The following is a 57671-nucleotide window of genomic DNA, read 5'->3' on the forward strand; positions in this document are numbered from 1 at the left end:
CGGCCGGGACGGCGATGTCGCCGGTGCCGCCCCAGTAGGTGGTGGCGCCGCCTTCGACGAACCACTGGCCGGTGGAGGGGCGGAAGACCGCGATGTCGGCCGTGCCGTCGCCGTCGTAGTCGGCCGGGACGGCGATGTCGCCGGTGCCGCCCCAGTAGGTGGTGGCGCCGCCTTCGACGAACCACTGGCCGGTGGAGGGGCGGAAGACCGCGATGTCGGCCGTGCCGTCGCCGTCGTAGTCGGCCGGCACGGCGATGTCGCCGGTGCCGCCCCAGTAGGTGCTGGCGCCGCCTTCGACGAACCACTGGCCGGTGGAGGGGCGGAAGACCGCGATGTCGGCCGCACCGTCGCCGTCGTAGTCGGCCGGCACGGCGACGTCGCCGGTGCCGCCCCAGTAGGTGCTGGCGCCGCCCTCGACGAACCACTGGCCGGTGGAGGGGCGGAACACCGCGATGTCGGTCGTGCCGTCGCCGTCGTAGTCGGCGGAGACGTCGAGGTCACCGGCGCCGCCCCACCAGGTGGCGTCCTGGCCGTCGATCAGAAAGCGGCCCTCGGCGGGCCGGAAGACGCCGAGGTCGCTGTCGCCGTCGCCGTCGAAGTCGGCCACGGCCGTGCCGGTGGCGGCCGCCGCGGCGGGCGCGACGACGGTCAGCCCACCGAGGGCGAGGGCCGTGAGGGTCAGCGGTACGACGGCGCGGCTCGTGGAGGCGAGCGGGCGCAGGGGTGCCAGGACGCGGGGCACGAAGTCTCTTCTCTGTGGCGGTGGAGGCCGGTGCAGCGGTGCTGTCCGCGCGCGGGGCGAAGGGTCGTCGTTGACCACGAGCAAGGGGCGCGCGATGCCGGGTGCTCACGCAACGTAAGTGCCTGCCGCGCACAACTCAATCGTGAACAGGCACTATCGGGTGTCGGCCGTGTCACAGCCGCCCATCGCGGTCACCGTCCGTGAGCGGATGGCGCCGCTGGCGGCACTATTCGGCCGGTGACGCACCGGAGGGCGCGACGGCGACGCGGTCCAGGCCCCGCAGGTACAGGACCCACCACACGACCAGGGCGACCAGCCCCGCGAGGGCGTATCCCACGGCCACCCCGGGGGCGGCCGCCACGACGGCGCCCGTCCAGGCCAGCACCAGGACGGCCGGTGCGGAGAGCAGCTGCGCGCGCAGGCTGCGGGCGGAGTCGGCGATGCTGTGCAACCCGGTCGCGGCACCCGACTGCACGGCGATCGCGACCAGCCACACCCCCAGCGCGGGGATCAGCGGCCGGGCCTGCGGCCAGGTCTCCCCGAGCAGCGCGACGAGCACGCCCTCGGGCAGGAGCAGCACCACCGCGGTCCAGGCGACGGCGATCCCGGCCAGGGCGAGGGCGACCGCCCCCGACCACCGCAGCAGCGCCCGGCGGCCCTGGTCGCGCAGCGCGACGCCGTGGATGGTGGCGATCGTGTAGGCGCCCTGGAACAGCACGTTGACCGGGCTCAGCGCGGTCAGCGCCAGGCGCAGCACACCGGCCAGCGCCAGGCCGAACTGCGCGGCCAGCCCGTAGACGAGGAACTGGTAGGCCCCGTAGCCGGTGAGGAACTCCAGGCAGTACCGGACGATGAGCGTGCGGTCCGCGGCGAGGAAGGCCCGCCCGGCGGCGAGGTCGGGCAGCGTGCGGTCGAGGACGACGGCGACCAGCACCGACAGCGCGCCGGCGCCGCCCCAGGCGAGCACCAGCGAGGCCGCGCCGGCCCGGCCTCCGGTGAGGGCGACGGCGAGCGCGGGCACCAGGAGCACGAACCAGGCGGTGTCCAGCAGCGCGGCAGCACCGGGGCGTCCCTGCCCGAAGTAGCTGTACCGCCAGGCGTCCTGCACCAGCAGGCCGGGCAGGACCACGCCCAGCGCCACCAGCGCACTGCCGAGCCCGCCACCGACGACCAGCCCGACGGCGACGCCGGGCAGGCCGATGGCCAGGCCGATCGCGGTGGCCAGCCCGGTGGAGGCGCGGGTGAGGCCGGGCCAGCGGGCCGCCGGTGCGCCGGCGTGCCGGACGATGAGCGCCTCGCCGCAGGCGGCGCGGGCCACCCCCTGGGCGATCAGGTAGGTGGCGAAGGCGACGGCGAAGACGCCGAGCCCCCGGGCGTCCAGCGCCCGGGCGGCGGCGATGGAGATGACGAAGTTGGTGCCGCTGGAGAGCCCCTGGTCCACCAGGGTGAGCAGCCGCCGGCCGCGGGGGGCGTCGAGGTCGGCGCCGGTCACGCCGGCACCGCCGCAGGGAGGGACCGGGGGTCCGGCTCCTGCTCGCGTGCGGCGCGCACCCGGGCCAGCGCGATGGCGAGGGCCAGCGGCACGAAGTGGCCGACGTCGAGGTCCTCGGCCACCGACCAGACGGCGGTGAACACCAGCAGCGCCAGCGCCGGGCCGTCGCGGTACCGGTAGGCCGCCGCACCCCCGGCGACCAGTACCGCCACGAACAGGACGACGGCGAGGGCGCCCCCGCGGTAGAGCAGCCCCAGGTAGGTGCTGTGGCTGCCGACGCTGGCGACCAGCCCGGGCTCCCGCTCCTTGATCCCGCTGCCGAGCAGGACCGTCGGCGCCTCGGCGACCCGCTCGAGCGTCACCTCGTAGATCTGGCCGCGGGTCTCGGCGGAGCCGGCGCGGGTTTCGTTGAGCGAGGTGAGCGTCTCGGCGACCGGGGCGAGGAGCAGCACGGCGGCGACCGCCGCCACGGCGAAGCAGGTCAGCGCGGCGAACAGCGCCGGCCGGATGCGCCGCCGGAGGGCCACCAGCGCCGCCGCGGCCAGCGCCAGCACCAGGGCGAGCACGGTGTTCCGCGAGTAGGCGAGCAGCAGCGACGGGAGCAGGACGGTGACGCAGCCGAGCGTGAGCAGGACGCCCACGGGGCCGCGGCGCCGGACGTACGGCGTGCCGACGAGCAGCAGCAGGATCCCGATGGCGGCCAGCGAGCCGGACCACGTGGGGTTGCCGAGGATGCCGCCGCTGCGGACCACGAAGCCGGCGAAGTAGTCCTCGTAGGCGAGGTTGGTGACGGTGAACGCCGCGACGCTCGGGTCGTCGGTCAGGCTCGCGGGCAGCAGCCGGTCGAGGGGCAGCCGCAGCGCCTGGAACCGGGGGTAGACGAGCCAGGCGAGGATCGTCAGCACCCCCTGCACGAGGGCGACGTCGACGAGCCCGCGCCCGATGCCGGTGAGGTCGGCGCGGGACGGCCGGCCGGCGAGGAACAGCACGAGGCAGAGCCAGATCGAGAGGTTGAGCCCGGCGCTGAGGACCCGGCTCAGCGGCGGGTCGCCGGGCAGGGCGAGCACCAGGCTGGCGGCGAGGAAGAACGCCACCCCGGCGAGCAGCAGGGGTGGCCGTCCCGCGGACCGGGTGCGCAGCAGCAGCCGGACCAGCACCCACGGCCACCACAGGAAGCCCGCGCCCAGCAGCCACAGCGGGAGGTAGCCGAGCACGACGCGGCGGGAGAGCGCCGGTGCCGTCACCGGCGGAGCTCCGACCAGGCCAGCCGCGCCGTCCACCGCAGCGGCGTGCAGCGCCGGAGCGCCAGGCCGAGGCGCTGGGCGCGCAGGGTGCGCCGCCAGCCGTACTTGGCGTGCAGCTGCAGCTGGCTGCGCTCGAACCAGGCGTCGGTGACGGGGCTGCGGGTCCACCGCTCGCTGTGCTCGACCGGGCGGTCGGTGCGGACGACGGCGAGCTGCCAGCCGGCCGCGGTGGCCCGGATCGACCAGTCGATGTCCTCGGCGTACATGCGGAAGCGGGTGTCGAGCCCGCCGACGGACTCCCAGGCGTCGCGGCGCACGGCGACGCACGTCCAGGGCAGGTACTCGCCCTGGGCGAGGACCCGCAGCCGGGCGTGGTCGGGCACCGTGTTGCGCCCGGTCCAGGCGCCGGCGCGGCGCATGAGCGCCCGTTGCAGCTGCAGCCAGCGGCCCTGCCGGAGCCCGGCGGCGCGGAGGAACTCCTGGGCGGGCCGGGGCAGCCGCCCGACGCTGAAGACGGGCCGTCCGCCGGCATCCACGAGCAGCGGGCCGGCCGCGGCGAGGCGGGGGTGCGCGTCGAGCACGGCGACCAGGTCGGCCAGCGCCGGCAGCTCCAGCTGCAGGTCGAAGTTGAGCACCAGGACCGTGCGCACCGGGTGCGCCGCCAGCAGGGCGCGCGTACCGGCGTGCACGTTGACCGCGAACCCCTCGGGCTCGGCATTGCGGAGCACCGTCGCGGCGGTGGGGAGGTCGGGGTACCGGCCGGGGGCCGGGTCGTTGACGACGAGGACCAGCGGCAGCGTGTCGGCGAGCGCGTGCAGCCACGGGAGCAGCGGGGGGTTGCCGTGCAGCACGCAGACGGCCCCGGTACCGGCCGGGAGCTCGACGTGCGTCACGGGGCCTTCTCTCTCTGGGTGGGCCGGTCGGGCGCCGGTCGCACCGGGCGGGACCCGGCGGGGCGCCGGGTGCAGGTGCCGGCCGCATGAACGGTAACCACGGTGGCTCCGGGCCGTGACCGGGTCTGCCCCGTGGGGGTGAGCGGGCACCCGCGGGCCACCGGGCGCCCGCGTCGTCCGCCTACGCTTGCCGTCGCCCGGCGGTGCTGGGAGCAGGGCGCGGGCCGATCCGGCTCCGCGCACCCACCGTCGTCGAAACGAGAGCCGCATGACCTTCCGCGACCTGTTCTCCGCCGTCCGCAGGGGATGGCTGGTCGTCGTGGTGGCGGTGCTCGTCGGCGGCGCAGCCGCCACGGCCTGGACCGTGACGCGCACGCCCGAGTACGTGTCCACGGCGCAGCTGTTCCTCGGGGTCCGGACCGCGACCGAGGCGGAGGACACCCGGCAGGACACGCTCTACCTGCAGCAGCGGATGCAGTCCTACGCCGCGGTGCTGGGCAGCCCGGCGCTGGGTGCCCGCGTGGCCGACGAGCTCGACCTCGAGCTGGGCGGCGCCGACGTGGCCGAGCGGATGGACGTGACGGTGCCGGAGGGGACGGTGCTGCTCATGGTCGAGGTCCACGACTCCTCGGCCGAGCGCGCCCAGGCCATCGCGAACACCGTCGGTGCGGAGTTCGCCGGGTACCTGGCGGAGCTGGAGAACTCCGGCGGTTCGGACATCGACGCCGTCGACGTGATCACGATCGAGCCCGCGGAGCTGCCCGAGGCGCCGGCCTCGCCCGATGCGGTCGTCAACGTGCTGGCCGGGCTGCTGCTCGGGCTGGCCGTGGGTCTGGGCCTGGCGTTCCTGCGGGCGGCGCTGGACGACCGGGTGCGCACCGCCGACGACGTCGCCGCGCCCGGTCTGCGGACGCTGGGGGAGGTGCCCGCGCGCGCCCGTGGCCGCGCCCCGGTGTCCGCCGAGCGCGAGGACGGACTGCGGCGGCTGCGGCTGCACCTGCTCACCGACGAGCAGCGCCGGAAGGACCTCCGGGTGGTGGCGCTGACCGCGCCGGCGGCGGGGTGCGACATCGGGGCCATGGCGCTGGACCTGGCCCGGTCGCTGGTCGCGACCGGGGAGTCGGTGATCCTGGTGGACGCCGATCTGGCCACCCCGTGCCTGCCCCGGCTGCTGGACCTGCCGGCCGACCGGCCCGGGTTCGCCGAGCTGCTGGCCGGGAGCGTCGATCCGCAGGCGGTGCTCGTCCCGGACGTCGCGGGGCTGCGGGTGGTGCCCGCCGGGCATCCTGCCCGCCACCCGGCCGACCTGGTCCTGCCGGAGCCGGCCGAGCGGGTGCTGCGCACGCTGGCCAGGCTCGCCGACCGGGTGGTCGTCGCCGGGCCGCCGCTGGACGGGCCGGCCGAGGCGGAGGTCATCGCCACGGCCAACGACGGCGTCGTCCTGCTGCTCAGCGGAGGCACGACCCGGCGCACCGAGACGGAGACGGCGGTGCGCACGCTGGGCGCGCTCGGTGCCGACCTGCTCGGCTACGCGGTCGAGCGGCAGCGCACGCGGTAGCCGGCCCGCGTCCCGGGACTACGCGCCCGGCGGGTTCGCGAGCTGCTCCGCGCGGCGGGCGGTCGGCGGCCGCCAGCCGGTGGTGTCGCGGCGCGGCGCCGGCTCCGGCTCGACCGGGGCGGGCGGCTCGACGAGGACCCCGCGGGTCGGTGCCAGGTCGGCGGGGTCGACGGTGATCGAGCGGAACACGCCGTGGTCCAGGGCCGGCGCGAGATCCGGGCGGGCCGCGTACACCTCCTGCTCCGCCGTCCCCACGACGAAGACGCACGGGGTGCTGGCGGGGGAGCCCAGGTAGGGCTGGGAGGTGGCACCCGCCATCGTGTGCCAGGGCAGACCCATCGCCCGCACCAGCCGGTGCACCCGGTCGTCGAGGATGGTGACCATGCCGGGGACGCCGCAGTTGCGGGCGTACCGCCAGATGCCGTGGCACAGGGCGACGCTGACCTCGGCGCCCGCGGCGCCGGCGCGGTAGCGGCGGTCCACGGCGAGGCTCGCCACGTCCCACACGGTCGCGGGCGTGAGGTCGACGGCGCCCAGGCTGTCGGCGACCGGGAGCTGCCACGGCGGCCCGGCGATGTCGAGCAGGGTCTTCACCGGGCTCGTGCCGGCGGTGATCAGTCGCGCGGTGCCGAGGGCGACGCCGCTCTCGTCGTCGATGACCGCGACGAACCGCGAGCGCTCCTCGTAGGGGCCGTACTCCTGCGCCAGGAGCTCCGGTGTGTTGCCGAAGGCCTGCAGGAAGACGTCGGCCTCGACCTGTCGTGCGGCGTCCCGTTCGGCGGGGGAGTGCGCCACCAGCAGCCGGAAGGCCATGTCAGAAGGACTTCGCGACGACGGTGCCGGCGGCGAAGAAGTCCGTGGTGAACGCGACGGCGACGTCCGGGTCGAACGCCTTGCACGTGTAGATGTCCACCGAGAAGAACAGCCGCGGCCGCTCCCAGGCGTAGAAGTGCGCGCCCGACGTCTCCCAGTGGATCCAGCCGGCCCAGCCGTACAGGTCCGAGCGGTGCGTCACCGGCTCGAGGAGCTGGACCATGTCCACCTCGCGGGAGAGCGCCGAGAGGTACGCCCGGATCTGCGCGTCGTCCACGGGCGCGGCCGGGATGCCCTCGATCACCAGTCGCTGCCGGAGGATGTCCGGGGCGAGGTCGCTCCAGGGCGCGTGGGGGAGCAGGGCAGGGGCAGAGGAAGGCGGCGTCACCCGCACATAGTCCACAAACGGCAACGCAGCGTGGTGATCACGGTCGGCGTGTCGCCCGGAGGAGCGTCACCCTGCAGTGGCGCCCTCACCCGGCGGAGTCAGTCGGGGGTCGTACCCCGGCTGAGCTGGGGAATCAGGCCTGCGTCGATCAGCCCGGAGTCGGAGGCGGCCAGCCAGGGCAGGAACTCCTCGACCGGCATGGGGTGGGCGATGGCGTACCCCTGGGCGACGTCGCAGCCGAGGCGGGCGAGCGTGGCGCTCGTCGCCAGCGTCTCCACCCCTTCGGCCACCAGGCTGAGGCCGAGGGCGTGGGCGAGCGCGACGGTGCTCTGCACGATGGCCGCCGCCCGGGGATCGCGGTCGACGTCCGCAGTCAGGCTGCGATCGAGCTTCAGCTCGTCGGCGGGCAGGTGCCGCAGGTAGGCCAGCGAGCTGTACCCGGTTCCGTAGTCGTCGATCGACGTGCGGACGCCGGACCGGCGCAGCTCGGCGAGCACCCCGCGCCCGCGCTCGGGGTCGGCCATGAGCGTGTCCTCGACGAGCTCCAGCGTCAGCGCCCGCGGAGGCAGGCCGTGCCGGTGCAGCGCGTTGGCGACCTTGCCGGCCAGGTCGAGGTCGGTGACGTTGGCCGCGGACAGGTTGACCGACACCGGCAGCTCGCGCTCGGGCCACCAGCGGCCGGCCGCGGTGAGCGCCAGCTCGATCACCCGGTCGGTCAGCGGCCGCAGCAGCCCCGCCTGCTCGGCGGCCGGCAGGACGTCGGCAGGCGTGAGCAGCCCCCGGGTGGGGTGCTGCCACCGGACCAGCGCCTCGACGCCCACGATGCGGCCGTCCCGCAGGTCCATCTGGGGCTGCAGGAAGACGCGCAGCTCGTCGCCGTCGAGGGCGGACCGCAGCTCCTCCATGGTGCGCAGCCGGCCGCTGGCGGCGGTGCCCGTGACGGGGTCGGGCACGTAGACGTGCACGCGTTCGCGGGCGCGCTTCGCGCTGTACATGGCGACGTCGGCGCAGTGCAGCAGTTCCTCCACGGTCGCCGCCGGTGCCGGCGTCGTCGCGACGCCGATGCTGACGCCGACGTGCAGCCGGACGTCGGCCACGGTGAACGGCGCGTGCAGCAGGTCGCTCAGCCGCCAGGCCAGCGCGCGGGCCTCGGCGGGCTCCGCGGCCGGCATCAGGACGGCGAACTCGTCGCCGCCGAGCCGGGCCAGGACGTCGCCGGACCGCAGCGAGCGGCGCAGCCGCGGGCCGATCTGGCGCAGCAGGTCGTCGCCGGCGGTGTGGCCGAGGCTGTCGTTGATCTCCTTGAACCCGTCCAGGTCGAGCAGCAGGAGCGCGGCGGGACGCTCCCGGCGGGCCGCGGCGACGACCCGCTGGGCCTGCTCCAGCAGCGACCGGCGGTTGGCGAGCCCGGTGAGCTCGTCGGTGCGGGACTCGAGCTTGACCTGGTTGTACCCGCGGACCTCGCGGAAGGTCACGGCGATGCGGACGACGCCGGCCAGCACGCAGCCGATGGCCAGCCAGCCGGCGAGGTCGGGCACCGGCTGCGACCAGCCCGGGTTCAGCACGACGAGGCTGGCCCCGAGGCAGGCGAGCGGCACGGCCAGCAGCCGCCAGCCGATGCGGGTGCCGTTGGTGTCGGCGGGGGCCGGGCGCTCGACGGCGCCCTCGGCGGCCGCGGCGGCCAGGACGACGCAGAGGAGCCAGCCGAGCTCGAGCGGGCCGCCGTCGACGTAGGTGCCGTGCACCTTGAGGGTGAACAGGGCGATGTCGGAGACGCAGATCAGCAGCAGCCCCGCGCCGAGCAGCACGAAGGTGCGATCGAGGCGTACGCCGAGGATGCCGCCGACGGCCATCACCACGGCGATGAGCAGGACCGTGGTGATCGGTGCCACCAGGTCGACGCCGGCCACCGGCGTCTCGCCGGGGTCGGTGCGGAGGTAGGGGCCGACCACGAACGCGAACCCGGCGGACAGGCTGCCGAGGGCGGCGACGACGCCGTCGAGCCACATGCTGGGGTGGAAGCGCGGCACCCGGGTGCGGATCAGCATGACGACGGGCACGTACAGGGCCAGGTAGGCCGCGAACGAGACCGCGAGCGAGAGCGTGGACGCCGGTTCGTTGCCCTCCAGGCCGGCGGAGAGCACGCGGAGCGCGTTGCCGACCGCGCCCAGGCCCAGCGCGACGGCGAGCGCGATCCAGGCGACTCGTTCCGTCCGCACCCGTCGCGCCGCCACCACGCACGCCGCCGCGGCGGCGAGGTAGGGCAGGTTGTAGAGGACGACGTCGTACGCCCGGTCCCATGCCGCGCCGGCGGGGCGCGGCCCGATGCCGGTGGCGAACAGCGCCACCAGGCCGGCTGTCAGGAACAGCGCGGGGCCGGGGCGCCGCCGCATGGCTGCACCCTGAGATCGCTGGTCCATGCCAGCGACATCGGCCCGGGGAGGCGTCCGGTGCAGTGCTGCGGGGCCCGGATCACCCGGGCGGGGGAGACGTGCCGGCCGTCCGGTCGCCCGGCCGGCGTCGGCGCGCACGGTCACGGACGCGCTCCCGGCTGCCGATGACCTCCGCATGGAACAGTCGCTCGGGCATGACGGGCTGCCGCCGCGGACGATCGGGCCGCGCACCGACGGGGTGTCGGTGACCGTGCCGGTGGGCGCCGCCGCCGTCCTCCGCGACCTCGGCGTCGCGGGCTACGGCCGGCACGCTGCGCCGGCGTCGGCGTACGGGCCCTCCGACATCCACCGCCTGCTCCCCGCGGCCCCGCCCGCTCGGCGTCCCGAGCGGAGCGGCGCCGAGGGCGCGCCCGTGGGAGTCCCCGTCCGCGCCCTGCGGGACGAGGCCGACGGCGGGTACGACGGCGGCTCATCCTCCGGCTCGTCGGACGAGGCGCCGACGCGGACCACCGGGTTCCTGGCGCGCCTGCGCTTGCTGCCCAGGGCGGCGTAGCGCCGAGGCGCTGCAGCGACGTGAGTCGCCCGACCGGGTGGTGATCGGCGGCTGCTCTGAGTGACTCCCGTCACGTCTGCGTGTCGCACAGGCGGATCATGGGCCGTCCGCGGTACCGCCGGCCGCCCTCGCAGGCGGTGCGCCCGGGGCGTCGTGCGACGACTCCGGTCGCGAGCCGGCCGGGTCCGCGCGCGACGGACCGGCAGGTGGTGCACAACTCGTTCGCCCGCGCCCATACGCGCGGCGCCGAGGCGCATTCCCCCCACTCCGGCCGTCACCCCTGGTCGGTGGCGTCGGCGGGCCCGTGTGGTGATCCGGTTCGGGCCGTTCTCGGCATCCGAGCCCTCCACCAGCGGTTTTCCGCCCGCGGCCCGGGGCTGTCGGGGGTGTGGCGACCGGCCGGGAGCTGCCGCCGCAGCGGTCCGGAAATGCAGGCGGAAAGAATGGCGGAGGGCGGTCTGCGAGGCCGCCGAGAATGCGCCGGAGGTCTGCGATGTCCGGAAACGCACAGTAACCCCCGAGGTGCCCAGGAGCAGGAGTCCGAGCCGATCGGCGGGCAAAGGTGCACGTCACGGGCTAGTGACCCAGAGTTGGCCGTCACTCTTCGTAACTGCTTGAGCGCGCAAAGATTGGAGTGGAAAAGGCTTCTCCGGCATCCCGTTCCGTCATACGTTCTCAGCGCCTGCTCATCGTTGCCGCGGTGAGGAGGAAAGGCATGGAGATGGAAACCCGTGAGGCCGGAGCGCACGCGCCGGAGGCGTCACGGTCTTCGGGGGGATCTGTTGGGAACTGCAGGAATCGAGGGCGCCGGCGTGCGCCCGGTGGACGTGGTCGGCCCTGCCACGGAGGCGGGCGGAACGCTCGCACCCGAGATCCCCCGGCAGTACCGCTTCGAGTCGAACGCCGCCGTGCTGGTGCCGTCCGCGCCGGTCCCGGGCACGGCGCCGGAGCCCGCCGAGCATGTCGAGCGGCAGCAGCCCCGGGTCACGGCGGTCATCCCGGCGCACAACGAGGAAGTCGGCATCGCGCAGACGATCGCGAGCCTCCGCCGGCAGACGCGGCCGCCCCAGCGCATCCTCGTCGCCGCCGACAACTGCACCGACGGCACGGTGGCGATCGCCCGTGCGCTCGGCGTCGACGTGCTGGAGACCCAGGGCAACACCGCCAAGAAGGCGGGCGCGCTGAACCAGGGGCTGGCGCGGGTCCTCGCGGCGCTCGAGCCGGACGACGTCGTCCTGTCCATGGACGCCGACAGCCGGCTCAGCCCGGACTTCATCGAGCGCGGGATGCGGTACTTCGAGGCATACCGGAAGCGCGGCGGCATCAGCGGTTCCTACGAGGCCGCCGACCACCCCTCCCGGGTCGGGCTGCTCCAGAAGATCGAGTACGCCCAGGGCCTGCGGACGGTGCACCGCCGTGCGGGCCGGATCCACGTGCTCTCCGGGGCGGCCACCATGTTCACCGCCGAGGCGCTGCGGGCCGTCGCTGCCGCCCGTGGCTCCGCAGTGCTGCCCGGCGTGCCGGGGCAGATCTACCACGAGGCGTCGCTCACCGAGGACTACGAGCTGACCGTCGCCCTGCAGCGGCTCGGGTACGACCCCAGGTGCGCGCCGGACTGCCAGGTGGTCACCGACATCATGCCGACCTGGTCGGACTGGCGGACCCAGCGACTGCGCTGGCAGCGGGGCACGCTCGAGACGCTCATGACGTACGGCTTCGTCGAGCACACGCGGAAGGCGTGGCTGGTCCAGGCGTGGACGTACTTCCGCAGCCTCGTGCCGCTGCTCATGATCGCGGCCTGGTCGTACGCGCTGGCCCTCGAAGAGCCGTCGCTGCACCTGATCTGGCTGCTGATCATCCCGGTCTTCGTCCTCGACCAGGTGCTGGCGTCCTGGAAGGCGGGCCGGCGGGGCCGCCTCTACGCGGCGGCGCTGCTCCCGATGGTCGTCTACGACATGGCCCAGTCGGTCGTGAACTGGCAGGCCCTGTCCCGCGCGCTGCACGGCGCCGAGCCCGAGTGGATCACCTGATGGACGCCGAGTTCCCCGCCCTGCTCGAGCAGATCAGCCACGACGGGTTCATGGGCGCCACCGCCGTCCTGACGGCGGTCACGGTCCTGATGCTGACCCTCGCGGTGCGACGGATCCTGCCGAAGAACGACCGGGACGACACCCTGCCGTCCCAGGAGCGGGGCGGGCGATGACCGTCACCACCGAGGCGCCGACGGGGGCCTACCGGGCACCGCACTGGCACGACGCGCTGCTGCAGAGCCTGCCCGACCGGCTGCTCCACCCGCGCAGCCGCCGGTGGATCGCCGGGCTGCCGATGACCCTGCTGGCCGTCGTGCTGGCGGGCCTGGCGCTCCGGTTGCGCAACGGCGCCTCGGCCGACGAGGCCCTCGCCGTCAACGCCGGCCGGGAGCAGATCGCCCAGTGGGTCACGCAGGCCTCGGCCGGGGTCCCCGACGTCTCGCTGCCCGGCGCGCCGTTCCTCTACCCCGTGCTGGCCGCCGCGCTCGACAGCGTCGGGGGGCTGTTCCTCGTCCGCGCCGTCGGGCTGGCCTGCGTGGTGGCCGCGATGGTGCTGCTGGCGGGGGCGGTCGCAGTGCGCTTCTCGCACCGGACCGGTGTCCTCGCGGCGGCCGCCTTCGCGCTGAGCGCCCCCGTGGTGTTCGTCGCGGGCCTCGGCACGGCGGACGCGGTCGCACTGGCCGGCCTCGCCGCCGCCCTCTGGGCGATCGCGGCGCGCCGAGGTACCGCGTCCGCGCTGGCAGCCGGCGCGCTGCTCGCGCTGGTGCCCGTCCTCGAGTACTCCACCGCACTGCTGGCCCCGGTCGTCCTCGCGGCGGGGGCCGCCATGACCAGCGGCGGCGCGGCCCGGCGGACCGGCATGCACCGCCGGACGGGCGCACCCCGCGGGACGGGTGCGCTCCGCCGCACGGCCGTCGTCGGCGGCACGGCGGTACTCCTGGCCGGCGCGCTGCACCTGCTGGGGGCAGGGCCGGCCGCCCGGGCCTGGACCGACCTCTTCGGGAACGCGCCGCTGAGCCCGCACCCGTGGTCGGGGCTGGTCGGCTGGCTCGTGCTCGACATCGGCATCCTGGTCGCGCTCGCCGGGGCCGGGGCGGTGGTGCTCCTCCGCACCGGCCGGCCGAACGCGCTGCTGGCCGTGGTGCTGCTCGCCGGGAGCGCCCTGTTCCCGGCCGCGCAGCTGTGGACGGGGTCGGCGGTGGCGTTCGACCGGAACCTGGCCTACTCCGCGCTGTTCCTGGCGCCCCTGGCCGGCCTCGCGCTGACCCGCATGTCGCGGGGGACGTGGCGGCTCGGGCCGGTGCTGCTGATCCTGCCGGTGCTGGTGCTGTTCGGTGTCTCCCGGTCGGGGGCCGTCTACGCGGCGTGGCCGGACGTCCGGTCGGTCGTCGCCGAGATCCTCGACGACCCGGCGCCGGGGTCGTACCTGGCCAGCGGCACCGCCGCGGAGGCGCTCGAGTACTACACGAACGACCAGCCCGCCGTGCATTGGGCGGACACCTACGGTCTCTACGCCCGCGGCGAGGATGCCGTCCGGGTGGCCGTGGAGGACCTGCACTTCGAGGCGATCGTCCTGCACTCGGCCAGCACCGGATCGCCGCCGGAGGACGCGATGGAGGGCGTCGTGCTGCAGGCGCTGCACGACAACTACACCGACTACGAGCTCGTCGCGACGATCCCGGCCTCGGGTGTCGCTGACGCCGACATGTGGCTGGTCTACCGGCAGGTGTCCGGATGAGGCGCGGGCCCTGGCAGCGGGTGCTGCCGGTGGCGCTGGCGGTCGTGCTCGGGCTGGGCTTCGCCGGCTACCGGGTGGCGTCCGACGTGGCGACGAACCAGGTGGCGTCGGTGGACGCCGCGTCGGCCGGGTCGCCGGACCTCCGCCCGCTCGACAGCGACTGCTCCGGCGGGTACGTCGTCCTCAGCTTCGACGACGGGCCCCGGCAGCACAGCGCGGAGCTGCTCGACCGGCTGGACGCCCTCGGCCTCAGCGCCGTCTTCTTCTGGAGCGGGCACAACATCGAGGGCCGCGGGGAGCTCGTCCGGCGCGCCGTCGCCGAGGGGCACGTCCTGGGCAACCACACCCAGTCGCACGTGGACCTCACGACCGGGGAGCTGCCCTCGGGCGACCGGGTGGTGCCCTGGGGAGCCGCGCAGATCCGCGAGGAGCTGATGCGGACCAACGAGCTGCTCGTGGCCAACGGCGCCCCGGTGCCGCAGTTCTACCGGCCGCCGTACGGGGCGGTGAACCGCCAGGTGGACGACGTCGCGCGGACGCTGGGACTGCAGCTGGTCATGTCCTTCGGCCACGACGCCAGTGACAACCTCGTCGACTCCCACGACACCGAGGGGATCTCCACCGCGGCGATCGCGGCCAACGTCGTCGGACCGATGCGCGACGGCTCGATCATCACCATGCACGACGGTCTGGGGCAGGCGACGCTCAACTCGATCGACGCCCTGCAGCCGATCGTCGACGCCATGAACGAGCGCGGGCTCTGCACCACCACCGAGGTGCGAGCCGATGCGACCGGGCGGGTGCTCGAGTTCCCGGAGCCGGCTCAGGTGCCGAGTTCGGCGCCGAACGCCTCGGCGAACGGGTAACCCCGAGCGCTCTCGATCGTCATGTCCCACACGTAGGCGCCCCGCACGCGGTGGCCGGCGTCGGCGAGCGCGCGGTAGGCGGCGAGGTACTCCTCGACGGGCATCTGCCCCGGAGCGCCGAGGGCGGACCCGGCGTAGGTGGTCCCGATCGCGAACCGGGACGGCGGGAGACCGCGGTCGACCAGGCGCCGTGCCGTGGCCACGATGTCGGCCCGGCGCTGGGCAGGGGTCTGCGCGAAGTCGTAGAACTGCGGCCCGTAGAGGTCGCAGACCCGCCCGCGCCACGTGCGGCCGTCCACCGTGGCCTCGCCCTCGGCCAGGGCGAAGTCCTCGTACAGGCGCAGGCCGGGCTCGGCGGAGACGGTGACGGCGAAGTCGGCCCCCCGGCCGGCCTTGAGCCGGGCGCTGGCGCTGACCAGGGAGGGCAGATCGGTGCCCGACCCACCCTGCTCGAGGTCCCAGTCGACGCCGTCGCATCCGTAGAAGTCGCAGATCTCCCCGACGCCGGCGACCACCTCGTCCACCTGCTCGTCGGTGCGCATCCGGATCCCGCCGTCGACCGCACCGCCGACGGACAGCAGGACCGCGGCGCCGCGGGCCTGGACCGCAGCGATGTCGGCGCGCAGCTGCTCGGGGGTGACGCCGCTGCCCTGGTCGGGGTCGAACTCCAGCCGTCCGGTGCCGGGCTGCGCGCTGGTGGCGAAGGCGAGGAAGAAGACGGTCACCCGGTCGCTGGCCGTGGTCAGCGGCGGGGAGCTGTCGGCCCGCCAGTACTCGGCGACGACGGCGCTGGGGAGGGGCTCCACCGGGGGGTCGGTCGAACGCACGGCGATGACGGCTCCTGTCGCGACGACCACCGACACGAGGCCGGCGAGGCCCACCATCGTGGCCCGGCGAACGCGAGAGGGCACCGGTTCCCTTCCAGCAGTCGGGCGCACCCGGGAGTGCCTGACGGGAGCGGTCCGGTCCCGCTGACGGCGATCCTAGGGTCGCGCGGTCGGTGCCGGTCGCGGCGCGCAGGTGGCCGCTCCTCGTGGGGGCGCCTCGGCGCGGGTCGGGCGGCTCGGCGGGTCCGAGCGCTTATCGTGGCCGGACCGCGCCGGGTGCGCGGAACGTGGGCCGGCGCGGCGACGCCGGCCACCTGATGGGGGTGACGGCGCATGGGCGGCGACGGACGGCGGGACCCGGCCGGCGACGGCCCCCGGTACTCCGGCGGCGAGCAGTCGCAGGGTGCACCGGAGACGGGTCCGCCCGCCCCGCCCCCGCCGCCGCTCGGTGCTCCGCCGCCCTGGCCGGCCGCGGCGCCGCCGGTCACGCCGGTGTACAGCGTCGGACCGCAGGCGTGGCTGGCGGAGGACGCGCCGGCTCCTGCCGTTCCGCCGCCACCGCCACCGCCACCGCCGCGGCAGGCCCCGCCGCCGCCCCCTGTCCCGCGCCCGACCCGTGAGCTGCCCGCGCAGGCGCCGCAGCCGTGGGCTCGGCCCGAGCCGAGCGTGCCGCTGGTGGGCCCGCGGCGGCGTGAGCGGCCGATCGGGCTGCTCGTCGCCACCGCCGTCGCGCTCGTCGTGGTGGTGGGCGGCGGCTTCTTCGTCGCCGGCCTGTTCTCGACGTCCACCGACGGCTCCGCCACCGGCGGCGACGCCGTGGCACAGAGCGGGGGAACCACGTCCGAGAGCGGTACCGACACGGCGGGCACGGCCTCCGCGCCGCTGCAGCCGGTGTCAGTGCAGGCGACCTGCCAGGCGCCGCCGAGCGTCGACGCGGCCGGCAACACGGTCACCTACGAGCCGGCCCTGACGCTGGACGCCGTCGGGGCCACGGCCTGGCGGTGCCCCGGCTCGGCCGTGGGCCAGCAGCTGGTCTACGACTTCGGCGCGCCCGTCACCCTGACCTCGGTGGCGCTCGTGCCCGGGTACGCGAAGGTGGACCCGGCCGACGGGACGGACCGGTTCCTGGAGAACCGCACCGTCACCGAGGTGGTGTGGCGGTTCGACGACGGGCAGCCGGTGCGCCAGACGATCGCCACGCCCACCGCGACGGCGGCGCAGCTGGAGATCCCCGGCGGCGTGACCACCCAGCGGGTGGTGCTGGAGATCGGCGGCACCGGAAACGACGCGGCGATCCGGAACTTCACCGCGATCAGCGACGTCCGGTTCTCGGGGTACTGACCGGCGCTCAGCTCGTCAGGAGCCAGCGGACGGCGCAGTCCCAGTACCGTCGGCCCATGACCTCGGCAGATCAGGCGGTCAGCCGGACCACGCCGCGGCCTCCCGGTGGTCCGCTGCGCTTCCGCGCCGACATCGCGGGCCTGCGCGCCGTGGCGGTGGGCCTGGTCGTCGCCGACCACGTCTTCGGCTGGCCCCACGGCGGCTTCATCGGCGTCGACGTCTTCTTCGTGATCTCCGGGTACCTGATCACCTCGCTGCTCCTCCGGGAGCTCGCGTCGACGGGCACCGTCTCCTTCCGCGACTTCTACGTCCGGCGCGCCAAGCGGATCCTGCCCGCGGCCATGGTGGTGCTGGCGGTGACCGTGGCCGTCGGGTACGTCCTCTTCTTCCTGCCGCGGGCGAACCAGACCGCGGTCGATGCGCTGGCCGCGGCCCTGTTCGTCGAGAACTGGCACCTGGTGGCCGTCGGGACCGACTACTTGCAGGCGCAGGGGCCGGTGTCGCCGGTGCAGCACTACTGGTCGCTGTCGATCGAGGAGCAGTTCTACGCGCTCTGGCCGCTGCTGCTGCTCGTCGGCTTCCAGCTGTTCGACCTCGGCCGCCGACCGCGGCGGCTGGTGTGGCTGCTCATCGCGGGGATCGCCGTCTCGCTGGCCTGGGCGGCCTACCGGACGGGCACGGCGCCGACGGCTGCCTACTTCGACACCCTGGCGCGGGCCTGCGCGCTGCTGGCCGGAGCGCTCGTCGCCGTCGTCGGGGGGTCGGCGGCCATCGCCGACCGGTTCCGGGTGGGGCTGAGCCTCGGCGGGCTCGTGGTCATCCTCGGCTCCGCCGTGGTGATCTCGCCGTCCTCGCCGTTCCCCTTCCCGTGGGTGCTGGCGCCGGTGCTCGGGGCGGCGATGGTGGTGCTGGCCGACCCGCCCCGGTCCGGGGCGACCGTCCTGCTGACCAATCCGGTGGCCGGGCGACTCGGCCAGTGGTCGTACTCGATCTACCTGTGGCACTTCCCGGTGGTGGTGTTCGGGGTGGGCGCCTTCGGGAGCTCCGTCGGAGTCCAGCTGGCCCTGCTGGCCCTCACCGTGGCCCTGTCGGCCGCCACGTACCGGTGGATCGAGCGACCCGTCCTGGACCTCCGCTCCCGCCCTCGCTACTCCTCGCCGTACGAGCGACGCCGCCGCGGGGGAGTCGGGCTGCCCGTCACCGTGGCCGGGGTGCTGCTCATGGTGGGCGCAGCCCAGTTCTGGGGGCCGGCGTGGTTGCGGGGGGCCGACACCGGCACCTCCAGTGCGGCCCCGGCGAGCTCTGCCGACGGGGAACGGCCGACCGCCGCCGAGCTCGCGGAGCAGGTGGAGGACGCGCTGTCCGCCGAGTCGTGGCCGGCCGACCTCACGCCCTCCCTCGACGGGCTGGGGCCCGAGCAGCAGCCGGTGGAGATGGGCACCTCTGCTCCGGGGTGCCGGAACATCGTGGCAGCCAGCGACGACCCCCTGGTCTGCCAGCACGGGCCGGAGGACGCGACCAAGACGGCCCTCCTGGTCGGCGATTCCGTCGCGATGAGCTGGGGCCCCACGGTCAACGCGACGTTCGAGGGCGACGACTGGCAGGTGCTCGCGCTCGGCTACGCCAGCTGCCCGTTCATCGACGTCGCCGTGGCCCCGCCGAGCGAGGGCCCCGACTTCCCTCAGGAGTGCGCGGCGGCGCGCCAGAGCACGCTGGAGTTCATCGAGGAGACCGCACCCGACGTGCTGGTCGTGTCGGCAGGGCAGGGGTACTTCGGCAACTTCGTCAGCGGCGTCGGCAGGGACGGCGACGTCGAGGCCGCCATCGACGAGTGGCGGCGCGGCCTGGAGTCCACCGTCGAGGCGGTGACGCCGTACGTCGGTTCGGTGGTCGTCCTGGGCAATCCGCCGCTGGGCGCCGACCCCCGCGAGTGCGGCGGCCGGCTGGGTGGTCCGGAGGACTGCGTCGCGCCGGTCAGCCGCGGCTTCCTCCACAAGACCGAGGCCGAGCAGGCCGCCGTCGAATCGCTGCAGGCGGCCGGTGCGGACGTGACCTACGTGGACACCCGGGAGCTGTTCTGCGCGGACGACCGCTGCCCCGCTTTCGCGGGCTCGGTCCTGCTGCGCACCGACCAGACCCACCTGACTGCGGCCGCCGCGGACATGGTCGCGGGCGCTGTGCGGGAGATGATCCCGGCCCGGGTCCGGTCGTGACCGCGATGGCTCAGGCGTTCGCCGGTCACTGACGGGCGGGGGTCATTCCGTCACGAACGCGACGACGGCCTCGGCGAGGGCGTCGGCCACGACCCCGCGGCCGGCGGGGTCGGTGAGCAGCGCGGCGTCGCCGGGGTTGCCGAGGTTCCCGGCCTCGAGCATCACCGCTGGGACGTCGGAGTGGTTGAGCGTGCCGAGGTCGGTGCGCTCGTCGATGCCGTCGCGCCCGAGGTAGGTGGCGGGTGTCAGCCCGGCGTCGACCAGCTCGTCCCGCACCGCGAGCGCCGCGCGGGCGCTGTCGGCCTGGATGTCGTCGGTCCACCCGGGGAGCAGCCCGGGCTGGATCACGTGGAAGCCGTGCGCAGCGGGTGCCGCGCCGTCGGCGTGCAGGGAGAAGAGGAGGTCGGCGGGTAGGTCGTTGCCGGCCCGGCCGCGCTCGTCGATGCAGGGCCCCCAGCCGGCGTCCTGCTCGCGGGTGAGCGCCACGGTGGCGCCCAGGGCCTCGAGCCGCTCCCGGAGCGCGAGGGCCAGCTCCCAGTTGATCGTCGCCTCAAGAGTCCCGTCCGCGGTGGCGGTGCCGGTGGTGTTGCAGGCCTTCTCGAAGCCGCCGGCATCGACGGGACGGTTGATCTCCGCGGGGTACTGGGCGTTGTCCCGGTTGTGCCCGGGATCGAGGACGACGGTGCGCCCGGCGAGGGGGAGGGGAGCGGGGGACGGGTTCGTCCCGCTCGCGGACACCGGTGCCGACGTGCCGATCGCCCGCCCGGACGCCGGCGCGCCGGCCCCGTCCGTCAGGGCCAGGACGACGAGGCCCGCACAGGCCAGGCCGAGGGCGAGCACGAGCGCCAGTAGGAGCAGCGCGCGCCGGCGGCCCGCGGCCGGTCCGCCCCTGCGGGGCATCACAAGGCCGGCCCCGGCGCAGAATCGCGGGAGAGCGTGGGCGTCACGGCTCCTCCAGACGGGACGGCGGAAAGATCAGAGAACCGGGCCGACAGTGGGACCAAGTCCTCACTGGTGGCTTCCCACAGCACCCACTAGAGCGACGCCACTACAACCCAACAGACCTGAAAGCCCTCGGTCGACGCCTGCCGCAGCTCCTAGACCGGCGCCTAGTAAGAGCCCGAGGCAAGGGATCGCTGAACCAGTTCGCGTAGCAATTGCAATCGTTCGCGTCCAGCCGCCAACGCGGCGGCAGACGCAGGCGCCTGGTCCAGCGCAGCAGTGATGACCTCCCCAATTGGTGACCTTCCATCGGCTGCATGGAGGTCTGGATGAATGCTGCCTAACGTCGGGATTATTTTGGTATCAAAGGCATCAATCAGCGGGATGGGTTGAGCCCCCTGAGTCCAGCCCAATAGAAGACCGTGGAGACGATTGCTGACGACAGCGACCGACCCCCGATAAGCCGCCAGAACGCGTTCGAGCTGATCTGCGTGAGAACCCTCCCAGCCAACCACCACGCTACCCGGAATCGTGCGCGACAGGCTCATGTGGCGTTCCTCATCTCTGCGCACTTGAGTAACGAACACGATGGTCATCGTGTTGTCCCGAGCCCAGTCGATCAGTTCCGTTAGCAAGCCCGGCGGAAGGTCTCGGTCAGACCTCAACGATAAAGCGAGCACCTTCCGGTCCGAAACGCTAGGGGCCCATGCACGCGATTCTTCTGGCAGGATCCCAAGATCGGGGAAGACTGGGGCACCAGAAACTCCGACAGTCTCCGCCGACAAGCTGTCTCGCAGAGAAACCAGTCTTGCCCTGCGCACCGTCAGTCGTGCTATCGCTCCGGCAAACCTACCGCTTCCACGATATGCCCGACCAACGATTAGAACCCCGCGCGCCAGACTGGAGCAGACCACGGCCAGTGCGGCATTCGCGACACCTCGGGCGATTCCTCTCAAAGTATCGTCAAGACCTTGAGGGCCAGGGGCGTAGACAAGCATGGCCTGCCCCCGTACCACGTGACGAAGAAGACTCCCCAACCATGACACGGTACGTCGATGTAGGACTACTCCAGGCGGCAACTCAAATGCGTCTACGTAGCTCGCCGGCATTTCCGCGACCAGAAGGTGCACGTTGGCTGAGCTGTCGATGAGCCAGCGAACCAAGTTTCGACGAATGACTATATCGCCAAGGTTGTCCGCCTGTGCAGATATCGACATGTAGACCGCTGTGCCACGAGATGCACGCTTCATGAGGACGACTCACAGTCATATTTTGCGTGTAGCAGACCTATCTTCATCCTGAGATATCCCACCAAGAGGCATGCTTGGGCAAAGTATGCGATGGATCCCCCGATAGCCGCACCAAGTGCTCCATGCAGCAATGCTCCCACGGCCACGGACGTGAGAAATAGTCCGGTAGTGAGCGACGATACAGTGGCGACGGCTCGCTGTGCGCCGAGCCCCTGCAGGAAGGCGTTGAGTAGCGAGGCGGCGCTCGCCGCCACGAGGCCGATCAGCGTCGCCTGTAGTGGCATGACTGCCGCAGTGTATTCGGGGCCTAGCACCTGCGGCAGCACCAGTGGTGCGACGGCAGCACAGCCACAGTAGATAGCCGAAGTACCGAGCCACAAGATAGTAGAGAATCGAACGAGACGTTTAACCTGTAACCCACCTCGCGCCTTCGCGACGGCCGGAAGCAGCGCCGTGGCTAAGGAAGTGGCTACCATCCGTAGGGGCCCCGTCAGTCGCGCAGGGATGGCATAAAGTCCAGCTTCCACAGCTCCGACTAGTGCGGCCGTGAGGGCAACGTCGACGTTCCTCGCCTGCGTTGCCGCAGAGTTGACCCAGAAGCTTCTCCCGGCCCTGACCAGCCTGACCCAAGACAGGCCGTGACCGGACGGCAAGCTACGTCGAACGCTGCGACCGACAATGACGGCGGCAACGAGAGAGACGGAGCCCGACGCGGATGCGAAGGCTAGAACTGCGTCGAGGCCAATCCACGACAAAGCAACGAATGTGACAAGAGTGGCCCCCCGACGAATCACAGTGGAGACGGCACTGCGTGATGCGTAACCGTCGGCCACCCATAGCGCGGAGGATGCGTCGGCACTACGGTCTGCGCCTATCCACAGACTTAACGGCAACATCGCTAGGAACACCTCGTCGCCAAGGAGGCCCAGTAGTAGGAGGCTCACCAGTGTCGAGGCCGACAGTGCCGAGGACACCCTCGTGTGAAGTGCCATGCACGCTGCCGGGAGACCGCTCGACGAATCAGCCGCGCGTTCTCTGACGGCCAGTGTGCTCACGCCCAAGTCGACGGCCATCTGGATGAAGGCCGCCAACCCCAGGAATCCCGCGACAAGCGCAAACTCGGGGACACTGCAGGCACGAGCAAGCAGAATCAGGGTAAACGCTTGCAAGCCGGCCGAAAAGAAGCGGCTAACCGTGAGCCAAAGGAACTGGCGCCCCAACCTCACTGTCCGTCCAGGGAGGACGCTGGGCTCTGTCCCCCCAACGGATGTCGCCGACCCCGGATAACTCGGGGTATCAGGTCGGCTCATAGTGGGCCCTAGCCGCCCAGCGCCGTAAAAGGTCCCAAGCGATTAAGCTCGAAGCGTCAACGGCCACGATCTAGTCTCCGGAGGTGCTCCTCGCGCTGAGATTCCTCCGGGAACCTCCATCCGATGGTGCGGGCGGGGACTCCGCCGACTATCCCGAATGGCGGTACATCGTGTGTCACTACTGACCCTGCCCCAACGATCGCCCCATCTCCGATGGATACGCCACTTAGCACGACGGAGGCCCCGCCTATCCAAACGTCTCGGCCAATCCGGATTCCATCACGTCCGGTGGCGGGTCGATCGCCTACCCAGGTGGCTTTCAGCATCGGAACGCCCACCATGTCAATGGCGTGATCTTGACGGCCAACGATTTGGACTCCCATCCCGATCATCGCATAGTCGCCGATAGCGCCATCAACCTGGATGATTGTGTTGGGACCAATGCTCACGTCGTTGCCAATCACAAGCCCATGCGGGGAACTGATAACAACCCGGCGGCCAGCTCGAAACCGCTCGCCTACAGTGACGTTCTCGTTTAGCGCAAGGTGATTCAGGAGTCGGCGCATTGCCCACCTGATGATGCGTGGAAGCCCCGACCTCGACTTTGTCTCAGTCATGCCTTGGTCATTCCCCAACCGTCCATGCCCAGCTCCTGTGGGCGTCCTTCGAGCGCGGCGATGAGGCCTTCGGCCATAGTCTCAGCGGTATAGTGTCGGGCCACGGCGCTGGACAATCGTTTAGCATCCTCCGGGGTCCAAAGTTCTGTCACTGACCCTTGCAGGGCCATAGCGAGCCCTGCTCGGCCACGTTCGAATACGCGGACTCCGCCGAAACGTTGCAACTCCACCTCAGGAGAGTGGCGTGTCTCGGATGGGATCAAAATCGGCACCCCGAATCCCAAGCTCTGCGTCAATGTGAGGCCCACGTATCCGGGGCTGACACTCCACAAAGTGCGGGCGTAGACGGCGCGTAAGGCGTCGGCCCCTTCAACTCTGCCAAGAAAGTCCACATGGGGCTCAACGCCACGGGTCCGCGCGAGGTCCCTGAGGTCAACCTCCTGCGATCCGAAACCAACGATCGTTAGTCGGTAGCCATCACGCCAGACCTGTGAGTCGGCGAACGCGTCAATCAACAGGCCGACGTTCTTGTCGGGTTCGAGTCTGCCCACATACAAGAACGCATTGGCATCCCCTTCGCCAGTTGCGGGACGTATGTCGCGAGCCAGATAGAGGGAGTTGGGTGCCACCCATACGGGGCCTGCAGGCAACTCCCTCCGCGCCGGCTTGACGCTATCGTAGCCGTAGAGGATCGTTCCCGAAGCTAGTCTGCGCATCGTCCGGCGCAGTACGGCTGATCGCGATCGAGGTCCTGCCTGCGGGTGCAGATGCCCCCATACGAGCACTCTACGGCGGAGCAATCGCATCGCAGCCAATAGGACCCAAGCTGTGATACTCCGGGGATTTAGATCCACGACTAGTGCCCTCGTTTGAAGGGCCTCGCGCCAGTGCCCCGTTTGCAATAAGATGCGCGACCCCAAGAGGCGATAGGTGCCGGTGGGACGGTATTCTTCCGAAGGGACGCCTGTTCGAACGCTAGTGTCCAGATGGGCTTCGCTCGTATAGAGCGATAGTTGCCTGCCGAGACGCTTGCGCAGAATGCTTATACATGCACGTCTGTAAGACGGGATAACGGCGAGGTACAGCGCATAGCCCGGCTTGTCTCCATCCGCCTCTCGCGACCTGTTAGTCCACGTCATTCTCGCTCCTTCAGTTCTTTAGCGCCGTCGACGAGAGTGTTAGCAGTGGACCGTTCATGTACCACGAGGAGAGCCACGGCGAGTGCCGTTGAAAGTATCACCCAGTACAGGGGCTGTTGAAACATGGCTGACGTGAGCGCGAATACCGCCAGTATTGTTGCGATTGACGCGGGTGTGGCGGCCTCGGTGGGGCGCTTCTTGGAGGCTGCTGCTAGCAAGCCAAGAAGGACGGTATATAGCAACAGTATTGCGACAAACGCCAGTATGCCACCTTGATACCAGGCTCGGACTGGCAGATTGTGAGTAAGGACCACGCCATTAAAGGTGCCTCCGCTGGCGTCGTCCAAGCCTACCCCGAAGAGCGGATCACCTACGATTCCATGCCAGGCGTACGTTATGGTTCGAAACCGGTCTGCGACGGTGCTGACCTCGTCGGTCTGGCCAGTAACCTGGGCCAGTCGGGCGACGGGAGATTCGAACGCCCCGCTAGCCGTCGATACTGCAATGCTAAAAATGAGGGCTAGAAGTAGTGCCGCTGCACCCGTCAGGTAGGTCATGGCGGTCGTTCGCCGGAGGTGGGCGTAGACGAGTAATGCGAGCGCCAAGGACAGCATGGCGGATGTGCTCCCGGTCACCACCAGGCCAGCCGTGTTGACGATGAGGACAACGGAAATCACTGCACTACCGGGGCGGCTTCTGCTTCGCAGGCCGTCGAGCGCAAGGATAATGGCAACGGACGCCATAACGCCCATAGTGTTGGGGTGGCCCGCAAGTCCGGGCGATCGACCGTACAGACTGGAGTCGCCAAGGACTTCAAAGCCGCTAGCCTGCAGTGCGCCGGCTATAGAGGACAGAGTCTGGCTAGCGGTGAACCAGGACGCCATGGCGATAATATCGCGGCGTCGATGAGTGTAGACCCAGGCCGCGGCTAGGGGGGCAATGCCAATCATGGTGACCATCTGGATGGCCACTAGTGCGGAGCCTATTGGGGACTGGGCCTCGGGCGAGCTCCCGACGGCCGCGCACGCTAAGAGTGCGGCCGCAACCAAGAAGCGTTCTCCTCTGGGTGGCACAACTGTCCGACCTATCAAGGCCATGGCCAGTATCAACGCAATCACTACACTTGACCAGTAGCTTGAGTACTCGCCTAAGGCTCCTCGCACGAAGGGTACGGTCGCGGAGATGCCGATGAGTGAGACTCGTGATGCACTGAAGCGATTGCCCCGGATTGACGCCTCAGTCGCGTGCCGAGGCTGTATCGCCACTACCCCGACTCTTCTCTCGGACCTTCACGGAGATTTGCCAGTAGTACATGGAGAGGGCAAGGGCGTAGTCGAGGCCAGCGCGACCGTCCAGGATCCCGAGCCGAACTATGTACGAGTACAGAAAGAAGGCCAGAGGCTTAGCGGGGATCCTGTCGAAGCGCGCCCCTCGGTCGGATCGCAGTGCGGCGACTCTTTGGCGTAGAGCGCGGTTGTGGCGGAGATGGGCCTCCCAGTCAGAGTAGCGGTTATGTCGCTCAAACCATGTGGATACGGGGTCCCGGTCGTCGTGAATTATCGCCGCGCGCATACGTCCCGGCTTCGAGCGACCGTGAGGTTGGTAGTGCCCCTCAACCTCCCGGATGCCAGGGGCGTCGAGGTCGCCAACTTCAGGGAACCGGACAGTCCGCTTGTTTAGAAGGCTTCGCTTCGCCACCTGGTGTCCGTGGCGCAATATCCGCCCCGCAAACCGATAAGACAACTGAATGTCGTAGGCGTCTGGACCGGTTGCTAGAGTACCGGCGAGATCGAGGTCGTAGATCTCACGAACCAAGTCCTCCGACGGATACTCGTCTGCGTCCAACAGGAGTACCCAGTCATACTTGGCGCCGGCGTTCTCCAGTGACCACTGCTTCTTCTTGGGGTATTTGCCGTCCCACTGGAAGGATACGACTGTCGCGCCCTCTGCCCTGGCGATTCTGCACGTATCGTCCGTGCTGTGGGAGTCCACGACGATAACGTCCTCGAAATCCCTTACTTGACGGAGGGTTGTGCCGATGTTGGCTTCCTCGTTCTTGGTGAGGATTATGACACTGACGGGAATCGACTTGGGGACTGGTGCGCCTCGGTTAGCAGCCTTATCGGGGCTAGTCGACGTCATCGCGACTACTTGTCAATCCGCACACGGCGACCGGACCGTTCGTCGTCCAGCAGTGCGATGTCCGCGTCGACCATTATTCGAACGAGTTCTGGCGTGCGAACCTTCGGTTCCCAGCCAAGCTCATTTTTGGCCTTCGAATAGTCGCCAATAAGGGCATCCACTTCGGTGGGCCTCTCGTAGCGAGCGTCGTAGTCGACGTACTTCTCCCACTCCAGGCCAGCGTGCTCGAACGCCATGCGGACAAAGTCCTTCACGGAGTACGCCGTGTTCGTCGCGAGGACGTAGTCGTCTGGCTTCGGGGCCTGGAGCATTCGCCACATGCCTTCGACGTACTCCGGGGCGTAGCCCCAGTCCCTCACGGCATCGAGGTTGCCCATGTAGAGCTTGTCCTGAAGGCCCGCCTGGATGCGGGCGACGGCGCGGGTGACCTTGCGGGTGACGAACGTGGCGCCACGTCGAGGCGACTCGTGGTTGAACAGAATGCCGTTGACCGCGAAGAGGTCGTATGCCTCGCGGTAGTTGCGAGTGACCCAGTAGGCGTAGACCTTGGCCGCCCCGTAGGGGCTACGCGGGTAGAAGGGCGTTTCTTCGTTCTGCGGGGGAGGGGTCGCCCCGAACATCTCAGAGGATGACGCCTGGTAGATCTTCGTCCGCACCCGTGCCGCACGGACTGCCTCTAGCAGTCGCATCGCGGCCACTCCTGTGACGTCACCGGTGAACACCGGCTGATCGAACGAGACGCGCACGTGCGACTGTGCGCCGAGGTTGTACACCTCGTCCGGGTTGACGTCCCGAAGGATGTTGATCAGCGTGACCCCATCGTTCAGATCGCCGAAATGCAGGAACAGGCGCTGGTTGACGACATGGGGGTCCTGGTAGATGTCGTCCAGTCGCTCGGTGTTGAAGGACGACGATCGGCGGACGATGCCATGGACGTCGTAGCCCTTGCTCAGCAGGAGTTCGGCCAGGTATGAGCCGTCTTGTCCGGTGATTCCTGTGATCAATGCCGACTTAGCCACGTTTCCCCCGTGTGGTCGTCACCCGGACCTTCCGAGTGGGTCGGCGGATAGCCTAGGTGTTCGTCTGACACGGGGAGAACCGACTGTGACCGTAACCTCGCTCGATCGGAGTGCCCGCACCTACGTGGCCGGGCACCGGGGCCTCGTGGGTGGCGCTGTGCTGCGCTACCTGCAGAGGCTGGGCTTCTCCAACCTGGTCACCCGGTCGTCGTCCGAGTTGGACCTGCGTGATCCGGTCGCCGTCGAAGCCTTCTTCGCCGAACAGCGGCCGGCCACGGTCGTCGTGGCGGCGGCCAAGGTCGGCGGGATCCTGGCCAACAGCACCTACCCCGCTGACTTCCTGTCCGACAACCTGCGCATCCAGGTCAACGTTCTCGATGCCGCAGCCCGGCATGGCGCCACCAAGCTGCTGTTCCTCGGGTCGAGCTGCATCTACCCGAAGTTCGCGCCGCAGCCGATCCGCGAGGACTCGCTGCTGACCGGTCCCCTCGAGCCGACCAACGATGCCTACGCGATCGCCAAGATCGCCGGCGTCCTGCACGTGCAGGCGCTTCGCCGGCAGTACGGCGTGCACTACATCTCCGCGATGCCGACCAACCTCTACGGCCCAGGGGACAATTTCCACCCGACGGGTTCGCACGTCCTGCCGGCCCTGATCCGGCGCTTCGACGAGGCGGCGCGCTCGGGAGCCCCCTCGGTCACGGTCTGGGGAACGGGCACTCCCCGCCGGGAGTTTCTCCACGTGGACGACCTGGCTCGTGCGTGCGTACATCTGCTCGAGCACTACGACGAGCCGGATCCGGTCAACATCGGCGTCGGCGAGGATCTCTCCATCCGCGAGATCGCCGAGCTCGTGGCCGAGGTGGTGGGTTTTGAGGGCGAGCTCGAGTTCGACTCCAGCAAGCCGGATGGCACGCCGCGCAAGCTGCTCGACGTCAGCAGGATCAGGTCGTTCGGGTGGGAACCGCAGATCACGCTGCGGGATGGTCTGACGCAGACGTACCGCTGGTACTGCGAGCAACTGGAGACAGGGCGGCTTCAGCGGACCTGAACGGGTTGGCGCCGAGGCCCTCGATCCAGGCTTCGATGAGGGCCAGCGAACGTGCACCGGTCAGGTGCTCGCCGGCGTAGTACTGCCCGTTGGACCCGTGAGCCTCTGCGGCGGCAGGGGCGGACGCCAGCGACTCGATCGCCGCCAGGATGCCGCCTGCGTCGCCGGCGCGGACGGTCAACCCCGCATCGGAGAGAGCCATCAGTGCTGCCGCGCCGCTCGCCGGGTCGGTCGCCGCAACCACCGGCCGGCCGGCCGTGAAGTACGTCGTCAGCTTGCTCGGCACCGACATCTCCACGACGCCGGGCCGCTCGTGGAGCAGGAGGCAGTCGGCCGCTTCGAGCGCCGCCTCAAACCGCCCCTTGGGCAATGGGTCCAGGAACGAGGCATGGGACAGATCCCCGGCGTATTGGCGGAGGGCCTCACGGCGTGCGCCGTCCCCGAGAAGCACCACGCGGACAGCGCTGCCCCGTTCCTCGGCGAGCCGCCCGACGTCAATCAAGCCTTCGAGGCCCTGCTTGGCACCCATGTTGCCCGCGTGCAGGGCGATGAACTCGTTCTCTCCCCATCCGAGGGCTCGGCGTGTGGCAGCGCGATCCGCACCTGGCATTGTCACGTGCGACCAGTTCGGGATGACATCGATCTGGTGCTTGGGCAGGCCGGCCGCGACGAGCCGCCTGCGAAAGACGTCGTGGATCACGGCGACCCCGCTCACCCGGCGCAGCAGGAAGAGCTCTAGCCATGCCGTGGCCCGCGCGACGGTCCCGCCGCCCAGCCCAGTCTCCGACAGCGCGGCGCCGTAGAGATCCTGGACCACGGCGCCGACCCGGTGGCGCAGCACTGGACGGAGCAGCACCGCGGGGAGCAACGCCAACAGCGCCGGGCTGACGACGATGACCACGTTCGGCCGTGCCCGGAGGAGCTGCACTGCAGCCCGCATGGCGAAGACAGCCTCCATCCACACGCGGGACAGGCCATGCGGATTCTTCGGCACCGGGTGGGAGACGCGTACCAGCCGGACGCCGGCGTCGTCTTCCGGTGGGCGCGCCTCCTCGAAACCCGGATGGAGTTCCCACTCCGGATAGTGCGGATGGCCGGTGATCGCCGTCACCTCGTGGCCGCAGGCGGCAAGGTGGCGCGCCATTCCGGTCGTGTAGGGCGCGATACCGGTCGTCTCCGGCGCATAGTTCAGGCCGAGTACGACGATGCGCGCACGCCGATCAGGGCCTTCAGTGGACGCGTGCACAGAATCCCCCGCAGGTCGGTGCATGTGTGTTAACTCGACTAACCGTATCCTCGCCCTCGTGGAGCGACCGACGGTGATCGATCTCGCGGCTGCCCCCGGTTCGGGTGAGAAGTGGGACGCCCCCGCCTGGAAAGTCTATGCCTGGGGCGTCGTCGAGCTCCTGCTCGTCACCAATCCGTGGCAGATCAGTTCCCGACTGCGGCGTGCGGCATTGGTAGCCTTCGGCGCCACGATCGGTGAGGGCGTGCTGCTGCGGCCCCGGCTGCGGGTCCGCTTCCCCTGGAAGCTTTCGATCGGGGATCGGAGCTGGATCGGAGAGGACGTCTGGTTGCACAACCAGGACCAGCTCACCATCGGTTCCGACGCCGTGGTCTCGCAGGGAACCTTCATCACGACCGGGTCGCACGCCCATCGGCGCGACATGGCTCTGTTGACCCGCCCGGTGACCGTCGAGGACGGCGCCTGGGTCACCGCCCGGTGCGTGGTGCTCGGGGGGAGTCGAATCGGAGTGTCGGCGTTGGTGACACCCGGGACCGTGGTGAGCGGCGAGGTTCCGGATGGCATGGTCTTCGGCCAGCCCGCCGGCGAGGTCATAGGGCCGCGGTTCACCTGACTCGCAAGGGGCAGGGTGTCGCTGGGCGGTCTTCCTGGCCCTTGCTCGTGACCTATCGTCCTGGATTCCAGGGGTGAGTCGGCCGATGCCTCGCGCCGGCCTCTGATGAAACGGGGACGAAGTGGAGCTGAGGGACGTCCTGGCCGCGCTGCGCGCTACATGGTGGCTGCCGCTCATCGGTCTGGTGGCCGGAGGTGTGATTGCATTCGGCGTCAGCCTGCTGCAGACACCGCTCTACACGTCGCAGACCCAGCTCTTCGTATCCACGCGAGACGCGACCTCGACCTCCGACGTCTTTCAGGGCAGTCAGTTCTCCCAGGAGCGGGTCTCCTCCTATGCCCGGCTGATCGCGGGGGAGGAGGTCGCCGCGCGGGTCATCGATCGGCTCGACCTCGCTGTCTCACCGTCGACGCTCTCCGACCGGATCACGGCCACGGCGGTGGCCGACACCGTGCTCATCGACGTCGAGGTCACCGACGACTCCCCTGACCTTGCGGCAGCGATCGCTACCACGGTGGGTGAGACGTTCATCGACTTCGTGGACGAGCTCGAGACCCCGGATGGCGAGCAGTTCTCCCTGGTAGAGGTCACGGTCACCGACCGTCCTGAAGTGCCGGATGCGCCGAGCTCGCCGAACACCAGCCGGAACACCGCGCTCGGCCTGCTCGTCGGCCTGCTCATCGGCGCCGGTTTGGCCATCCTGCGCGCCCGGCTCGACCGGTCCGTCAAGGACCCTGAGGAGACCGCCGAGCTGGCCGGCGCTCCGGTCATCGGCAGCGTGCTCCGTGACGCCGCGCTGGACAAGGTGCACACCATCGACCGTGTCGGCGACGGGCGGACGGTCGAGGACTACCGCCAGCTGCGCACGAACCTGCAGTTCCTTAACGTGGATCAGCCGCCCAAGGTGATCATGGTGTCCAGTGCTGTGCCGTCCGAGGGCAAGACCACCCTCGTGATCAACCTCGCGCTCGCCCTGTCGGACGCCGGACAGCGGGTCACCGTCGTCGAGGCCGACCTCCGCAGGCCGAAGGTCACCCGCTACCTCGGGCTGGTGGGCGGCGTTGGGCTCACCAACATCCTGGCCGGCAGCGCCGACGTCGAGGACGTCGCCCAACGCCACCGCGAGAACCTGTCGGTCATCGCCGCCGGTCCCACGCCACCCAACCCGGGCGAGCTCCTCGGTTCCAAGCAGATGTCCGCACTCCTCGACAAGTTGCGCGCGGACAATGACTTCGTCCTGGTCGACGCGCCGCCGCTGCTGCCCGTGGCCGATTCGACCGGGTTGGCGGTCCACATGGACGGCGTCGTGCTCTCGGTGCGCTACGGCAGCACCCGGAAGGACCAGGTGCAGCAGGCGGCCGCGACCCTCGAGCGGGTCGGTGCCACCCTGCTCGGCCTGGTCCTCAACATCGTGCCGCCCAAGGCCGAGCTCGCCTCCGCCTACGCCTACGGCTACGGCTACGGCTACGACGCCGACCGTGCTCCCGGAAAGCACCGACACGCGCCGCCGCCGGACGGGCAGTAGCGCGGGTCACAGCGTTCCCGCGAACGAATCCGGTTACGGCTCTGTTCAGGTCCACTTCGAGTCGGTAGTTTCACGGCGGCGGTTGAACCTTGGAGTTCCCGGGCGTCCGGTCGGGCGACGCCTCGGCTGCCGGCATCGGCTTCGCGGGGGTAGTGGCGCAGTGGCATCGCGGGTGAGTGACGGACCGGTCCGCTACTCAGTGGCATCAGCAAGTAACTCTGTGCGTCCGGCGCTGCAGCTACGCGGGGACGGAACGGCGGCCCGCCAGGCGTGGCGCGGGGCATACGTGCAGCGCATCGGGCTGGGGGATGCGCTGTGCGCTGCCGTCGCCGCCGTCGTCGGCTATCTCGTGCACTTCGGTGTCGGCGAGGCGACCAGCGGGCCAACGCCCTTCCTGCTGGCCGTGGTGCTGCCTGTCGCGTGGGTCTTCGCCATGCTGGTCGCCCGCAGCTACGAGCAGCGCTTCCTCTGGATTGGGGCGGAAGAGTTCCGTCGTGTCTTCTTCGCCGCCGCACTCCTGCTCGCCGCCGTCGGCACCGTTTCTTGGGGCTTCCAGCTCGACGTAGCCCGTGGCTTCGTCGTCCTCGCGCTGCCGCTGGCCACGGTCCTCACGCTGCTGCACCGCTACGCCCAGCGGCAGTGGTTGCACCGCCAGCGCCGCGACGGTCGATTCCAGTCGACCGTGGTCCTCGTCGGGCACCGCAGTGGCGTAGCGGGGCTGCGCCAGCAGATCCAGCGAGAGGCGTACCACGGCTATCGGGTCATCGGGTGTTGCCTCCCGGATGCATCGGCTACGCAGTTCGACGGGCTGCCTGTCCTGGGTGGCCTTGACGAGGTCGTCGATGTCGTCCGCCGGCACGAGGTCGACACGGTGGCCGTGTTGCCTTCGCCGGAGCTGGACGGGCCGGCGCTGCGCCGCCTCGGCTGGGCGCTCGAGGACACCGCAGCCGAACTGCTGCTCGCGCCGGCCGTCACCGAGATCGTCGGGCCCCGTGTGCGAATCCGGCCGGTGTGCGGGCTGCCGCTGCTGCACATGGAACGACCCGAGCTGCGGGGCGTCCGCCGGTTCACCAAGGACGTTTTCGATCGTTCGGCGGCGGCCTTCGGGCTGATCCTGATCGCACCGCTGCTCGCGGCGCTGGCACTCGCCGTCAAGCTCACCAGCCCCGGTCCGGTCTTCTTCCGCCAGGAGCGCGTGGGGCGGAACGGTAGCCCCTTCTTCATGCTGAAGTTCCGCAGCATGGTCGTCGGTGCCGACGGGATGGTCGCGCAGTTGGTGGCTGAGAGCGACGGCAATGGAGTCCTCTTCAAGAAGAAGGATGACCCGCGCGTCACTCGCATCGGCAAGGTGCTGCGCCGTTACTCGCTGGACGAACTCCCCCAGTTGTTCAACGTGCTGCGGGGCGAAATGTCACTGGTCGGCCCGCGGCCGCCGCTGCAGACCGAGGTCGAGCAGTACGGGTACGACATGCACCGGCGTTTCCTGGTGAAGCCCGGGCTCACCGGTCTGTGGCAGGTGAGCGGCCGGTCCGCCCTGTCCTGGGATGACTCGGTGCGGATGGATGTCCGGTACGTGGAAAACTGGTCGCTCTCCCTGGACCTGATGATCCTCTGGAAGACCGTGGGCGCTGTCCTCCGTGGCTCGGGAGCGTACTGACCGCCGGCACCGAGGCGGCCGGGCCGACCCGGATGGGCGGTCGCACCAGGCGATCGTCTCGTTCGCGGGAGCCGCGCTGCCCCGCTCCGTCAGGCGGCACTGGGTGAAGGAAGCCGGTCGCGCACGCTGGTGAACAGGACGTCGACCAGTGGACGCAGTGCCGCTGCGATCACTTCGGCCGTCTCCCGGTGCACCGTCGCCTTCTGACCGATCGGGTCGGCGATGTCGTCGGTCTTGTTGCGGGCCCGCCCGGTCCGCGCCGCATCCAGTCGTCGGGCCAGCGTGCGGGCTCGCTCGGTCAGTGGCTGTAGCGCCAGGCCGGTGAGGTCCGCCTGGCCCAACAGGTCGGTCGCCTCGGTCAGCGTGAACGTCCGCCGCAGGCCACGGGGGCTGGCCTCCAACACCGTCTGGCGCTGCCTCCGGGTCATCGTGAACACCAGGTCGTAGTGCTCGACGAGGTCGGCGGCGAAGGGACGGGTGCGAAAGCCGGTCGGATCGCCACCAAGCGCAGTGAGAGCAGCCGCGGAGGCGGGGTCCATCGCATATCCGGCCACCGCCTCGAGGCCAAGGCTGGCGACTTCCACGCCTGCGAGTTCCGGGCTGTCCGCGAGCATCCCATGTCCCCATGCGGTGGCGAGCAACTCCGCGATGGGGGAGCGGCATCGGTTGCCGCGGCAGACGAAGAGAATGCGCACGAGACGACGCTAGGAGAACGGGAGTCGTCGCGGACCGTTCCAGGGACGCGTCTGACTCCAGCGGGGGAGTCGAGGCCCCAGGCCGACTGGATCAGCGGGGGACGTCGGGGAGCGCCTCGTCGGCGAACTCGTCGGCGTTCTGACCGAGCGAGTCGGTGCGCAGGTACTCCCACATCCGCTCGGCGGCCACGTCGTCGAGGTAGACCACGCTGGCCGCCCCCTCCATGCCGGTCCCGAGTACCGGAGCGGTGAAGAATTCGACGTCGGCCGGGGTCACCCCGCGCATCGAATACGCCATGCTCACCAGGTCGCCGTTGCTGAGGGTGTCGTCGACGCTCACCGCGCTGGTGATGGCCAGCATGGCGGCGTCGAGCTTCGGCGGGCTGGTGAACGTGTCCGAGCTGAACAGCTTGTCGAACATCGCCCGCAGGTACTGCTGTTGCCGCTTCACCCGGTCGAAGTCGCCGCCGGCCAGGCCGTAGCGCTGCCCGAGGTACCAGCGGGCCTCGTCGCCGTCGAGGTGGTTGAGGCCGGCCTCGAAGGTGTACGGGCCATTGCTCGTCGTCTCCGCCACCACCACGTCCACGCCACCGAGGTCGTCGGTCACCTGGATCAGGCCCTCGAAGTCGATGGCGACGTAGTGGTCGATGCGCACCTGGGTCAGCTGCTCCACCGTCTGGATCAGCAGCGTCGGGCCCCCGAAGGCGTAGCTGGCATTGATCTTGTTCATGCCGTAGCCGGGGATGTCCACCCATGAGTCACGCGGGATGGAGATGAGTTGCGCGTGCTGACGGTCCGCCGAGAGACGGGCAAGCATGATCGCGTCCGAGCGACCGCCGGGGTCGACGCCCTGCTCACCCTCGCTGCGAGTGTCCGAGCCGACCAGCAGGAAGGTGATCGGCTCTTCGCCGGCCTCCTGCTGCGGCGTGGCGGGCGCGGGGCGCGCCTCGTTCTCCAGGTCGGCGAAGACGTCGGAGACCCGGTCGATGTTGCCGGCCCACCGGTCGGCGAGGAACCAGAAGCCGCCGCCGACCAGCACGACCAGGACGAGAGTCAGCACGCCGAGACTGAACAGCACCCGCCGCCCGCGGCGACGGGGACGGGCGTCACCCGCCGTCTCGTCCGGGTCGTCGTCGAGCACGGGGAGGAGCGGCGCAGTGTCGTGCGCGCGAGCGCCGTCGCGTCCGTCCTGCCCGGACGAGCCGTTCTCGTCGTCGCGCATGCCCCTGCCCCCGTCAGCCGTCGAACCCGGCCGAGGTTACGGCGGCACGGAAGAAGGCGACGGGAGCCCTGACCCTCGGGGGTGAGGTCAGGCGGCCCCGGGCTGGCGCTCGGCGGGGATCCGCTCAGCAGGGGTGATGCAGCCGTGCACGGTCGCCCGGCGGGGTTGTGCCGTGCGGGCCCCACCCTCGGCCGAAGCTGTCGGTCGGGGGACCGACCCCGCTCGCTCGTCCCCGGGCGCGGCGGCACGGGGGATCGCCGGGTCCGCGGCTCCGGGGGATGGCGTTCCGGTGGCCCGTTCCCCGCGCCGGCTCAGGTCCTCCGTGGCCCGGCGATCGGCCAGGCGGACGGCACCCCCGATTGCGAGAGCCACGCCGAGGGCGACGAGCCCCCACACCGCGATGACGATCAGCACCCAGCTCATGGGCTGTTCCTCTATGTCGCCGGCTCGACGCCGGATCCGACCGGACGGAATTGCCATTCCCCCGTGACCGGGATCACTTCCCTGAAAGCTACCTGCACATGCCCGCTATCGGGTCACAGCTCGGCAAACACCGTGCCCCCCAAATCTGGTGGTGCTCCGGTCGTTCGGTTACGGAATGGCGCTAGCGCTTCTGGACGTGGCCGGCACCGCCGGTGCTCACCGGCAGGGTGCCGCCGCGCAGCCGCCGCTCCAGCGGCTTCTCGACCACCGTGAAGAGCACGTACGCACTGGCGACCGACACGACCAGGGCCAGCGCCGTCGCGCCTATCGCCACCGGGACGCTGGTGGGTTCGAGCACGTAGTCCACGGCCCGGATCACCAGCTGGTGGGTGAGGTAGAAGGCGAACGACCACTCGCCGAGCTTCACCAGCACCGGGTGCCGGAACACCGACGGGCGGCCGTCGAGATCGGCCTGTGCGGCCGTCGCGATGGTGAGCGCGAACGGGATGAACGGGATGGCCACCCAGATCAGGTACGCGGGGGCGACCACCGCGACGGCGTAGGCGACGGCGACCAGGCCCAGGGCGCCCCAGATGCCGAGGCGGCGGATCCGGCGGCCCTCCTTGATCCACAGCGCGATCAGGATGCCGAGGGCGAACTCCCACAGGCGCTGCACCGGGAAGATGAAGATCGCCCAGTCGGCCACCGTCTCGCCGTGGGTCAGCGGCGCGAGCACGAGCGGCGGCACGATGACCATGAGGCAGAGCACCCCGGCGGTCCACCAGCGCGCCCGTTCGGAGAGCCGCAGCGCCCCGACGATGAGCAGCGGGAACATGGCGTAGAAGAACATCTCGCAGGAGATCGACCAGGTGACGCCGTTCCCGGCCCAGTAGATCTCGTTGTCCGGGAACCACGCGTGCAGGCCGACGAACGACGGTGCCATCTGCACCAGGAGCGTCCCGGTCTCCTCCGGGCGGGCCAGCGCGTTCAGCGGGATGAACGCGATCACCGCCACCCAGTACGCGGGTGCGATGCGGGCGAACCGCCGGCGGTAGAACGGGCCGGCGCGGTCGCCGGGGCGGTGCGTCCAGGTGAGCACGAAGCCGCTGAGGATGAAGAAGAAGCTCACGCCCGCCGCACCCGGTTCCAGGTACGGGTCGATCGCCTCCGCGATCGGGGTGAACTCGAACGACGCGATCGAGTGCGAGGCGAACACCAGCAGTGCCGCCACGAAGCGCAGGCCGGTCAGCGAGTCCAGCCGCGCGGTCCGCGGCCGGGCCGGGGCCGCGCCCGACGTGGGCCCGCCCGAGGTGGGCTCGCCGGACGAGGGCGCCCCGCGGCGCGGGGGGAGCGCGGACGGCCGGCGGTTCCCGGGCTGGCCGGTCGGCCGCAGCCGTGACGTCGCGCTGGAGCGTGGCGTCGACACCGTCACTGCCTCCCGGACGCGCGGAACAACCCGAGCGGCTCGGCGACGGCTCGCCCGGTGAAGATCATCTCCTCCACGATAGGCGCTGCCGGTCGGCGCCGCCCGCCGTCGAGCTCACGGACGTGTGAACACCCGGTTGCCGTGTGCGCTGCGGTGACGCTGCGCCTACAGCCCGTAGATCGGTACATTCGATCTCGTCCGCCCGGTCCGGGCGGCCGGTGACCCCTGCCGCCATGCGGGGTCCGGACGCCGTCCGAGAACCTGCGCCAAGAGGGAAGTGACGTGACCCGAGGACGCCGCCGGCTGCCGCTCGCTCTGGCGGTGACGGCGTCGCTCGTCCTGACGGCCTGCGGATCCGACGAGCCCGCCCCCGAGGAGCCGACCCCCTCCGCCGCGCCGGCGCAGCCGACGTCGACGCCGCTGGAGACCCGCGCGGTGCCGGAGTCCGAGCTCGAGCCGGTCCCGACGACGGGGCCGCTGTTCGAGACGTCGGGGTTCCCCTCGCGGTCGTCCGCCGAGGGCGCGCCCGAGCACGTGTGGAGCTACGCCGACGGCGACCTCTCCGACTGGAGCGAGCTGCACGTCGCCCGCCCCGAGCAGGTGCAGGTCGTCGATGAGCCGGTGCGCCCCGGCTACGAGTACTCCGCGCAGTTCTCCGCCCGCCCCGGTGACTTCACCTTCGGCGTCGACACAACCATCCGCGGTGAGGTCCGCTCCACCATCGGGGAGACCGGGGTGCCCGACGAGGGCGACGTGCAGTGGTACTCGTGGTCCACGTACTTCCCCGAGGACTTCCTGTGGGACGGCGGCGGCCAGTTCCTCATCTACACGCAGTGGCACCAGACGGCGAACGAGGGCTCGCCGAACGTCGACCTCTGGGTCACCGACGGGCCCGACCCGGAGATCCGGCTGTCGGTGCGCGGCGGGGTGCTCGGCCAGGAGGCTGCGCAGTACACCGCCGTCTACGACCTCGGCCCGCTCGAGAAGGGGGAGTGGCTCGACCACACCGTCCGGATCGAGTGGTCCACCGACCCCGCCGAGGGCAACGTCCAGGTCTGGATCGACGGCGAGCAGCGGGTCAACGCCGTCGCGGCCAACCTCTTCGAGGGGCAGAGCGTCTACCTCAAGCAGGGCATCTACGCGGCCAGCAACACCCGGCGCGAGCACACGCTCTACTTCACCGACGTGCTGCGCGGCGACACCGAGGAGAGCGTGGCCCTCGAGCCGGCCGAGGACTGACCGGCTACTGCGCGGCCGACGCCGGTGAGCCCAGCGGGTTCTTGCCGGTCGGGGCGTCCTCCGGCAGGTCGGCCGTCGGGTCGTCGGCCTCCTCAGGAGCCGGCGTGCGCGGCACCACCCGGGCGGCGACCAGCCAGCTCACCAGCGACATGGTGGCCGCGGCGATGATCAGCCCCGCCATGAGCCCGGTGCGGCCCCACACCGCGGTCGCGGCGAGGGGGAGGAAGACCGCCACCGGCGCCACGGACAGCCGGACGCGCAGCGCCGCCTTGGTGTTGCTCGAGCCGCGCAGCGCCAGCAGCGCCCCGTGGGTGACGCCGAACAGCACCATCTGCAGGCTCACCGCGGCCACCAGCCAGCCCGAGCCCCACGACTCGCCGAACAGCGCCTGCCCCACGCCCTGCGGGAGCAGCACGAGCACCGTGCCGTAGACGACCGCGACCCCGGCCAGCGCCAGCGAGGCGACCCGGCCGATCCGCAGCGCCCGGCCGCGGTCGGACTCCACCGCGCTCGCCACCATCGGCAGGCAGATCACGCTCGCCGCGGCCACCGTGATGTTGAGCGGCCCGTTGGCCACCTGGGCGGCCTTCAGCGACCCGAGCAGCGCGGTGCTGGCCACCACCGGCAGCAGGAAGACCGTCAGCTGGCCGGAGCCCGAGGAGAGCGCGAAGTCGCCGAGCAGCGGGCCGGACACCGGCCACATCGCGCGCAGCCGCGCCCGCAGGTCCAGCCGCTCCCGGCGCAGCCGGAACGCGATCAGCCCGATGACGTCGGCCAGCAGCGCGCCGAGGATCCACAGCGCCAGGACGACGGCGGTGCCCGAGATGACGTCGGTCAGGGCCAGCACGGTGGCGACGATCATCACCACCAGCCAGACGCCGTCCAGCAGCACCGCCCGGCCCGGCCGCTGCTCGAAGAAGCCGACGTAGCGCAGCGCGTCCTGCAGCAGGAGCGCCGGCAGCCCGAGGAAGAAGACCACCCAGGCGGCGTCCAGCGGCGTCGCGAGCAGCAGCAGGCCGACCGGGATCCCGATCGCGCCCACCGCCGTCGCCGACACCGCGGCGACGAGGTGGACCGGCGCGCCCTTGAGCACGTTGCGCTGGGTGATCAGCAGCGGATCCAGGACGGCGGCGCGGGTGCCACCCAGCAGCAGCCAGTAGATGCTGTAGATGATCGCGAACTCGCCGAAGACGCTGGCGCTCACCCCGGAGGCGATCGCCACCGACAGCAGCATGTTGCTCGCGCTGGAGATCGCCTGGTCGGCGACGGTGAGACCCCGGCTGACCAGCTTGCCCCCGCGCAGGGCCCGGCCCAGGCGTCCGGTCACCATCGCGCGGCGCGGCGGGTCAGCGGCATCGGGATCAGGGCGCGTCGGCGGTCAGCCGCCGCGGCGGCCGAGGGCACGGTAGGTCCAGCCCGCGCCGGTCCACGCCGACATGCTCAGGGCGTTGCGTCCGTCGAGGACCCGCTTCTGGCGCACCACGCGCCCGAAGGCGACCGGGTCGAGCTCGCGGTACTGCTTCCACTCGGTCAGCACCAGGACGGCGTCGGCCCCCTGGGCAGCCTCCTCCGGGGTGTCCGCGTACTCCAGCTGCGGCCAGAGCCTGCGGCTGTTCTCCACCGCGGCCGGGTCGGTCACCCGCACGACGGCGCCCTGCAGCTGGAGCTGGGCGGCGACGTTGAGCGCCGGCGAGTCGCGGATGTCGTCGCTGTCGGGCTTGAAGGCCGCACCCAGGACGGCGACCCGCTTGCCCAGCAGCGAGCCGTCGAGGACCTCGCGGGCCAGCTCCACCATGCGGATGCGCCGACGCATGTTGATGTTGTCGACCTCGCGCAGGAACGTCAGCGCCTGGTCGGCGCCCAGCTCCCCGGCGCGGGCCATGAACGCGCGGATGTCCTTGGGCAGGCAGCCGCCGCCGAAACCGAGGCCGGCGTTGAGGAACTTGCGGCCGATCCGGTCGTCGTAGCCGATGGCGTCGGCCAGCAGCTTGACGTCGGCGCCGGTGGCCTCGCACAGCTCGGCCATGGCGTTGATGAAGGAGATCTTCGTGGCGAGGAAGGAGTTCGCGGCGGTCTTCACCATCTCGGCGGTGGCGTAGTCGCTCTCCACCTTCGGTGTGCCGCGCTCGACGATCTGTGCGTAGACCTCGTCCAGCAGCTTCCGGGCGGTGTCCGCGTCGGGGCCGGCGGGCAGGCCGTAGACGAGCCGGTCGGGGTGCAGCGTGTCCTGGACGGCGAAGCCCTCGCGCAGGAACTCCGGGTTCCAGGCGAGCAGCGCACCGGGCACCTTCGCCTCGATCAGCTCGGCCAGGCCGGCCGCCGTCCCCACCGGGACGGTGGACTTGCCGACGACGAGCTCCCCGGGGGCCAGGACGTCGAGCAGCGATTCGACCGCGCCCTGCACGTAGCGCATGTCGGCGGCGTACTCGCCCCGCTTCTGCGGGGTCCCGACGCAGACGAAGTGCACCGCGGCGCCCGCGGCCTCGGCGAAGTCGGTGGTGAAGCGCAGCCGGCCGGTGCCGAGCGTGCGGGCCAGCAGCTCCTCGAAGCCGGGCTCGAAGAACGGTGCCCGGGCCTCCGAGAGCGACTCGATCTTCGGGCGGTCGACGTCGATGCCGACGACGTCGTGGCCGAGCTCGGCCATCGAGGCGGCGTGCACCGCCCCCAGGTATCCGCAGCCGATGACCGAGATCTTCACGCAGTGCTCCAGGAGTCCGAGAGGGGTGGTCGGGCGGGTCGTCGGCCTCCGGCGTCCCTCGTGGGTCCGCCGCGAGGCCTTCGCCATGGTCGTGCACGCACCGGCCGCATGGCCAGCCGAGATGCGCCGGGAACCCGAGAAGGGCGCCCGCGCGGGCGGCCGACCACCCGTACGGGTGTCGTGGGGGTCACGCTGCGGCGCCGGCCGGCCGGGTGGTTGCCGATGCGTGGCATTGTCGGGGGTCCCGGCCGCGTGGGATCCTGCGTCGGACCGGCGGGAGCCGGATCGCCGTGCCGTGCGGCGGCGGGGCGTGGAAGGGGTCGTGGTGGGCGAAGCGCTGACCAGGACCGTGCCGCGCACCCTGCTCCTCTGCGTGCTGGCCGTCGTCGGCCTCACCGCCGCGGCGGCCTACCAGCCGCTGCCGGTGCTGCTGCTCGTCATCGGCGTGCCGCTGATCGTGTGGGGCTCCCAGCACCCCAAGCGCTTCCTGGCCGGCGCCGTCCTGGCGTGCCTGTTCGCCAAGTCGTCGGCCCAGGTCTCCGGCATCGGCGTGCTCGACTTCCTCGACGAGGGGGCGATCGCCGCCGCGATGCTCGTCTGCGTCGGGCCCCGGTTGCTCCGCGGCCAGCCTATCCGGACCTTCCCCGGGTTCGTCTGGTTCCTCGCGTTCGGCCTGCTCGGTGTCGTCAGCGGCGTCCTGGCCGACGTGCCGCTCGTCGTCCTGGGGTCGGGCACCCTGCTGGCCTCGAAGGGGATCCTGCTCTCCCTGGCGGTCGCGCAGGTGCAGTGGACGCCCGCCGACGTGCGCCGCCTGGCCAAGGGCGGCGTCGCCGTCCTGCTCTTCATCATCGCCTGCTCGCTGGTCAACCTCGCCATCCCGCAGGCCTGGCAGGCCGCGATCGGCAACATCCCGCAGGTCAGCTACCGAGCGGCGATCCCGTCGCTGATCGGGCCGTTCGTCGAGCCCGGGACGCTGGGCATCATGGCCGCCCTGGGCTTCCTCGCGCTCGTCGCCTGGAACACCACCATGGGCGGGACCCGGTTCACCTGGCTGCTGTCGGCCGGCATGGCGCTGGTCGCCGTCTTCTCGTTCCGGCGCAAGACCTGGCTCGGCATGATGGCCAGCTTCCTGTGGCTCAGCTCCCGCGCCGGCCGCTCGGGCGTCTTCGCGACGGCGCTGGCCACCGTCGCCGGCATCGTCATCGTGTTCTGGTCCACGCTGCTGACCGCGCTGCAGGGCATCGTGGCCACCTACTTCGACCAGTCCGAGGGCACGGCGGCGCGCACGCTGATGACCCGGGACTCGTTCTTCGTCGCCCTCGACTACTTCCCGCTGGGCGCCGGCTTCGGCCGCTTCGGCTCCGACACCGCCTCGGAGTTCTACAGCCCGCTGTACCTGGAGCGCGGCTACCAGAACGTCTGGGGGCTGTCGGAGCGGACCGGCAACGCGCTGTTCCTCACCGACACCATGTGGCCGGCGATCCTGGGCGAGTCCGGCCTGATCGGACTGCTGGTCTACGTCGTCGCGCTCGTCGCCGTCTTCCGGCGGCTGCGCCGGCTCTCCACCGACGGCGAGCCGATCGCCCGGTGGCTGGGCCTCACCGGGATCGCCTGGATCTTCCAGTACCTGCTGGAGTCCACCGGCAACCCGGTGTTCGTCTCGCCGCCCTCCTACGTCCCCCTGTTCCTCCTGATCGGCCTGCTGGGATCGTTCGGTGGACGGTCGTCCGGTAACGACGGTGCGGACTCCGGCGAGGTCCCGGCGGAGGCGCCGCCGGGAGCGACCCGGCCCGCCGAAGTGGGCAGGATCACCCAAACCGCTGCCGCTCGCTGAGCCGGAGCACTCCAACCGGCGAAATGTGGCGCACGAGGACGGCTCCGTCCCGAACGCCCATTACCCTTCTGGGGTGTCGTCAGAAGGGGATCGGACCGAATCGCCAGGTGGGGCGGCAGAACTGTCCGCTGCGCTGCGGGGCAAGCGCGCCCTCCTCGTCGCCTCGACGGGTGGTCACCTCGCGCAGATCGTCCGGTGGTCGGAGCGGTTCGGCCTCCGCCCGGACTCGGTCTTCGCCACCTTCGACTCCGAGCAGAGCCGGTCGCTGCTGCGCGGGCGGGAGGTCGTCACCCTCGACTACGTCCCGCCGCGCGGTCTGAAGCCGGCGATCCAGGCGGCCGTCCGGCTGCACCGGGAGACCCGGCGCGAACGCTTCGACGTCGTCCTCAGCACCGGGGCGGCGGTCGGCATCTCCGCCTACGCCATCGGGCAGCTGCGGCGCCTCCCCGTCGTCTACATCGAGAGCGTGTCGCGCTTCGACGGGCCCTCGGCCACCGGCCGCATCCTCGAGAAGCTGCCGCGGATCCAGCGCTACAGCCAGCACGCCGCGTGGGCCGACCGTCCGGGCTGGCGGCTGGGCCCCTCCCTCCTCGACGACTTCACCGTCGTCCCCGCGCCCGACCGCGCCCCCCGGAGCGAGGAGGGGCGCCGGATCTTCGTCAGCCTCGGCACCATCAAGCCGTTCCGCTTCGACGCGCTCGTCGACGCCGTGCGCGACCAGCTCCGCCCCGGTGACGCCGTCACCTGGCAGCTGGGCGTCACCACCCGCGACGACCTGCCGGGCGACGTCAACCAGGAGCTGCGCGCCGAGGAGTTCGACCGCCTCCTGGCCGAGAGCGACGTCTTCGTCACCCACTCCGGCGTCGGCACGCTGCTCCGGGCGCTGGAGCTCGGCGTCCGCCCCGTCGTCGTCCCCCGGCTGGCCGAGCGCGACGAGCACGTCGACGACCACCAGGTCCAGGTGGCCCGCGAGCTCGCCGAGCGCGGGCTGGTCCTGCTGCGCAGCCCCGAGGAGCTGACCTCCGCCGACCTGGACCCGTCCGGCGTGGTGATCCGCCGATCCGGGGGCACGCCGGCGTGACCGGCCAGCCGCGGCCTGCGCTGCGCGTCACGCAGATCGGCAACGCCTCGCAGGGGCGCGGCGGGGTCTCCTCCGTGGTCCGCACCATGAACACCTGGGCCGGCGACGACCTGCAGATGCGGGAGTGGCCCTCCTACTGGCACGGGGACCGCCGGCGCACCCTCGCCGCCTTCGCCCGGACGACGCTCAAGGTGCTGTTCAGCCGGGTGCGGCCCACCGACGTCTGGCACTTCCACCTCACCCAGGAGGGCTCCTTCCTCCGCGAGGGCCTGCTGCTCGGGATCGCCCGCCGGCGCGGGGTCTGCTGCACCGTGCTCGTGCACGGGTCGACCTTCGTCGACTTCGCGACCGGCAACCGCCGGCTGGCGGGCCGCGTGCTGCGCTGGCCGGCCGTCGTCTTCGTGCTGACCGAGCCGGCCGCCGAGGTGCTGCGCTCGCTGGGCGTGGCCCCGGTCCGCGCGGCCAACTCCGTCCCGATCGCGGAGGACCCGGTCGGCGACGGCCGCTCGGGATTCGTCTTCGCCGGAGAGGTGGGGGAGCGCAAGGGGGCGGACGTGCTCCTCGACGCGTGGGAGTCGGCGAAGGTCGACGGCCACGAGCTCGTCCTCTTCGGCGAGCTCGCGCCCCGCTTCCGGCTGCCCGAGCCGCTCCCCGACGGGGTGGTGGTCGAGGGGCCGGTCCCGCCCGACCAGGTGCTCGCCCGGCTCCGGACGGCGGTCGCGCTCGTCCTGCCCAGCCGGGCGGAGGCGATGCCGATGATCATCCTGGAGTCCATGAGCCTGGGCACGCCGGTCATCGCCACCGACGTCGGCCAGATCGCCGAGGTGGTCGCCGACACGGGGCTGATCGTCCCGCCGGCCGACGCCGAGGCGCTGGGGTCGGCGCTGCGGCGGATGGCCGACTCGCCGGAGCTGGCGCTGCGGCTGGGCCGCGAGGCGTGGGACCGGGTGAAGGCCCGGCACTCCAATGCCGTCGTCCGCCGCACGTTCGTCGAGCACTGGGAGTCGTGCGTGGAAGACGCCCATCCGGGTGACACGTTCCTCCCCGATCCGCCCGGTAGTACCTAGCCTGGCGGTCCCAGTAACTGATCGAGTCGGCACGAACCGCAGGTGTGCGTAGCTCCAAGCGCACGGCCGCGACGCCCAGCAGGTCCACACCTGCGGAGCGTCGACCATGGGAGACGAGGAAGTAGTGGACTTCAGAGACACCGTCGCGGCATTCCGGGCCGGATGGTTCCTGCCCGTCATCGGGCTGCTCCTGGGCGGGGCAGTGGGGGCCGCCATGGCCCTGGTGATGACGCCGACCTACACGTCGTCGACCCAGCTGTTCGTGACCTCGACGGACGCGGGGACCACCACCGCCGCCTTCCAGGGCAGCCAGTTCGCGCAGAACCGGGTGGCCTCCTACGTCCAGATGCTCACCAGCGAGCGGCTGGCCATCGAGGTCATCGACGCCCTGGAGCTCGACCTCGGGCCGAACGAGGTGCAGAGCCGGATCGAGGCCACGGTGGTGCCGGACACGACCGTGCTGGACATCGTGGTCACCGACACCTCGCCCGAGCGCGCGCGGGACCTGGCCGAGGCCGTCGCCACCGAGTTCACCGCCCTGGTCGACGTGGTCGAGGCGACCACCACGACGCCGACCGACCCCGAGGTCGAGCCGGTGACGACCGTGCCGGTCAAGGTGACCGTCCTCGACAGCCCGGAGATCCCGGAGGACCCCGCCTCCCCGAACCTCTACTCGAACATCGCCGTCGGTGTGCTCATCGGCCTGCTGGTCGGCCTCGCGCTCGCCTACGCCCGGGTGCGGATGGACCGTTCGGTGCGCGACGGCAAGGTCGCCGCCGGCGCGGCCGGTGCGCCGCTGATCGGGACCGTCACGCGCGACCGCCGGCTGGAGCGAGAGCACGTGCTCGACCGGCGCAGCCGGTCGGGGAACGCGGAGAGCTTCCGCCAGCTGCGCACCAACCTGCAGTTCCTCGACGTCGACGCGCCCCCGCGCGTGATCATGGTGTCCAGCGCCGTGGGCGGGGAGGGCAAGACCACGCTCGCCGCCAACCTCGCCGTGACCCTCGCCGAGGGCGGCCACCGGGTGACGCTGGTCGAGGCCGATCTGCGCCACCCGCGGCTCACCGACTACCTCGGCCTGGTCGACGGCGCCGGTCTGACCAGCGTCCTCGCGGGCACCGCCGGCCTCGACGACGTCCTGCAGACCCACGGGAAGGGCAACCGGAAGCTCTCGGTCCTCCCGGCCGGGGCCATCCCGCCCAACCCGAGCGAGCTGCTCGCGTCCAGCCAGCTGGGTGCGCTGGTCGACCGGCTGCGCGCCACCAACGACTTCGTCGTCGTCGACACGCCTCCGCTGCTGCCGGTCTCCGACGGCAGCGCCGTCTCCGTGCTCATGGACGGCGTGCTGCTGTCGGTCCGCCAGGGGAAGACCCGCCGGGACGAGCTGGAGCAGGCGCGGGCGCTCCTCGACCGCGTCGGGGCCCGGACGCTCGGCGTGGTCCTCAACATCGCGCCGGCGTCGGCCGACCCGGCCCACGCGTACGGCTACCAGGGGGGCGCGCCCACCCAGCCGGAGCAGGACGTCGACGACGACCCCGAGCCGGCGCCCCCCGCCCGGGCCGCGCACACGACCGCGACCGACGTCCCGGCGGCGCCCGCGGGCGCCTCCCGGGTCGATCCGACGGACACCGGGCCGACGGAGACCGAGCCGCGGGTCACGGAGCAGCCGGCCGCCAGGCACGCGGTCCCCGAGCCCACGATCGACCTGAAGCCGGGCATGACCCGGCCCATCCCTGCCGTCCGGCCCACGGACGCCGCCGAGCTCGCCCGGGGCCGGTCGCACGGGCCGGGGAACGGACAGCGCCGACCGGCCGAGGAACCGGCCGACGGTCCCGATGGCGCAGAGGGGCAGTATCCGGGGGACCCGGCAGTGGGGGACCGGGACGGTCGCTGAGCGGATCGGCGGGTGCGGCGTGACCCACGTCGCTCACACTGCGTAGTTAGACCTGCCCGCTGCGTACAGTTGCGTTGTGAACCTGCTTTCCGCGCTATAAGGGGTTACCGTCGGTGTCGAGGCGGCTCGAGTGACCGGTGCGTCCACTTCGTGTGTTCACAGGCGATCACCCTGCGTGTTCACGGTGTGGTCGGCGTGCCCAGCGGGTCGCGGCCACGACGATCAGACGCACCCAGGGGTTCGGCATCACTCTCCAGATCACCCACGACGACACCGCCCGTGAGGCACGCACCGTCGGCGACGCCGGCAGCGCGGCCCTCGTCGACGGCGACACCGCCCACGGCGCGCACCAGACCCTCCCGACGCCGCGGAAGACGCGGACCCGGTTCTCCCGGATCCGTCGGCTGCGCGGCGAGGGCACCGAGGTCCGGCGGGCCTGGCGTTCGGCGTACGTCCGGAGCATCGTCCTCGGGGACGCGCTCTGCGCGGTGGTCGCCGCGACCATCGGCTACTTCGTCCGGTTCGGGACCGACGTGGACGGAGCGGCGAAGTACTCGCTGTACGCCGCCATGCTCATGCCCGTCCTCTGGCTGGCCGCCATGCACATCGGGCGCACCTACGAGGAGCGGTTCCTGTGGGTGGGGGCCGACGAGTTCCGGCGCGTGCTGGACGCCGCCGCGCTCCTGCTGGCCGTCGTGGCCGCGGTGTCCTGGGGCCTGGACCTGGACGTCGCCCGCGGCTTCGTCGTCGTCGCCCTGCCGCTGGCCACGGTCCTGACGCTGCTGCAGCGCTACGTGCGCCGGCAGCGGCTGCACCGGGCCCGCCGGGACGGCGCCTTCCAGCAGACCACGGTCATCGTGGGCCACCGCGGCGCCGTCGCCTCGCTGCACGCGCAGCTGGACCGCGCCGCCTACCACGGCTACCGGGTGATCGGCTGCTGCCTCCCGGACGGGAAGCTGGCCGACGGGCCCACCGACTTCGAGGGGCTGCCGGTCCTCGGCGGCATCGACGAGGTGCTCGAGGTGGTGCACCGCTACGAGGTCGACACCGTCGCCGTCATGCCCTGCCCCGAGCTGGACGGGCCGGTGCTGCGCCGGCTGGGCTGGGAGCTGGAGAAGACCGAGGCCGAGCTGCTGCTGGCCCCCGCCGTCACCGAGGTCGTCGGTCCGCGGGTCGCCATCCGCCCGGTGTGCGGCCTGCCGCTGCTGCACGTCGAGCGGCCGGAGCTGCGCGGCGTCCGCCGCCTCGGCAAGACGGTTGTCGACACCACCCTGGCCGCCCTGGCGCTGGTGATGACGCTGCCGCTGTTCCTGTTCATCGCGATGGCGCTGAAGACCACCAGCCGCGGCCCGGTGTTCTTCAAGCAGGAACGGGTCGGCCGCGACGGGCAGACGTTCTCCATGCTCAAGTTCCGCAGCATGGTGACCGGCGCCGACCGGATGGTCGACGTGCTCGAGACCGACAACGACGGCAACGGCGTGCTCTACAAGCGCAAGGCCGACCCCCGCGTGACCCGCGTGGGCAAGGTGCTGCGCCGGTACTCCCTCGACGAGCTGCCCCAGCTGATCAACGTGCTCCGCGGCGACATGAGCCTGGTCGGCCCCCGCCCGCCGCTGCAGAGCGAGACCGAGCGCTACGGCTTCGACATGCGCCGGCGCTTCCTGGTCAAGCCGGGCATCACCGGGCTGTGGCAGATCAGCGGCCGCTCGGACCTCTCCTGGGACGACTCGGTGCGGATCGACGTCCGCTACGTGGAGAACTGGTCGCTGAGCTTCGACATGATGATCCTCTGGAAGACCCTCGGCGCGGTCATCCGCGGGCGCGGCGCCTACTGACCTCCCGGCCGGCCGGCTGAGCGATCGGGCTCAGCCGGCCGCCGTCCGCCACAGTGCGCGGATGTCGGCGTACATGGTGCGGGCGTCGAAGCCGGCCACCCAGGTCTCGTAGGCCGCGCGGGCCATCGTGTCGCGCAGCTCCTCGCTGCTGAGCAGGCGCAGCAGGTGCTCGGCCAGGCCGTCGACGTCGCCCGGCTGCACGAGGAACCCATTCCCGCCGTGCGTGACCAGCTCCTCCATGGCGCCGACCGGCGTCGTCACGGCGGGGATCCCCCGGGACATCGCCTCGATGACCACCATCGGCAGCCCCTCGGCGTGGCTCGGCAGGGCCAGCAGGTACGCCTCGCGCAGGAGCTCCTGGGCCCCGGCGCGGGTGAGCAGGCCCGCGTGGGTGATCCGGCCGGGCCGGGCCCGGACGGCCTCCTCCACCAGCGCGACGACGCGGGGCTCGGCCGGCGGCCCGGCGAGCACCAGCTCCACGTCGGGGATGTCGTCGAGCTGCTCGAAGGCGCGCAGCAGCTCGGGCACGCCCTTGCCCGCGTCGATCCGGCCGAGCAGGACCACCCGTTTGCGGCGGCCCGCCGGCCACGGGGTCACCGGCGGGGCGCCGTCGGCCACGCCGTTGTGCACGACGTGCACCTTCGCGGCCGGCACGCCCAGCTCGTCGGTGACCAGCCGGGCCCAGGGCCCGCCCAGCACCACCACGTAGGCGGCGCGGGCGAAGAACCGCTCGACCCGGCGCTTCGCGGCCGGGGAGAGCGCCTCGAGGAACTCGCGGTACCCGGCGCCGTGCAGGTGGATGCCGTAGGGCAGCCCGCGGCGTGCGCACACCTCCGCGATCGCCAGCTTCCGCCACGTGCTGCCACGGGAGGCGACGTGCAGGTGGGCGACGTCGGCCCGGGCCGTGCCGGTCGCGGCGAGGGTCCGGGCGAAGGCGGCGGCCCGGCGGGGGACGGGCCCGATGCCGCCGGAGTCGATCACCCGCAGCTGCACCGGCGCGGCGCTGAGCCGGTTCTGCGCCTCCAGCTCGGCGACGACGGAGGCCATCCCGCCGGGCTGGCTGCCGGTGGGGCCGATGCTCAGGACCCGTAGGGGTGCCTCGTCGGCGGAGTGCCGGCCCGGGACGGCGGTCGCGTCTGGCATGAAGCGATCCTCACCGGCCCCTGGCGTCGTCGAGGCTGGGCAGCGTCCACTGCTCCCCGAGCCACGCGTCGAAGGACGGCGGCTCGAACGGCAGCACGCCGCCGCCCGGGTAGGGCGTGTACTCGCTGAACCAGATCGTGCCGCCGATGGTGTAGAGGTCGACCCGCATGAAGTCGAAGGGGCGGCCGAGCACCTCGGCCGCGTGGTTCAGCGCGGCCAGGTTCTCCGGCGGCGGGCCCGGCTCCCCGCTGCCCAGGGCGGTCGCCACGTGCAGCGGCTCCCAGTCGGCCGTGTAGAAGGTCCGCGAGTGCTGCTTGGTGAACCGGCCGGTGTCGACCGACACCGCGGCGATCTTGCCGTCGAAGACCAGGTACTTGTAGTCGTCGGGCGGCGTCACGCCGTCGCCGATCGCCTCTTCGATGACGTAGAGCGGGCGGGCCTCGCTGTAGGCCCACTCCCCGAGCAGGACGCTCTGGTCGTCGCGCAGCCAGGTCTTCGTCGCCGCGATGGTCTGCTCGTCGATCGTGTCGGTGGCGGCGCCGAACCGCACCAGGCCGCTGCGGTGGTTGGGCTTGAGCACCCAGGGGCGGTCGAAGGTCCGGCCGGCCACCTCGCGGAGATCGGTCCCGGACCAGAAGGTCTCCGGCACCGAGAGGCCGGCCTCCTCCTGGAGCTGCGCGGCGTGGTCCTTCATCGCCAGCTTGTCGCACGTCCAGGCCAGCACGGGCCGGCGGTCGTGCAGGATGCGCCAGTTGATCTTCTCGCCGAAGGTCTGCGGATCGCGCAGGCGCGGCAGCCGCCCGTGCCCGGCCAGGTACAGGTACCGGCGCCGGGTGGCGAGGGGCAGGACGCCGGCGATCCGGCGGTGCGCCGGCTGGAAAACGTGTCGGAGGCTCTCGTTCAAGCCGCTCCGGGGCATCGTGGACCCCTTCTGGTGTGAGACGCGGGCACGCCGGCTGGTGTCTGTTGCGGGGGCGCGAACCGTGCCCCGTTGTCCCGGCGAGCGTAGTACGGGGCGCTCAGCGCGGCGTTTCCTCGTCGCGCAACCACCCCATCGGAGGTTTTCGTCGAGACGCCGGGCCGACGACACTGGTGCCGTGCCCGACCAGGAGACCGCCCCGACGCCCGTCACGGTCCTGCTGGTCTGCACCGGGAACATCTGCCGGTCGGCCCTGGGCGAGCGGCTGGGCCGGGCCTACCTGGGCGAGGTGCTCGGCCCGGCGGCGGGCGACGTCCACCTGGTCAGCGCGGGCACCCGTGCGGTCGTCGGCTCGCGGATGCACCCGGACAGCGCCCTGGTGCTCTCCGGCTTCGGCGGGGATCCCGCGGGGTTCGTCGCCCGGCAGCTGGAGGCGCGGATGATCGCCGCAGCCGACCTCGTCCTCACCCTGACCCGCGACCACCGCCGCGACGTGCTGGAGCTGGTGCCGCGGGCGCTGGCGCGCACGTTCACCCTCCGGGAGGCGGCGGACCTGCTGGGCGCCGTCGAGGAACGGGAGTCGGCGGGGGAGGAGTTCAGCGGCCGCGTCAGGGCGCTGGTCGCCGCCCTGGCCGCGGCGCGTCCCGGGCGCACCGGCGGTGCCGACGACGACATCGCCGACCCGATCGGCCGCTCCCTGGAGGGGCACGAGGCGAGCGGGCAGGCCGTGGCCGAGGCGCTGCTGCCGGTGCTGGCCGCGGTGGTGGCGCTGCACCCCGCGACGGCCGGCGCGGAGGTGCCCGACCCGGTCGGGCGGCCGTCGCACGTCGACCGGAGCGCTCGCCGCTCGCCCGCCGACGGCGGTTCCGGGGACGACGGCCCGTCGCCGGCGCAGTCGCGCTCCGGGGACGACCGGCCCGGGACGTCGGCGCGGGGCGCCAGGGGCCGGTTCGACGCCCTCACCCGCCGCCGGCGGGCGGGGTCCTAGCGCGCGGGGTCCCGGTCCGGGGCCCGGAGCTGCCGGGGCGATGTGCGCCGGTGGCGCGCTGCGGCGCCCGGACTGCGCCGCAGGTGCACATCGCTGCCGGGGAACCGGCAGCGCGCGGGCGTGCGGCGCCTAGCGGGAGGCGGTCGGGGAGGTCGACCACGCCGCCGGCACGAAGTCGGGGACCGCGGCCGAGGCGCTCACCCGACGCCGGTCGGCCACCCGGACCGCCCGGCCGATGCCGAGCGCCAGGAGCACGGCCAGCATCGTCCACGTGGTCGCGAGGACCAGCACCCAGCTCATGGAGTACTTCCTAAGCGGGCCCTGGGCCCCCGACCGGATCCGACGCGGGCAGAACCTGCCAGAAATTTTCCGGCGGCCCTGTCGCGCGTTCGCGCAGGTCGTCCCCCGAAAGAGTGAACCGGAGGCCTGCCCCCTCGGCAGGCGGCACCAAGTTTTAAACCTGAAGAGCCTTGGCGTTATTGATTCGTGACGCTACTTTCGTGCCGTGTCACGAACTGGTCACCGACAGTGGCGAAGCATCCGGTCCCCGCGCAGGCGCTACTCCCGGCGCCGGCTGACCCAGGTGCTGCTCGCGCTCATCGGGCTGCTCCCCATCACCTATCCGCTCGCCCAGGGTCAGGGGGAGGACGTCGTCGCCACCCAGAGCCCGGCCTCCTCCGCCACCGGCACCCCGGCTCCCACCGCCACGACTCCCGTCACGTCGCCCACCGCTGAGGCCACCCAGGCCCAGGAGGAGCAGGCCGCCGGCGGCGCCCAGGCGCAGGCCCAGACCGAGGCCCGGGCGGAGGCGCTGGCTCCGGTGGCCGATTCCCGCACCGGCACCCGCCCGACCGCCACCAGCCCGACGACCACCGCTCCGGCCCCCGCGGCTCCGAAGCCCACGACCACCACGCCCACGACCACCGCCCCGGTCGCCCCCGCCGCCACCACCAGCACGACCGGCCCCCTCAGCTGGGCGCCGCCCGCGGGCTGGGAGAACTACCCGGTCCACCGCATCACCTCGACGACCTCCGTCACCACGGTGGGCGCCAAGAACGGGGATGTCCGCATCGAGCTGGACCCGTCCCGCCCCGTCGGGCCGATCACCATCGCGAACTGCCGCAACGCCGTGATCATGGGCGGGCAGATCAACGTCCTCCCGAGTGCGCGGATCGGCACCGACGACCAGCGCGCCATCTACGTGCACAAGTGCACCGGCACGGTCCACATCGAGGGCGTGCTCATCAACGGCAACGTCAACGGCTCGCAGGCCGACGGCATCGCCGTCAACGCCCCCGAGGCGACCGTGCAGATCCAGAACGTCCGGATGGACGCCCTGCGCGGCACGTACACGGTGAACCACGCCGACGTCTTCCAGCCCTGGGGCGGGGTGAAGGAGTACCGGATCGACCGGCTCACCGGCACCACGAACTACCAGGGCATCCAGGTCCGGCAGGACCTCGGCGCCATCGGCAAGGGCACCATCCGCAACGCCAACGTCGGCAGCTCCGGGGTGACCCCGATCGATCGGGGCGGGCAGTTCATCCGCATCGACTGCAACACCTACCCGCTGGCGCTCGAGAACGTGTACATCGACCCGCGCTCCGGCCGGGACATGGGCTACAGCGTGTGGCCGCAGACCGATGACCGCAGCTGCCCTGCGAAGATCAGCAACGGCGTCGTCTCGTGGCCGTCGATCGGGAACCTGAGCGGCACCCTCCGCCAGGGCAAGCCGGCGTCGGGCGACTTCGTCCCGGCCGGGACGGTCGGCCGGGGGTACGTGTCCCCGGGCTACCGCTCCTGACCCACCGCTCCTGACCTCGAGGGGACGGGTGCCGCGCAACCGCGCGGTGTCCGTCCCCTCGTGCCGTCCGGCACTGGTGTCAGTACGCGCCCCTGCCCTTGACGACGGCGCCGACCGTCCGCCAGAGGATCATCACGTCCAGCATCAGCGACCAGTGCTCGACGTAGTGCACGTCCAGCCGCACGGAGTCCGCCCAGGACAGGTCCGACCGGCCGCTGACCTGCCAGAGCCCGGTCAGGCCCGGCTTGACGACCAGCCGGCGGCTCATCTCCACCCCGAACTGCTCGACCTCCGAGGGCAGCGGCGGGCGAGGGCCGACCAGTGACATCTCCCCGCGGAGGATGTTGACCAGCTGGGGCAGCTCGTCGAGCGAGTACCGCCGCAGGACGCGGCCCACCCGCGTCACCCGCGGGTCCCGGCGCAGCTTGAACAGCACCCCGTTGCCCTCGTTGACCGCGGCCAGCCGGGGCACGAGCCGCTCGGCATCGGTCTGCATGCTGCGGAACTTGAACATCGGGAACGGGTGGCCGTCCCGGCCCACCCGCTCCTGGCGGAACAGCACCGGCCCGCGGCTGTCCACCTTGACGGCGAGGGCGACGGCGACGAGGACGGGCGCCAGCAGCAGGAGGAGCAGGGCCGCGCACGTCCGGTCGAACGACTCCTTGACCAGCCGGTGGATGCCGCGGAGCTCGGGGCGCTCCATCTGCAGCAGCGACAGCCCGCAGACCGGGCGCACCCGGATGCGCGGGCCCGCGACCTCGGAGACCGACGGTGCGAGCAGCAGGTCGGCGCGCGTCTTCTCGAGCTGCCAGCCCAGCCGGCGCAGCGCCGCACCGTCCAGCTCGGGAGAGGGCAGCACGGCGACCGTGTCCACCTCGTACCGCTCGACGACGTCGACCACCTCGTCCAGCCCGCCGAGCACCGGCAGGCCTCCGGGCCCGCCGGAGGCGCCGGAGCGGGTGGGCGCGCAGCAGCCGATCACGCGGTAGCCCTGGTCGACCTCCCGGTGCAGCTGCTCCCGCAGCGCCGCCACACCGTTGCGGTGACCGACGAGCAGCGTCGTCTGCTGGAAGCGGCCCAGCGCACGCTGGCGGCGCAGCCACGACCGGTGTGCCTGCCGCTGGACGAGGGTGAGCAGGGTGGCCAGCGGGAGCGCGACGACGACGAAGCCGCGGGCGACCTCCAGCTTCAGGCCCCAGGAGACGGTGCCCACCAGGGCGAGCAGCAGCGCGGCGGCGAAGAAGACGCGACGGAACTCCTCCGGGCCCTCCCAGAGGTAGCGGTCCTCGTAGCTGCGGGCGAGCACCATCGCGAACACCCAGACGCCCGGCAGGGCGAGGGCGATGACCAGCGACGCGGTGGTGATCCCGACCTCGGGCGGGTGGAAGCGGGCGAGCAGGCCGCTCCCCGCGGCCGCGCTCGCGCAGACGGCGTCCCAGAGGACGAGGCGGCGGACGTAGGGGCCGCGCCAGGCGCGGCGGGCGACGGTGCCCGCGCCGCGCAGCCGGTCGGGCTGCGGCAGGCGGGCGGGTGGCGCCGCGAGGTGGGGGGTGCTGGCGTGCTCGGACGGAAGGGCTTCAGAGCTCATCTGGCGGTTCCCTGCGGTTGCGAACGAGACCCGGCGCCCGGCGGGGGGTTCACGACGGGGCGGGACGCTCGTGCGGTGTCACGGACGGTTCGGCGGGCCGATCCGCGGATCGGCGTGGCTGCAGAGGAGGGCGGTGCCGCCGTCAGTCCGGTCGCGCACCGGGGTCGTCGGCCCCGGCCACGACGACGGCGTCGTCGCCGCGGGAGATCCGGATCGATCCGGCGAGCGATGCGGGGAAACCGGCGTCCAGCACCGCGAGCGCGGCATCCGCGTGGTCGGTGTGGCCGCCGGCGCAGTGGCCGCCGCCGGACACGGAGACCGAGGCGGGAGCGCCCGGGGCGGTCACGGGCACGGGGGCGGGTGCCGCGGGGGGCCCGGCCGGCTTGGCCGGGCGCACCGGTGGGGCGGCCGGGGTCGGCGGCGCGCCGGTACGCGGGGATGCGGTGGCGACCGGGGTGGTGGCGGTCGGCGGGGCGCCCGAGGGGGAGGCCGCCACGAACGTCGTTGCCGGCGCGGTCTCGGCGCTGCACGTCAGCGCGGTCGGGGCCGGCGCGACGGGAGCCGCCGGGAGCGGGGTCACCGTCGTCGTGGGAGCCGGCGCCGGCGCAGCGGCCGTCGGGGTGTCCGTGCTGTCGGACTCGGTGGCGGCGGGCTCGGTGGCGTCGGACTCGGTGGCGTCGGACTCCGTGGTGGCGGCAGCCGTCGTCGTGCTGGTCGCGGGAGCCGGAGCCGTCGCCGGGAGCTCCGGTTCGGCGGCGGTATCGGCCGGCATGGGGTCGACCGGCGTGGGGTCGACGGGCGTGGTGTCGGTGTCGGTCGGCTCCGCGTCGGCATCCGTGTCGGCATCCGTGTCGGCATCCGTGTCGGCATCCGTGTCGGCATCCGCGTCGGCGGGCGCGGGCTCGGTGGGGGTGGGCTCGGTGGGCGTGGGCTCCGTGGGCGTGGTGTCCGGGTCGATCGGCGCCTCGTCCGCTGCCGGCGGCGTCGTGCCCGGCTCTCCGGTTCCGTCGCCGTTTCCGTCGCCGCTCCCGTTTCCGTCGCCGCTCCCGTTCCCGTCGCCGTTCCCGTTCCCGTCGCCGTTCCCGGTCCCGGTCCCGTTCCCGTTCCCGGTCCCCGCGTCCGTGTCGGTGTCGGTGTCCGGCGCGGGCGGGGTCGTGCCCGGCGCGGGCGGCGTGGCGGGCTGGTCGGGCTGCCCCGCAGGGGGCTGCTCCCCGCCCGGATCGACGCCGACCTCGTCCTCGTCGCCCTGCGCCTTCGCCTCAGGCCCGACGCCCTGCGCCTTCGCCCCGGGCCCGACGCCCTGCGCCTTCGCTCCGGGGCCGGGCTCGGCCGGCGCGTCCGCGGGCTCGGACGGCGCAACCGCGGGCTCGGCCGGCGCGGCCGCCGGGGTGACCGGGGACTGCCCGGCGTCGGCCCGCGCCGGGGTGCCCGAGACGGCGAGCAGCGCCCAGGCGCCGAGCACGAGGAGGACGGTCAGCAGCAGCCGTCGCGACCACCTCGCCCGGTGGTCGCCGTGCCCGGGCACGGCGCCGGGCGACGTGCCGAGGGCATGCGGCCCCCACGACGTCACCGCGCTCCGGCCGATGGGCACGCAGGTCCCCCTGTCCCTCTTCCTGGCCAAGACCTTCGACCGGAGTCTCGGCGAGGGCAACGGCCGCAGGGTGGCGCGCCGGTTAACTCCGGCGGCACGCGGCTCGGTCTCACTCCACGTGAGCGAACCCGCCCGTACCGGTACGGGTCGACCTGTGTCCGACACGGACCGTGCGCGGGGATGTCCGCTCCGGTCCCGTCGCCCCAAAGGGTCACGGCGCCGACGGTCTGCCGGTCCGACCGACTACCGTCGAGCGCTGCACGACGGCCCGCCGCGGAGCGGGAACGGGGCGGAGTGGCCGCCCTGTCGTGGATCACGGCGGAGGTTCAGCAGGCGATGCGCATGCTCGTCACCGGGGGCGCCGGGTTCATCGGCGCGAACTTCGTGCACCAGACCCTGCGGGACCACCCGGAGTTCGAGGTCGTCGTCCTGGACGCGCTGACCTACGCGGGCAACGAGGCGTCGCTGGCCGCCGTCCGCGACGACATCGAGTTCGTGCACGGCTCGGTGGCCGACGCCGGCCTGGTCGACCGGCTGGTGGCCCGCTGCGACGTCGTCGTCCACTTCGCGGCCGAGAGCCACAACGACAACTCGCTGCGCGATCCGTCGCCGTTCGTGCAGA

At 71.9% G+C, this 57671-nt stretch carries 48 protein-coding genes (1 of these 48 running past the window's edge); 21 read left to right on the plus strand and 27 right to left on the minus strand.

All coding sequences use genetic code 11. From position 1 onward, the window contains the following. From ACI79T_RS12715 to ACI79T_RS12730, 4 genes are all read right to left on the minus strand, one after another. Positions 1–742, minus strand: a 742-nt coding sequence (locus ACI79T_RS12715; RefSeq protein WP_456610431.1) for an FG-GAP repeat domain-containing protein, incomplete at its 3' end; no start/stop codon positions are given. 226 nt (positions 743–968) lie between these two features. After that, complete coding sequence (locus ACI79T_RS12720) at positions 969–2234, minus strand: hypothetical protein (RefSeq protein ID WP_456610432.1); 1266 nt, start codon at positions 2232–2234, stop codon at positions 969–971. Beyond that, complete coding sequence (locus tag ACI79T_RS12725; protein WP_456610433.1) at positions 2231–3478, minus strand: O-antigen ligase family protein; 1248 nt, start codon at positions 3476–3478, stop codon at positions 2231–2233. Before ACI79T_RS12725 ends, ACI79T_RS12720 begins: the two co-directional genes overlap by 4 nt. Then, on the minus strand, positions 3475–4371 hold the full coding sequence (locus tag ACI79T_RS12730; RefSeq protein WP_456610434.1) for a glycosyltransferase family 2 protein: 897 nt from the start codon (positions 4369–4371) through the stop codon (positions 3475–3477). Before ACI79T_RS12730 ends, ACI79T_RS12725 begins: the two co-directional genes overlap by 4 nt. A gap of 268 nt (positions 4372–4639) precedes the next feature. On the opposite strand from ACI79T_RS12730, the gene ACI79T_RS12735 reads away from it, so the two are divergent. Next, positions 4640–5929 (plus strand): Wzz/FepE/Etk N-terminal domain-containing protein, encoded by a 1290-nt coding sequence (locus ACI79T_RS12735; protein WP_456610435.1) that lies wholly within the window; start codon positions 4640–4642, stop codon positions 5927–5929. Positions 5930–5947: 18 nt separating this feature from the next. On the opposite strand, the gene ACI79T_RS12740 is transcribed toward ACI79T_RS12735, so the two are convergent. The 3 genes from ACI79T_RS12740 to ACI79T_RS12750 form a co-directional block, all read right to left on the minus strand. Beyond that, positions 5948–6742: a hypothetical protein gene (locus ACI79T_RS12740; protein ID WP_456610436.1), complete on the minus strand. Its 795-nt coding sequence runs from the start codon at positions 6740–6742 to the stop codon at positions 5948–5950. A gap of 1 nt (position 6743) precedes the next feature. Continuing rightward, on the minus strand, positions 6744–7130 hold the full coding sequence (locus ACI79T_RS12745) for an S-adenosylmethionine decarboxylase (RefSeq protein ID WP_456610437.1): 387 nt from the start codon (positions 7128–7130) through the stop codon (positions 6744–6746). A gap of 98 nt (positions 7131–7228) precedes the next feature. Then, positions 7229–9523: a putative bifunctional diguanylate cyclase/phosphodiesterase gene (locus ACI79T_RS12750; RefSeq protein ID WP_456610438.1), complete on the minus strand. Its 2295-nt coding sequence runs from the start codon at positions 9521–9523 to the stop codon at positions 7229–7231. Positions 9524–9698: 175 nt separating this feature from the next. Between ACI79T_RS12750 and ACI79T_RS12755 the strand changes: the two genes are divergently transcribed. From ACI79T_RS12755 to ACI79T_RS12775, 5 genes are all read left to right on the plus strand, one after another. Further along, positions 9699–10076 (plus strand): hypothetical protein, encoded by a 378-nt coding sequence (locus tag ACI79T_RS12755; protein WP_456610439.1) that lies wholly within the window; start codon positions 9699–9701, stop codon positions 10074–10076. Positions 10077–10858: 782 nt separating this feature from the next. Continuing rightward, positions 10859–12106, plus strand: coding sequence for a glycosyltransferase (locus ACI79T_RS12760; protein ID WP_456610440.1), 1248 nt, complete (start codon positions 10859–10861; stop codon positions 12104–12106). Continuing rightward, on the plus strand, positions 12106–12279 hold the full coding sequence (locus ACI79T_RS12765) for a hypothetical protein (protein WP_456610441.1): 174 nt from the start codon (positions 12106–12108) through the stop codon (positions 12277–12279). The genes ACI79T_RS12760 and ACI79T_RS12765 overlap by 1 nt, the downstream gene beginning before the upstream one ends. After that, complete coding sequence (locus tag ACI79T_RS12770) at positions 12276–13844, plus strand: hypothetical protein (protein ID WP_456610442.1); 1569 nt, start codon at positions 12276–12278, stop codon at positions 13842–13844. Before ACI79T_RS12765 ends, ACI79T_RS12770 begins: the two co-directional genes overlap by 4 nt. After that, a complete protein-coding gene (locus tag ACI79T_RS12775; protein ID WP_456610443.1) occupies positions 13841–14710 on the plus strand; it encodes a polysaccharide deacetylase family protein in 870 nt (289 codons plus the stop codon). The genes ACI79T_RS12770 and ACI79T_RS12775 overlap by 4 nt, the downstream gene beginning before the upstream one ends. Here the strand turns inward: ACI79T_RS12775 and ACI79T_RS12780 are convergent. Further along, positions 14668–15621 carry a hypothetical protein gene (locus ACI79T_RS12780; protein ID WP_456610444.1) on the minus strand — a complete coding sequence of 318 codons (954 nt, stop codon included), beginning with the start codon at positions 15619–15621 and terminating at the stop codon, positions 14668–14670. The two genes, ACI79T_RS12775 and ACI79T_RS12780, sit on opposite strands and share 43 nt — an antisense overlap. 591 nt (positions 15622–16212) lie before the next feature. Between ACI79T_RS12780 and ACI79T_RS12785 the strand changes: the two genes are divergently transcribed. Both ACI79T_RS12785 and ACI79T_RS12790 read left to right on the plus strand, forming a co-directional pair. After that, entirely contained in the window at positions 16213–16878 is a 666-nt protein-coding gene (locus ACI79T_RS12785) for a hypothetical protein (protein WP_456610445.1), read from the plus strand. A gap of 56 nt (positions 16879–16934) precedes the next feature. Next, positions 16935–19091: an acyltransferase family protein gene (locus ACI79T_RS12790; RefSeq protein ID WP_456610446.1), complete on the plus strand. Its 2157-nt coding sequence runs from the start codon at positions 16935–16937 to the stop codon at positions 19089–19091. A 42-nt stretch (positions 19092–19133) separates the two neighbouring features. On the opposite strand, the gene ACI79T_RS12795 is transcribed toward ACI79T_RS12790, so the two are convergent. The 8 genes from ACI79T_RS12795 to gmd all read right to left on the minus strand — a co-directional run bounded on the left by ACI79T_RS12795 (position 19134) and on the right by gmd (position 27510). After that, positions 19134–19991, minus strand: coding sequence for an N-acetylmuramoyl-L-alanine amidase (locus ACI79T_RS12795; RefSeq protein ID WP_456610447.1), 858 nt, complete (start codon positions 19989–19991; stop codon positions 19134–19136). Positions 19992–20200: 209 nt separating this feature from the next. After that, on the minus strand, positions 20201–21283 hold the full coding sequence (locus ACI79T_RS12800) for a polysaccharide pyruvyl transferase family protein (RefSeq protein ID WP_456610448.1): 1083 nt from the start codon (positions 21281–21283) through the stop codon (positions 20201–20203). Next, entirely contained in the window at positions 21280–22593 is a 1314-nt protein-coding gene (locus tag ACI79T_RS12805; RefSeq protein ID WP_456610449.1) for a lipopolysaccharide biosynthesis protein, read from the minus strand. Before ACI79T_RS12805 ends, ACI79T_RS12800 begins: the two co-directional genes overlap by 4 nt. Positions 22594–22649: 56 nt before the next feature. After that, entirely contained in the window at positions 22650–23210 is a 561-nt protein-coding gene (locus tag ACI79T_RS12810) for a DapH/DapD/GlmU-related protein (RefSeq protein WP_456610450.1), read from the minus strand. Continuing rightward, positions 23207–24349 (minus strand): glycosyltransferase, encoded by a 1143-nt coding sequence (locus tag ACI79T_RS12815; protein WP_456610451.1) that lies wholly within the window; start codon positions 24347–24349, stop codon positions 23207–23209. The genes ACI79T_RS12810 and ACI79T_RS12815 overlap by 4 nt, the downstream gene beginning before the upstream one ends. After that, positions 24346–25320 (minus strand): O-antigen ligase family protein, encoded by a 975-nt coding sequence (locus ACI79T_RS12820; RefSeq protein ID WP_456610452.1) that lies wholly within the window; start codon positions 25318–25320, stop codon positions 24346–24348. The genes ACI79T_RS12815 and ACI79T_RS12820 overlap by 4 nt, the downstream gene beginning before the upstream one ends. A gap of 265 nt (positions 25321–25585) precedes the next feature. Then, a complete protein-coding gene (locus tag ACI79T_RS12825; protein ID WP_456610453.1) occupies positions 25586–26491 on the minus strand; it encodes a glycosyltransferase family 2 protein in 906 nt (301 codons plus the stop codon). Between the two features lie 5 nt (positions 26492–26496). Then, positions 26497–27510, minus strand: a complete 1014-nt coding sequence (gmd, locus tag ACI79T_RS12830; protein WP_456610454.1) for a GDP-mannose 4,6-dehydratase — start codon at positions 27508–27510, stop codon at positions 26497–26499. Positions 27511–27634: 124 nt separating this feature from the next. Between gmd and ACI79T_RS12835 the strand changes: the two genes are divergently transcribed. After that, positions 27635–28561, plus strand: a complete 927-nt coding sequence (locus ACI79T_RS12835; protein WP_456610542.1) for a GDP-L-fucose synthase family protein — start codon at positions 27635–27637, stop codon at positions 28559–28561. Here ACI79T_RS12835 and ACI79T_RS12840 read toward each other — a convergent pair. Continuing rightward, entirely contained in the window at positions 28482–29807 is a 1326-nt protein-coding gene (locus ACI79T_RS12840; RefSeq protein WP_456610455.1) for a glycosyltransferase family 4 protein, read from the minus strand. The two genes, ACI79T_RS12835 and ACI79T_RS12840, sit on opposite strands and share 80 nt — an antisense overlap. Positions 29808–29865: 58 nt before the next feature. On the opposite strand from ACI79T_RS12840, the gene ACI79T_RS12845 reads away from it, so the two are divergent. The 3 genes from ACI79T_RS12845 (at position 29866) to ACI79T_RS12855 (ending at position 33602) form a co-directional block, all read left to right on the plus strand. Next, positions 29866–30420 carry a hypothetical protein gene (locus tag ACI79T_RS12845; protein WP_456610456.1) on the plus strand — a complete coding sequence of 185 codons (555 nt, stop codon included), beginning with the start codon at positions 29866–29868 and terminating at the stop codon, positions 30418–30420. Positions 30421–30541: 121 nt separating this feature from the next. Further along, complete coding sequence (locus tag ACI79T_RS12850; RefSeq protein ID WP_456610457.1) at positions 30542–31945, plus strand: polysaccharide biosynthesis tyrosine autokinase; 1404 nt, start codon at positions 30542–30544, stop codon at positions 31943–31945. A 286-nt stretch (positions 31946–32231) separates the two neighbouring features. Further along, on the plus strand, positions 32232–33602 hold the full coding sequence (locus tag ACI79T_RS12855) for a sugar transferase (protein WP_456610458.1): 1371 nt from the start codon (positions 32232–32234) through the stop codon (positions 33600–33602). 89 nt (positions 33603–33691) lie between these two features. Here the strand turns inward: ACI79T_RS12855 and ACI79T_RS12860 are convergent, their stop codons facing one another. The 3 genes from ACI79T_RS12860 to ACI79T_RS12870 all read right to left on the minus strand — a co-directional run bounded on the left by ACI79T_RS12860 (position 33692) and on the right by ACI79T_RS12870 (position 37368). Further along, a complete protein-coding gene (locus ACI79T_RS12860; RefSeq protein ID WP_456610459.1) occupies positions 33692–34297 on the minus strand; it encodes an arsenate reductase/protein-tyrosine-phosphatase family protein in 606 nt (201 codons plus the stop codon). Positions 34298–34388: 91 nt separating this feature from the next. Continuing rightward, positions 34389–35519 carry an LCP family protein gene (locus tag ACI79T_RS12865; RefSeq protein ID WP_456610460.1) on the minus strand — a complete coding sequence of 377 codons (1131 nt, stop codon included), beginning with the start codon at positions 35517–35519 and terminating at the stop codon, positions 34389–34391. A gap of 604 nt (positions 35520–36123) precedes the next feature. Next, the gene (locus ACI79T_RS12870) at positions 36124–37368 is read right to left on the minus strand and encodes an acyltransferase family protein (protein WP_456610461.1); all 1245 of its coding nucleotides are present in this window, start codon (positions 37366–37368) and stop codon (positions 36124–36126) included. 282 nt (positions 37369–37650) lie between these two features. Here ACI79T_RS12870 and ACI79T_RS12875 point away from each other — a divergent pair, with 282 nt between their 5' ends. Continuing rightward, complete coding sequence (locus ACI79T_RS12875; protein WP_456610462.1) at positions 37651–38607, plus strand: polysaccharide lyase; 957 nt, start codon at positions 37651–37653, stop codon at positions 38605–38607. Between the two features lie 4 nt (positions 38608–38611). Here ACI79T_RS12875 and ACI79T_RS12880 read toward each other — a convergent pair whose 3' ends face one another. After that, positions 38612–39934: a hypothetical protein gene (locus ACI79T_RS12880; RefSeq protein WP_456610463.1), complete on the minus strand. Its 1323-nt coding sequence runs from the start codon at positions 39932–39934 to the stop codon at positions 38612–38614. Between the two features lie 51 nt (positions 39935–39985). Then, the gene (locus ACI79T_RS12885) at positions 39986–41305 is read right to left on the minus strand and encodes a UDP-glucose dehydrogenase family protein (protein WP_456610464.1); all 1320 of its coding nucleotides are present in this window, start codon (positions 41303–41305) and stop codon (positions 39986–39988) included. Between the two features lie 325 nt (positions 41306–41630). On the opposite strand from ACI79T_RS12885, the gene ACI79T_RS12890 reads away from it, so the two are divergent. The 5 genes from ACI79T_RS12890 to ACI79T_RS12910 all read left to right on the plus strand — a co-directional run bounded on the left by ACI79T_RS12890 (position 41631) and on the right by ACI79T_RS12910 (position 49016). Then, on the plus strand, positions 41631–43139 hold the full coding sequence (locus tag ACI79T_RS12890) for an O-antigen ligase family protein (protein ID WP_456610465.1): 1509 nt from the start codon (positions 41631–41633) through the stop codon (positions 43137–43139). A 73-nt stretch (positions 43140–43212) separates the two neighbouring features. Further along, on the plus strand, positions 43213–44220 hold the full coding sequence (locus ACI79T_RS12895) for a glycosyltransferase (protein WP_456610466.1): 1008 nt from the start codon (positions 43213–43215) through the stop codon (positions 44218–44220). Further along, positions 44217–45287 (plus strand): glycosyltransferase family 4 protein, encoded by a 1071-nt coding sequence (locus ACI79T_RS12900; protein ID WP_456610467.1) that lies wholly within the window; start codon positions 44217–44219, stop codon positions 45285–45287. The genes ACI79T_RS12895 and ACI79T_RS12900 overlap by 4 nt, the downstream gene beginning before the upstream one ends. Positions 45288–45411: 124 nt before the next feature. Further along, the gene (locus ACI79T_RS12905; RefSeq protein WP_456610468.1) at positions 45412–47181 is read left to right on the plus strand and encodes a polysaccharide biosynthesis tyrosine autokinase; all 1770 of its coding nucleotides are present in this window, start codon (positions 45412–45414) and stop codon (positions 47179–47181) included. A gap of 152 nt (positions 47182–47333) precedes the next feature. Further along, positions 47334–49016, plus strand: coding sequence for a sugar transferase (locus tag ACI79T_RS12910; RefSeq protein ID WP_456610469.1), 1683 nt, complete (start codon positions 47334–47336; stop codon positions 49014–49016). A gap of 30 nt (positions 49017–49046) precedes the next feature. On the opposite strand, the gene ACI79T_RS12915 is transcribed toward ACI79T_RS12910, so the two are convergent. Further along, positions 49047–50159 carry a glycosyltransferase family 4 protein gene (locus ACI79T_RS12915; protein WP_456610470.1) on the minus strand — a complete coding sequence of 371 codons (1113 nt, stop codon included), beginning with the start codon at positions 50157–50159 and terminating at the stop codon, positions 49047–49049. Between the two features lie 10 nt (positions 50160–50169). Beyond that, positions 50170–51063, minus strand: coding sequence for an ATP-grasp fold amidoligase family protein (locus ACI79T_RS12920; protein WP_456610471.1), 894 nt, complete (start codon positions 51061–51063; stop codon positions 50170–50172). A 193-nt stretch (positions 51064–51256) separates the two neighbouring features. Here ACI79T_RS12920 and ACI79T_RS12925 point away from each other — a divergent pair, with 193 nt between their 5' ends. Continuing rightward, positions 51257–52066: an arsenate reductase/protein-tyrosine-phosphatase family protein gene (locus ACI79T_RS12925; RefSeq protein ID WP_456610472.1), complete on the plus strand. Its 810-nt coding sequence runs from the start codon at positions 51257–51259 to the stop codon at positions 52064–52066. 129 nt (positions 52067–52195) lie between these two features. Here the strand turns inward: ACI79T_RS12925 and ACI79T_RS12930 are convergent, their stop codons facing one another. Then, positions 52196–52366, minus strand: a complete 171-nt coding sequence (locus ACI79T_RS12930; RefSeq protein ID WP_456610473.1) for a hypothetical protein — start codon at positions 52364–52366, stop codon at positions 52196–52198. 283 nt (positions 52367–52649) lie between these two features. Between ACI79T_RS12930 and ACI79T_RS12935 the strand changes: the two genes are divergently transcribed. Continuing rightward, positions 52650–53870 (plus strand): hypothetical protein, encoded by a 1221-nt coding sequence (locus tag ACI79T_RS12935; RefSeq protein ID WP_456610474.1) that lies wholly within the window; start codon positions 52650–52652, stop codon positions 53868–53870. A gap of 79 nt (positions 53871–53949) precedes the next feature. Here ACI79T_RS12935 and ACI79T_RS12940 read toward each other — a convergent pair whose 3' ends face one another. Next, the gene (locus ACI79T_RS12940; protein WP_456610475.1) at positions 53950–55458 is read right to left on the minus strand and encodes a sugar transferase; all 1509 of its coding nucleotides are present in this window, start codon (positions 55456–55458) and stop codon (positions 53950–53952) included. A gap of 142 nt (positions 55459–55600) precedes the next feature. Beyond that, complete coding sequence (locus tag ACI79T_RS12945; protein ID WP_456610476.1) at positions 55601–57049, minus strand: hypothetical protein; 1449 nt, start codon at positions 57047–57049, stop codon at positions 55601–55603. A 336-nt stretch (positions 57050–57385) separates the two neighbouring features. On the opposite strand from ACI79T_RS12945, the gene rfbB reads away from it, so the two are divergent. Then, positions 57386–57671 carry the start of a dTDP-glucose 4,6-dehydratase gene (gene rfbB, locus ACI79T_RS12950; protein WP_456610477.1) on the plus strand. It continues 710 nt past the right edge of the window, so 286 of the gene's 996 nt are visible here — the first part of the coding sequence; its start codon is at positions 57386–57388; the stop codon falls past the right edge of the window.

Source organism: Blastococcus sp. SYSU DS0619 (assembly GCF_054051035.1).

Excerpts from the sequence above, each read along its gene's own strand:
- ACI79T_RS12775 (WP_456610443.1), top strand. The coding sequence starts at position 13,841 with ATGAGGCGCGGGCCCTGGCAGCGGGTGCTGCCGGTGGCGCTGGCGGTC.
- ACI79T_RS12795 (WP_456610447.1), bottom strand. The coding sequence starts at position 19,991 with ATGCCCCGCAGGGGCGGACCGGCCGCGGGCCGCCGGCGCGCGCTGCTC.
- ACI79T_RS12865 (WP_456610460.1), bottom strand. The coding sequence starts at position 35,519 with ATGCGCGACGACGAGAACGGCTCGTCCGGGCAGGACGGACGCGACGGC.
- ACI79T_RS12940 (WP_456610475.1), bottom strand. The coding sequence starts at position 55,458 with ATGAGCTCTGAAGCCCTTCCGTCCGAGCACGCCAGCACCCCCCACCTC.
- ACI79T_RS12755 (WP_456610439.1), top strand. The coding sequence starts at position 9,699 with ATGGAACAGTCGCTCGGGCATGACGGGCTGCCGCCGCGGACGATCGGG.
- ACI79T_RS12825 (WP_456610453.1), bottom strand. The coding sequence starts at position 26,491 with ATGACGTCGACTAGCCCCGATAAGGCTGCTAACCGAGGCGCACCAGTC.
- ACI79T_RS12750 (WP_456610438.1), bottom strand. The coding sequence starts at position 9,523 with ATGCGGCGGCGCCCCGGCCCCGCGCTGTTCCTGACAGCCGGCCTGGTG.
- ACI79T_RS12805 (WP_456610449.1), bottom strand. The coding sequence starts at position 22,593 with ATGAGCCGACCTGATACCCCGAGTTATCCGGGGTCGGCGACATCCGTT.
- ACI79T_RS12770 (WP_456610442.1), top strand. The coding sequence starts at position 12,276 with ATGACCGTCACCACCGAGGCGCCGACGGGGGCCTACCGGGCACCGCAC.
- ACI79T_RS12810 (WP_456610450.1), bottom strand. The coding sequence starts at position 23,210 with ATGACTGAGACAAAGTCGAGGTCGGGGCTTCCACGCATCATCAGGTGG.
- ACI79T_RS12765 (WP_456610441.1), top strand. The coding sequence starts at position 12,106 with ATGGACGCCGAGTTCCCCGCCCTGCTCGAGCAGATCAGCCACGACGGG.
- ACI79T_RS12790 (WP_456610446.1), top strand. The coding sequence starts at position 16,935 with ATGACCTCGGCAGATCAGGCGGTCAGCCGGACCACGCCGCGGCCTCCC.
- ACI79T_RS12815 (WP_456610451.1), bottom strand. The coding sequence starts at position 24,349 with ATGACGTGGACTAACAGGTCGCGAGAGGCGGATGGAGACAAGCCGGGC.
- ACI79T_RS12740 (WP_456610436.1), bottom strand. The coding sequence starts at position 6,742 with ATGGCCTTCCGGCTGCTGGTGGCGCACTCCCCCGCCGAACGGGACGCC.
- ACI79T_RS12800 (WP_456610448.1), bottom strand. The coding sequence starts at position 21,283 with ATGAAGCGTGCATCTCGTGGCACAGCGGTCTACATGTCGATATCTGCA.
- ACI79T_RS12930 (WP_456610473.1), bottom strand. The coding sequence starts at position 52,366 with ATGAGCTGGGTGCTGGTCCTCGCGACCACGTGGACGATGCTGGCCGTG.
- ACI79T_RS12735 (WP_456610435.1), top strand. The coding sequence starts at position 4,640 with ATGACCTTCCGCGACCTGTTCTCCGCCGTCCGCAGGGGATGGCTGGTC.
- ACI79T_RS12915 (WP_456610470.1), bottom strand. The coding sequence starts at position 50,159 with ATGCCAGACGCGACCGCCGTCCCGGGCCGGCACTCCGCCGACGAGGCA.